We start from the raw sequence: 54,845 nt of genomic DNA on the forward strand, positions 1-54,845 counted from the left end.
GAAGGGTCAAACCGGAAGCAACTGTTTGAGATTGCAGACACCAGCAGATCATCGGTCTCGGCCCTGCCCCAGGGTGCGCCGCAGGAACGGAGGGTTTCGGCCCAAAGGGAATGCAGCACACCGCAAGCAGGATCGGATGCCGGCGCGAGCGCCGGTGACAGAACGCGGGCTTTAGGGCACGCGGAAAGACATCGGGCGCCAAGCGCTTTTGAAACGGACGCGCCTTCGGGTGCGAAAGAGACGAAAGACCACGCGCTGGTGAGAGTGGGGTCGGCAGCAATGCCGGCCCCATTTGCTTTGCGCCCCTGTGCACACCATCCAACGCTCTTCTGTAACGCTTCGTGCCGCCTGCGCCGCCCAGCAATTGCGCTGGGATCGAAGCCTAGCATATAGGAGCCGGATGGGAGTGGATAAGACGAACCTGCATGTGCCCGGCTTCGGAGCGCGGCCTTTGCATTCGCGTGCGGCGCTCGCCGTGCTGGCCCTTACCTCTGCCATGGTCTGCGCGCCTCTGACAGCCGCCGCAGCCGATGATCCGCAGCCGCCCGCCGAGCGATCAACCGCGCTGGCCGAGCTAGCCCAGAGCGAGGCACTTCCTCTATTTGACGAATTCGAACCGTTCAACGGCCCCCGCCCCGACCTGCGCGTTCCCGCGACCGCTGTTGATCTGTCCGTCTTCGTCCCGCCGGTTGAGGATCCCATCATCCGCACCCTCGGCACGGGCGTCGCGTCCTATTACGGCCGCCGGTTTCATGGCCGCCGCACCGCCAATGGAGAGCGGTTCAACATGAACGCCATGACCGCCGCTCACAAGACGCTGCCGTTCGGCACCAAGGTCCGCGTCACCAACCCCCGCAATGGCCGCACCGTCACCGTGCGTATCAACGATCGCGGCCCCTTCACCCGCGGGCGTGAGATCGACCTGTCCCGCGCCGCGGCCAAGCAGATCGGCCTGATCGCCAGCGGCCACGCCCGGGTTGAGCTCGACATCGTCAACTGAGCTGAGATCCTCAGCACGCGCCTCCCACCACCTCGCCTCCCCTGCCTCGAACGCGGCGAGCTGCGCGGCCTCCAGCGCGTCCGCCTCCTCCACTCCCGCCGCTGCCTGACCCGCAGTGGGCACGCCATCGGGCCGCGCGGCCTCCATCGCATCCAGCCTGGTGTCGAGCGAGGTCGGCGCATCATCCGGCGCGCGCTCATCCCCATCCGCGTCCCCATCCTCTGGCCCCTCGGCAAAGCGAGACATGGACCGGGTGTGACACGGTCCTGAACCCTTTTCTCCGCCCTCTCCATACACCCCCGTCAACGCCCCCAGATCCGCTGGCAGCACTGGCCCCGTCGCCCCGGCATCATCCCCGCCCGCATGCTCAAAAGCCTCCACCACCGCATCGAACGCACCTGCCAGCATCGCGGTGTCGGCGCGGTCCTCCAATCGGTCGAGCCGCGCGAGATGCGCCAGCAGCAACCGGGAATCGAACCGCCGCCGCGTCGCCACGACCTCGCCGTGGTAGAACACCTGCTCTTCGGTTCCGTGCATCGCGCGGGTCGCCAGCGCCTCCTCCGCATGTTCGCGCGCGATGAGCAAGGCTGCATCCCAGCCCCGCGCAAAATCCGCGCAGGCCCGCCGCATCCGGTACACGCACTGATGCGACACGCCCGAGGCCCGCGCCGCGCTGCGCACCTCCCCGCAATCGGCAAGCCGCCGCAGGAACGCCGCCTGCCGCACCCGCGTGAACTGATGCTGAGGCACCCGCGCGGTGTCCGATGGGAGCGCATCGAGCATTGCAGGAAGCGCGGGGATGAAGGGGGAGCTGGTTTCGTAAGACATGGGGGTTGGAGAGTCCTTTGTTTGCGCACCCCATCCAGGGCGCGATTTCCTCGCTCATGCGCCCTTCGGGCGCGTCGCTGCGGGCGGGCGGTCGCCCTTGCGGCGCTGCGCGCCGTTGTTGCTCAAAGCTGTGAGCGTGGGTTTGGGTAAGACTGGCTAGCCTTTGGAGCGCGAGTAGGAAAACTCACCAGTCCTGATAGCTCATGCCCAGATTGCGGGTCGTGCCCGTCACACGCACTTTTAGGTGGGCGCGTTCTGTGCCTGAGGTGTTGCGCAGCAGCGCGCCTTCGCCTTGCCGAAAGTCCTGTTCGAACTTTTCACCCGGCGCGATTGTGGCAAGCAGTGAGGAGGTGCCATCAGCGCGGGCGAACACTTCGACCGTCACGCCGCCTTTGTTCTGACCCTTTACCGTGAAGTCGCCGGGCTGTTTCCCGCCGAGCACGAAGGTTTCGCGCGCGTCGATATAGATGTTGGAATTGATCGCGGCAGCTGCATTGGTCGCGGTGAATACGCCGATTGCGGCGAGGGCAACAACAGCCGCCTGAGCGGACCGAAATTTGAGTAATGCACGCATGTGTTTTCTCCTTCGTATCGATCCCATCGCGGGGAGTTACGTAGGGGAAAGGTGAAGGGATGAGGCGGGGTGTGCTGGTGCGGGTGAGTGCCTCGGAGGTTTGACCAAGGGGTGAGGAGTTTTTTGTTTGGGGTTTTTTGTTGGGCGCCCTCAGGCGCCGGGCGCAGCGCATCCGCGCTGCTTGGCTACGCCGCATAAGCGGCGGCGCGCAGTCGCGCGCTGGCGAGCCTGCGGCTCGCACCATTCCAAGCCATCAGACAGGCACCAAGCATCAGGGCGCGAGGCCGATGGCTTGGAGTGTCTCGGACCCGATAGGGTCCGCAAGGCCGACCGGCCGCCGCGCCTTATGGCGCGTAGCCAAGCGGGCCGGATGGCCCGCGCCCGGCGCCTGAGGGCGCCCAACAAAAACTCCTCTTCACCTCTTGGAAAAACTCAAAAATTCGCGCCCGCAACCAAGCACCAAGCTCACTACCCGCGCCCAAGCACCACACGCTCGTTATGAGCATGGCGAGCAAGCTGCTCGGGCGTGGTCTGCGCAATCCCGCCCTTCCGCGCCTCAATCGCAGGCTGCACAACGCACCGCTCCCAATGCTGGAAGTGAGCACGGCGCGATTCATCGTCGCCGGGGCGGACGGGATAGCGGGAACGCGGAAGGTGTGTGGTCTTGGGCATGATGGCTCCTATTGTGCACGACACTAAGTCCGATACATGCGTTCTGTTGAGTAGGAAAATGGCCGAAGTATGCCCGAAAGCTGAGAGCTATACGAGATTTCTTACCTATTGCCTAAAGCTACACGCTGCACGGGCAAAAGAGAAAAACAAAAGCACTCTCATTTTATAGATAAGCAGGCTTACGCAAAGTATCGCGCAATGAATAAAGTAACGAGATTTCTTGAGCGAATTTGGAATTTCAGGACTGAAAGCCAAACGATTGGCCCGCAGCTAGGTAGGCGAATTACTAGGTTGAAAATAGATCCAAATGCTTCGTCAAAATTCCAAATTGTGGATACGCCCTTGAATTTTCGAGGGCGTGCCTTGTTTGCTAGCAGATAATGAGTGAACAGCGATGGACGCATTACTTTTGAGAGAAACCCGTATGAGCGCGAAGTCGCAGACTCCAAAAACAAACGACGTAAATCATGATACGCCGATCTGCGGTATTGTCATGCCAATTTCCGCTACTTCGAATTACTCAGAAAAACATTGGAAAAGCGTTTTGAAACTCGTTCATCGCTGCATTGAGAACGCTGGATTCAAACCTCAAAATGTGTGGGAGAGTTCAGCAACTGACCGCATATCTGAAAGAATTGTTGGAAACCTTTTCAACCTTCCCATTGCAATAGTCGATATCAGCGATCTAAATCCAAATGTGATGTTCGAGTTGGGTCTAAGATTATCCTCGAAAAAGCCTACAATCGTAATTTGCAATGAGGGCGGAAAAATACCTTTCGACATACGCGACTTCGAGGCCCTATTCTATCCACCGGATTTGAACATTTTAGGGATGGAGGAATTTTTCTCAAAACTAGAAAATAGTATCAAAGACAAATATAGGCTCGCGCTTGAAAACGATTACAATGCGTTTCTTTCTAGTGTGATAGTTGATGTCGCGTCGCCTCAAACACGCGAAGTCGAATTGAACGAGCTTGTTTTATCTCGGCTTGACGACCTTGCTCGTAAAGTCGCTTCAATTGAAACAATTGGTTCTAGAGGCCAACGTAATAGGTTCTGAACCGCCCCGGGATTGTCGGAGGCTCCAACTCTTGAGTAGATGGAGTCCTTATGAGCAAGACAACGAACAAGTTTTCGCCGGAGGTTCGCGCCCGTGCGGTGCGGATGATACTGGATCACGAAGGCGATTATCCGTCCCGCTGGTCGGCGGTGGTGTCGGTTGCCGACAAGATCGGCTGCGCGCCGCAGACGCTTCACGATTGGGTGAAGAAGGCGGAGGTCGACAGCGGTAAGCGCGCTGGCGTGCCAAGCGATACGGCCGACAAGCTGAAGGCGCTGGAACGCGAGGTCCGCGAGTTGCGTCAGGCCAACGAGATTCTTCGCAAGGCATCAGCATATTTTGCGCAGGCGGAGCTCGACCGCCCGTTCAAGCGATGATCGCGTTTATCGATGATAACCGCGAGCTTCATGGGGTCGAGCCGATCTGCAAGGTCTTGCCGATCGCCCCTTCCACTTACCGCAAGCATGTCGCGCAGCAGCGGGATCCATTGCGCCTGTCGGCGCGAGCGAGACGCGACCTGGCACTCAAGCCCGAGATCGCGCGCGTGTTCGCCGAGAACTTCGCTGTTTACGGCGTGCGCAAGGTCTGGCGACAGATGAGGCGTGAAGGGTTCGCCATCGCCCGCTGCACCGTTGAACGGCTGATGCGCGATATGGGTTTGCACGGGGTGATCCGTGGCAAGCCGTTGCGCACCACGATCAGCGATAAAGCTGCGCCCTGTCCGCTGGATCGCGTCAACCGGCAGTTCCATGCCCCGGCGCCCAACAGGCTGTGGGTCTCGGACTTTACCTACGTCTCGACCTGGAGCGGGTTCGTCTACGTCGCATTCGTGATCGACGTCTATGCCCGCTACATCGTGGGCTGGCGCGTCAGCAGGACCGCACATGCCAGCTTTGTGCTCGATGCCCTGGAGCAAGCCTTGCATGATCGGCGGCCAGTTCATCGCGGCGGCCTGGTTCATCACAGCGACCGCGGATCGCAATATGTGTCGATAAAATATACCGAACGCCTCGCAGAAGCCGGCATCGAGCCATCGGTTGGCAGCGTCGGCGACAGCTATGACAATGCTTTGGCGGAAACGATCAATGGCCTTTACAAGGCGGAAGTGATCCACCGCCGCGGACCATGGCGCTCCTTCGAGGCCGTCGAGTTCGCCACACTGGAATGGGTCGATTGGTTCAACCATCGACGTTTGCTGGAGCCAATCGGCAACATCCCGCCCGCCGAAGCCGAACAACAATACTATGCCATGCTGGACGACACCGCCATGGCAGCATAACTTAAACCAAATGGCCTCCGGCAATCCCGGGGCGGTTCATTCCGAAGCCAGCCCTCGGAGCCAGAGTCCTTCAGAATGGGCTACATTAACATTGATGTACCTCCCAATGTGAGTGAAGAAATGTTAACTGCCGTCTCAAATCTCTTTGAGGTCGACGGCTATGAACTGACCAATTCTGGAGAGCACTTCAAAACGTTCCGAATCAGGTTCAGTGACCGCGATCTGGACGAAGCTCGCAACAAAATCTTAGAGGTTGCCCGAAAACACGGCGGTGATGAAGAGATACCGTTTTAGGGCCTTAGTTTGGTTGGCATTGAATTGCGCTAACAAGCACAAATTCATTTTTATAGAGAAAGATTAATGGATCCCATCGTATCTAGCTTTCCCACTGCCTATTTCGGGGCGCACTAGTATGTTTCAAGCCTAGAAAGCTACCGCTTTTATTCAAGCGGATGTGAATAGCTAACTATACCTACGCGGTGGGCTTTCTTCATTCCTAAAAGTCGTTCCGTGTTGAAAGTGTAGCCTTGCAACCCATACCACTTGCTTGACGGGTTGTCTCATTCACCAACAATCATGTTGTAGCAGTCTTCTGACAAATTAAGCCAGATTCTCGCTCCCCTTCCCCAACATCCCCTTCAGATACCCGCCGGTAAAGCTGCGCTCCACCTTCGCCACGGCCTCCGGCGTGCCCTCGGCGACGATCTCGCCGCCGCGCACGCCGCCTTCGGGGCCGAGGTCCACGATCCAGTCGGCGGTTTTGATCACGTCGAGATTGTGCTCGATCACCACCACGGAATTGCCCTGCTCCACCAGCCGGTGCAGCACTTCGAGCAGTTTGCGCACATCTTCAAAATGCAGACCCGTCGTCGGCTCGTCGAGGATATAGAGCGTCTGTCCGGTGGAGCGTTTGGCCAGCTCCTTGGCCAGTTTCACGCGCTGCGCCTCTCCGCCTGATAGCGTGGTGGCCTGCTGGCCGACCTTCACATAGCCCAGCCCCACCTCGTTCAGCATCCGCATCTTGTCGCGGATCGGGGGGACGGCTTTGAAGAAACTCTCCGCATCCTCAATTGTCATGTCGAGCACGTCCGCGATGGAGTGCCCTTTGAACTTCACCTCCAGCGTTTCGCGGTTGTATCGTTTGCCGCCGCATTCCTCGCACGTGACATAGACATCGGGGAGAAAGTGCATCTCGATCTTGATCAGGCCGTCGCCGGTGCATTGTTCGCAGCGCCCGCCTTTCACATTGAAGGAGAAGCGCCCCGGTTTGTACCCGCGCGCCTGGCTTTCGGGGAGGCCGGCGAACCAGTCGCGGATATTGGTGAAGGCGCCGGTGTATGTCGCGGGGTTGCTGCGCGGGGTGCGGCCGATGGGCGACTGGTCGATCTCGATCACCTTGTCGCAATATTCGAGGCCGGTGATCGCATCATGCTTGCCCGCGATAACGCGCGCTCCGTTGAGCACCCGCGCGGCAGAGGCATAGAGCGTGTCGATGGTGAAGGACGATTTGCCCGACCCCGATACGCCGGTGATGCAGGTGAACGTGCCGAGCGGGATGGAGGCGGTCACATCTTTCAGGTTGTTTGCCTTTGCCCCCTTCACCGTCAGCTTGTGCCCGTTGCCCTTGCGCCGTTCCTGCGGGACCGCGATTTCGCGCCGCCCGGTGAGGTAATCGGCGGTGAGGGACTTTTTCGATTTGAGGATCTGTTTGAGCGTGCCCTGCGCCACCACTTCGCCGCCGCGCACACCCGCGCCGGGGCCGAGGTCAACGATGTGGTCCGCCTGACGGATCGCGTCCTCGTCATGCTCGACCACGATCACCGTGTTGCCGAGATCGCGGAGGCGTTTGAGCGTTTCGAGCAGCCGGTCATTGTCGCGCTGGTGCAGGCCGATGCTGGGTTCGTCGAGCACATACAGCACGCCCGACAGCCCGCTGCCGATCTGCGAGGCGAGCCGGATGCGCTGGCTCTCCCCGCCGCTCAATGTGCCCGATGTCCGGTCGAGGTTAAGGTAATCCAGCCCCACATTGTCGAGAAAGCCGAGCCGTTCGTTGATCTCTTTCAGAATAGCCTTGGCGATCTGCGATTGCTGGTCGGTCAGCTTGGCATCGAGCGCGAGGAACCAGTCTTTCGCATCCGACACGCTCATCACCGTCGGCTGGGCGATGTCGGTGCCGGCGACTTTCACCGCGAGCGATTTTTCGTTGAGCCGTTTGCCGCCGCAGGTCTCGCATGGCTGGGCGGTCTGGAACTTTGACAGCTCCTCCTGCATCCAGTTGCTTTCCGTCTGCAACATCCGGCGGTTGAGGTTGCCGATCACACCTTCGAACGGCTTATTTACGGTGTATTGCTTGCGCCCGTCCTTGAACGTCAGCGCAACCGGCATTCCGCCGGTGCCGTGCAAGATGATGAGCTTTTGATCGGGGTCCAGATCCTTCCACGGCGTGGTGATCGTGAAATCATACGCCTTCGCAAGGCTGCTGAGCACCTGCATATAATACGGCGATGGCGGGTTCGATTTCGCCCACGGAGCAATCGCGCCCTGTTTCAGGGTCAGCGCCTCGTTCGGGACAACAAGCTGTTCATCAAACAATTGCTTTTCGCCAATCCCGTCGCAGGTCGGACATGCACCCTGAGGCGAGTTGAAGGAGAACAGGCGCGGTTCGATCTCTTCAATAGTAAATCCGCTAACCGGGCAGGCGAACTTTTCCGAAAAAACGATGCGGTTGGCGGGGATGCCCGCGCCCTTCATCGCGCCGCCGCCTTCTGCTTCTTCTTCGCGCCCGGGCACGACGCCGTCAGCCAAATCCACATAAGCCAAACCGTCAGCCAGTTTCAGCGCCGTTTCGAACGAATCCGCCAGCCGCGTTTCCAGCCCCGATTTCACCGCCAGCCGGTCGACCACAACCTCGATATCGTGTTTAAATTTCTTGTCGATCGAGGGTGCTTCCTCAATCGGATACAGCTCCCCGTCGATCCGCACGCGGGTAAAGCCCGCCTTTTGCCATTCGGCCAGTTCGCGGCGGTATTCACCCTTGCGCCCGCGCACCACGGGCGCGAGCAGGTAGGCGCGCGTGCCCTCTGGCAGTTCCATCACCCGATCGACCATCTGCGAGACAGACTGCGCGGTAATCGGCTTTCCGGTCGTAGGCGAATACGGCACGCCCACCCTCGCCCACAGCAGGCGCATGTAATCGTAAATCTCGGTCACGGTCGCCACGGTCGAACGCGGATTTCGCGAAGTCGTCTTCTGCTCGATGGAGATTGCCGGCGACAGTCCGTCGATGTGCTCGACATCGGGTTTCTGCATCATTTCCAGAAACTGGCGCGCATAGGCCGAAAGGCTTTCGACATAACGCCGCTGCCCCTCTGCATAGATCGTGTCGAAGGCGAGGCTGGACTTGCCCGAGCCCGACAGGCCCGTGACCACGATCAGCGCATCGCGCGGCAGATCGATATCGACGCCTTTGAGATTGTGCTCACGCGCACCGCGGACTGAAATTTTTGTAAGAGACATGCAGCAGGTTTGTTCCGGAAATGTTCGCAGATGTAAAGAGGTGTAGACGGCCGTCGTTGGGATAGCCCCCAGATGGTCGCCCTGCATCGGCTTTACAACGACCGGAAACAGCGTTGGTTTCGAGACAAATTTGGCGGTTAAAGACCCAGCGCCAGTATCTCTGCCCGTTCCTGCGCGATCTTTGCTTCAATCGGATCCAGCACTGCGCGCACTTCGGGCAGCTTGCGCAGGTCATCGTGCAATGCGCTGTCGCCTAATAGACCGATGGAGGTCGCATCGATGTGGCCCATGATCCACGGCCAGTTATAAGCAGGCAATTGCCGGATCAGGGCGATAGCGCGATCATTCTCGCCCTTGGCTGCAGCGACATCAATTTCAAACAGTAACGGCAATATCCATTTGGTCTCCTTTGCCCTCCACAACGCGATTTGCTCTTCAGCGCTAGCAAAGTGGGCTGCGGCCTCACCTTCGCGGCCCGCATTTTGCAATGCGGCTCCTAGGATAGAGGACGCTTGCGGGATCATCATTTCTTTCATGCCGGTCATTTCGGCATATTCCAGAAACTCTGCATGATCGGAAAAGCGCGCATCATACAATTTCAGCAAATCATCTTCGCGCCCCTGACGCAAAAACATTGGGAGCGAATATTGTGCGATGTAGCGGGTCTCCCAAAAGCCGGGCTCGCGTCCATCTGACCGGCCAAAACCTGCCGCATCGAATTCAGCGAGAGATGGCAGGTCGTCGCGCTTCAATCTCAGTGTAAAGGATCTTTCTGGCCCAACTACCGCAAGCAATTTTTCGTCAAATGGTAGCCTCAATATCTTACGCATCATGCGCATCACCACGGCAGAGCCATACCGCCGCTCTGCCGGGGTTTCCGTGGGGGCCGATCTAACGCTCAGTTCGAAAAAGCGGGAGAAATCCCCTTCCAGCCGCGCCAGCCGTCCTTCGGCCAGATACCGCTGTGAAGGCGTCACAGCGGCGGAGAGGATATCCTGTTCAATCTTTCGTGCGGTTTCCAACTGACCGAACTCTGCGGCCGTGTCCGATGCCCGCCAGACGGCGGGCCATAGCGGATCAATCGCCACCATTTGCGTTGCGCTCGCAAGCGGGTCCACATCGAGAAGCATGGATTTCCGTTCTGCTATCGAAAGCCAGAACCACGCTTCGGCATCACCCGGATCAAGCTGCGTCGCTTTGCGCAGCATTTCCAGCCGCTGCTTTGGATCGTTGTCCAGACTGCCCGCAACTTTCAGCGCATCGACCGATTTGGGATCAAGTGTAAGTGCGTATTCCGCCAACCGCTTTGCTTCACCCCAATTGCCGCCTTCAAAGCTGGTGTCGGGATTGGGGTTCAGATAGCGTGCTTTGGCCAGTCCTGCCCAGCCATCGGCGAATGCAGGGCTTTGGGCGGTCACCTGCTCCATGATTTCCACCGCAGCAACGCGCTGTTCTACGCCGCGCCCTTTGATAAGGCCCAGCGCGGTCAGATAGAGCCTGTAACTGCTCGCTGATACCGGTGTTTGGGAAATCCTTTCAGAAGCAGGCCGTCCCAATGCGGTCGCCACCTCGCGCGCTGTGCGCAATGGCAAATACTGCGCCGCATCAGGCGCGCTCAGCAATTGATCTTCCCATGCGACCTGCCCATCGCTCACCCGCACCAATCGCGCACTTAACTCGATATTGTCGGCTTGAGACAAAATCCCGCCCGACCAAATGTAGTCGACATTCAACCGCCGCCCGATTTCGCTTTCTTCCAGCCCTTTTTCGGACAGCAGCACCGCACTTTCACTCGCCGTCACTTCCATAGCGCCCACGCGAGCAAACTGAGAGCGCAGCTCCGCCTCCAGACCTTTGACATAGAGCGGGTCCATGTCATCGGCGTATTCGAGCGGAAGCATGGCAACACGCAACCTTTCGACCGGGCCCTGAGCTGGCTGCTGCGACCACAGTACCGCCGTGATCAAGGCGAGAACTGCGGCCAGTCCAGCGGCGATAAGAAGGAACCGGCGCGATGCGGCAGGCGCTTTGTCAGATGCGTATTTTTGTTGCGGCGTTTTGGAGGCGGCTGCACCGGGGCCAATCGTCGCTTCGCTGATGACGATCCGGTATCCAACCTTCGGCACATTCGCGATCGTGACTGCATCGCCTGCGACCTGTTTAAGGCCGGAACGCAACAAAGAGATAACGCGGTTGATCGATGTATCACCAACAATGCGACCATCCCAGCACCGCTCGATCAGATCATCGCGAGACAGGATCGCCCCAATCGGATGAGCCAGCGCGACGAGGACCTGCATCACCTTGGGCTCAAGCATCATCTCGCTGGATGGGCCGGCAATGCTGCGCAGCGAGGGGCGAACGTTTATCGGGCCAACGGCAAAGTCCCTCTGATGCGCAAGGTGTACGCGCCGCGCGCGCGCGTCCAGCTCATTGGGTTCAGGTTTGAACTGGTCGTTCACTGTTCTGGCCGCCTCCCCGGTAGCTGCATTCGTCCAAATTTGATTCCGGTTAACGCATCCTGATTAACGCATCAAAATGCGTGTCTGTCACCCGCGCAGCTCGAATATAAGCTTTCCATAAGCTCAAAATCACTGAAAACGCGGCGTTTCTGCGCAGCGCCATAATGTTTCGTCCGCCATTCTTCATCTCGTTCAGCAGGCACTTCAGCCCGGCTGGCCCAAACGGGAGAATGACAATGCGTATGACGACCACCATCAAAACCGCCGCTTTTGTCCTTGCAGCAGTCGCACTGCCTATCAGCGCCGCTCAGGCCGATGCACCGCGCACCGCGACCATCAGCTATGACGACCTCAATCTCAGCTCGGCAAAAGGCCAGGCGATTTTCGACCGGCGCATCGAGGCTGCTGTCGAAGCCGTCTGCGGGCGCGTCCAGAACAAGCCTACCTTCGATAGCGCAGTGCGCAAATGTCAGAAGGAAACGAACACGACCGCCGCAGCGTCGCGTGATCTTGCCGTCGCCAATTACAACAAGCGTCGGCTGGCAGGCGGCGACCGCACAATCCGTCTCGTTGCCAAGTAAAAGCGGTCAACATTTCGGGCGAGCTACCGGATGGCTCGCCCATCCTGTGATGCCGGGCTGCTTGTTTCCCCTTGGAGTCCGGCATCTCCCTGTCTGCAGCTCTTAATACGACCATTCGCAGCATCGCTGCGACAAATCGCGCCGTCTTAACCTCCCCGCAGCCGTTTCATGTGCTAGACCGGATGTCGGTGGGAATTCAAAGGGGTCGATTCCATGCCGAATTCATTTTTGAAAATCTCCAACCGTTTTGCTTTTGGCGCATTCGCATGCGTTTCAGCTGGATTGCTTGCACCCGCTGCTCCGGCGGCGGCCAGCTGCAATCCCGACGATTGCGGCAAGGGTTCGCTCTCTGCAGCGGAACTTGCGCGGGACAAGGCGGAGATCAAACGGCTTAACCGCGAACAATTGCGCTATGTCCAGCGGCGCGACGCTGAATATGCCAAAGGCTGGGACGCGACCCGGCGGCATAAATCCGAAATGTCGCAATATGCACGCGAGCAGGCGGACTATGAGCGCCGGATGGCCCAATGGCGCGAAGCGGTGCGCCGCTGCCGTGATGGCGATTATCGTTACTGCGCGCGCTAACCGTCGCAACATCTTCATTGAAAGCGTTGTTTGACCGCTGTGACACGCAGCGGCACCCTGTCCCGTGCCTTTAGCGCGGTGAAGTGTGGACCGATGATCCGGCCCACCCGTTGATTTAATGAACTGATAATCAACCAAATTTTTCCGGCTATGCCGCGCAATCTTCCTAAAGCGCGCTGTTCTGGAATTGAGAAATTAGGCCGGATGCAGGTCGATGGCGGCAACGATGGATTGTCCCAATCAGACGGTTTGCATCCCCAAGGAGCATAACATCCAAGCCGATAACCAACGACCCAAAACACGCAATTCTCAGCCCAAACCCTCATCTGCAGATTTGACCAAAACCGCGCTCGTGCCAGGAGTAAAATCCACGAAGGATAAAGTGCGTGGGCCGGCCAAACTGCGCCGTCGCCGCTTTCTAAGGGAGTTTCGCGAGCGCCGCGCTGAACGCCGTGCGCTGCGCAGGGCCGCCCGGCTTCAGGGCAGATCGGCATCATTAAAAGCCCGCAATGCGCTCTCGCCTGCTCGCAAACGCAAACGCACGGCAATGGCGCTGGGCGTTACCGCCGCCGCACTGTCAGGCACATCGCAGCTCGCGATGAGCGCATCGCCGATTGCCGCACAGTCGCAGTCGCTGGAGGCGGACTATTCCGTTGCGTTTGAACTGGTCGATCCAAGCGAGCGCCGTGACGTAAGTCAGCTCAACGCCAGCAATCAATTGCTCGAGGCGATGATCGAGGAAGAAGGCATCCGTTACGATGTCTACCGCGACGTTGCCGGTTACCCGACCGTCGGTGTGGGGCACTTGCTCCTTCCCGAAGACAATCTGCGATTGGGCGACAGGATCTCGCACGAACGTGCACTCGATTTCCTTGAGAGCGATATCGCAAAGGCCGAAGATATCGTGCGCCGCCTGGTCGGCGACTTGCCGATCAACCAGCACGAATTCGATGCATTGGTCGACCTCGCCTTTAATGTCGGGGAAGGTAGCTTGTCCGAAGGCCAGAGCCCGCGTCTCAACAGCGCAATCGCCGCAGCCGATTATGACAGCATCGCGGACCAGTTAAATTATACGACCGCCGGTAACCGCGTTGCCAGGGGATTAGTTTACCGCAGTGAACGCCGCCAACGCATTTTTACGTCCAGCGATTACAGCGATCCACGCGAAGCTTGATGGAGGCTTACGGGGAAAGACCTATAGGAAATGTGAAGTCCAAAAACTGGCGGATTTCCTTAGTTTCAAAGGCCTCTTGGTAGGGCGCTTCGAAAGCCTTTTGGGTCGCACCAGAGCTAACGAAAAGCTCGGTCAAGAGAATACTGGCGCCGCCTCCTTTAACCGGGAGGCGGCGTTTTGTGTTCTTATTCCGGATTGCCGTCTTGCGGTGTAATTTAGGCGCCCATGGGCCCTGTCACCGGGACCAGCGCACGCTGACCTGCCCTGCCAATCCAGCGCGCCTCCACGTCCCAAACAGCTGCAATCGTCTGCTCAGATAAGGCATCGGCGGGCGCGCCCTCTGCGACCAGCCGTCCATCGTGCAGAACAAGCACGCGGTCTGCATGGTTCATTGCCAAGGCCAGATCGTGCAGGACGATGACCACACCTTGTCCCGCAGGCGCGGACGCGCACGCTTTCAGATGGGCAATCAGGTTCAGCTGATGCGCCAGGTCAAGCGCGGCGAGCGGTTCATCGGCAAGTATCCAGCGCGGCTCCCCTGCAAGCACGCGTGCCAGCAACACCCGCGCTTTCTCGCCGCCGGAAAGCTGGCTGGCGGGCCTGTGACGCAGGGGTTCAAGCGACAATGCCGTGATCGCGGATTCGATCGCTTCGCGTCCCGCATCGCGGTACGGCAACCGGCCAAGCGCCACGACATTCTCCGCCGCGACATCCCACGCAATTTCGGCGCTTTGCGGTAAAAACCCCAGCGCCTTTGCACGGTCTTGCGCAGCAATCGCAGACAGCGTCTGTCCGTCCAGCGCCGCCTCACCTTCGGATGGAGACAGCAATCCAGCCAGCGCCAACAGCAGGCTGGATTTGCCTGCGCCGTTAGGCCCGACAATCGCGGTAATCGTGGCCGGCTGAAGATCGGCGGAAACGCCGTGCAGAACGCGCACACCGCCGCGTTCAAGGCTGAGACTTCGGGCGGATAACGTCACAGCCGCCCCCTGCGCATTCGAAGCAGTAAATAAAGGAAAAACGGAGCGCCGATCAGCGAAAGCGCGATACCCAGCCGCAGCTCCGTTATCAGGGGAAGGATACGAACCGCGCTATCGGCAACCAGCACCAGACACGACCCGGCGAGCGCGCTTGGCACGATCAGGCTTGATGGCAGACGATCTGTCAGCGGGCGCACCAGATGCGGCACAATCAATCCCACAAAACCGATGATCCCGGCGACCGCCACTCCCCCGCCAACCGTCAGCCCGACGCCTGCGACCAGCAGCACGAGCAATCGGCGCGGATCAATGCCCAGTGACTGCGCGGCTTCCTCTCCCAAGGTCAGCGCATCGAGCGATCGCGCAGCAACCAGCAAGACCGCAACACCTGCGGCGATCAGCGGGGCGGCAATCGCAACCTCCCGCCATGACCTGTCGGTGAGCGCACCGTTCAGCCACAGCACGATTTCGCTAAGCGCGAACGGATTGGGGGCGAGCGTTATTGCAAGCGCGGTCAGCGCCCCTGCAAGGCTGGCGATCATCAGGCCCGCCAGCGTGAACAGCGCGATCCCGCCGCCAGCGCCCGACGATGTGCGCCCGGCAATCAGCGCGAGCAGGGCCATGCCCAACCCCGCCCCTGTCAATGCAAGGACCGGCAGGCTCCACGCAGCAAAAGCTGGCGGCAAGGCTGCTGCGATCCAGAAACTGGCCACCGCGCCCAGCGCCGCCATCGGGGCGATGCCGAACAGCCCGGGATCTGCAAGCGGATTGCGCAAATATCCCTGCATCGCCGCGCCAGCAGCGCCCAGCCCGGCCCCGACCGCAATCGCAAGCACCGCGCGCGGCAATCGCAGCTCCATCAGGATAATCGCGGCATTCGGTGTCGCCTGCGGATCAATCCAGACCCTGCCCGCCAGCAGCGAAAGCGGGACCAGTATTACCAGCAAAACTGCAAAGAGGAGTGAAGCCCTGTTCACGGCCCCTCCCCCGAACGCTCGATATCACCGCGAATAGTGTCCAGCCGCTCCTGCAGCGACAGCACCGTGCGGCCTCCGCAATACAGCAGCCGCGTTTCAATGGGTTCGACGCGCGTATCGTCCAGATGCTGTAACAAGGGGTGCTGTTGTCCCGTGCTGGAGCCTGCGACCAGCAACAGTTCGGGCGGCTCTGCAAGCAGGCGTTCCAGCGAGACATGATCTGCCTGCTCCAATCCAAGTGCCTGGGCGTGGCTGACAAGGCCGTTTCGCCGCATCATTTCCCCGACCAGCGTCGCTTCGCCCGGCACGATCTGGCCCGGTTGCCACAGCAGTGCGGTTATCGGCTCGGGTGTCTGCAAAGGGGCGGCGCGCGTGATTTGCAGCGCCAGTTGCCGGGCGGGCTGTGTATTACCGGTGAGTGCACCGATCCGCTCGATCTGCGCAGCGCTTTCCGCCACGCTGGAGGGGCTATCAAATGTCTCGATCCGCAGGCCCAGCCGTTCCAACGCGCCGCGTTTGGCAGCCGGCATGAATGTGGACGCCAGCACGATGTCGGGTGATAGCGACAGCACCTCCTCCGCCGTGCCGCCGGTGAAATCGTAACCGGCTGCAATCTCGCGCGGGATCGAGCTTGAGGAAGGATCGCGGCTGTAATGCGATAGCGCGATTACCTGTTCAGGCTCTGCAATATCGACCAAAAGCGCATCAATACAGGGATTTAGGCTGACGATGCGCGGCTTCTCAGCCGCTATACCGCCGGCACTGTCCGCCGCCCTGCGGTTCTCTTGCGCGCAGCCGCCCAACCCGGCCAGCGCAAGGCAAGCGGCAATCATTCGGGTCGTCCCGGCGGATAAGGCAGACAGTTTCAGCGGCATGACCCCTTGCGACAAGCGATAAGGCCGCACCGGCGCAGGAGCAAGATGCGTTGTCTCAATCGCCAATGATGGCGAGAATTACTGGCCGCCAAATCACCGGGAGAGCCATAATTCGTTCGTTAATCCGCTCTAAACCGTAATATCGAACCAAGCCTTTAACCCTCGATAGCTAAAGGAGAAATCCCGAACACACGCAGCGCCCTGATAGGGCTGCCATCTGGAACTGCCACCTATGTCGATCCGTTTCGCCGCCCCCCGCAAACCCGGCCACTCGCCCGCCTGCTCGCCAGTGGCGCGCGCGATGGCGCGAAAGGCATATGGCGCGGCGGCCAACGACAACGGCAATATCGCCCCTTCTGCGGCGAAAGAGGCGCGGATTTTGCGGGCTGCGCTGCGGCATTTCTCAGAGTACGGAATCGGCGCGGCGCGCGTTGCAAGAGCCAACGCCGAGGAAGCATTTTTTGCAGGCGACCGGCAAGGGTATGACTGGTGGCTTAGCGTTACCCGGGCGCTGGACCGGCGGATGGCTGCGGAGCTGCGGCCTCTCAGCTTTCCTGCAAACGGCAACTCAACTGCCTGACCTTCGGAAAACTGTCCGTAGAAATGGTAAGCAAGGCGTTAACCTCGCCTTGACAGTTCTCCGATATCCCGTCCGGCTATGGTAGCGCCGGGCTTCATAAACAAACTGCGTCCAACACGGGACGGCGAAGCGGTGGCGGACAAACTGTCCGCCCGCGTCCGGCGGGTGCTCGTCAAAACGCTCTACACCCAGCCGATCAGTCTCGCCATCGGCGCGCTCAACGGCAGCATCGCAACTGCGGTGGCGGCCTATCTTTCCGGGATGCCCGAACTCTGGATCGGCAATGTCATACTGACAATCATTGCTTTGGCACGCGTCGCGGCAGCAATCGGATTGTCGCCTGATGACAACAAAACAAGCACGTCCGCGCTCGAGTTGATCTATGAAGTGGGCGCGTTCAGCTATGCACTGGTTATCGGCGCCGTGGCGGCCGTGACCGTGTGGCTTGGCGCGAGTGCCGAAGTGCAAGTGCTGATGATCGCCAACGCTCTTTGTTACGGCGTTGCAGTGGCAGCGCGCAATGCCGGGCGGCCCAGCATCGCCATCGGCCAGCTGACGCTGGTCTGCCTGCCAATCATGATCACATCGCTTGCCATGGGCACGCTGGCGCACCTCACCCTGTTCGCTACTATGCTGCTGCTGGTGCCGGCCATGGCCGCAATCACTCTGAATATCTTCAAGGTGCTGCGCGATTCGATCTCTGCTGCGGAAACGAGCGCGCGGCTGGCCGAAAAAATGAAGCTGCTGGCCCGAACTGACGTGGTCACAGGATTGGCCAACCGCGCTGGCCTGAACCACGCGATTGTCGAAACCATGATGGAGGTGGAGGACGATGAAAAGCTTGCGCTGATCTGGATCGACCTCGACCGGTTCAAGGAAGTGAACGACCTGCTTGGTCACCCCATCGGCGACCGCGTTTTGGGAGAAGTTGCCCGCCGATTGAACGGGGTGTGCCCCGCGGGAAGCACCGTGTCCCGTTTCGGCGGGGATGAGTTTGTTATCTTTGCCCCGATCGAAGACCGCAGGGCCGCAGAATTGCTCGCCAGCGAGATCCATTTCGAAATTATGCGACCTTTCCGCATCGAGGCAGACCGGCTGGAAGTCCGCGCCTCGCTGGGCGTTGCGCTGTTCCCCGAAGACGGCACAGACACAGATTCGCTGATGCAATGCGCCGACCTCGCTTTGTATCACGCTAAGGTTGGGGGCCGTTCGCAGACGCAATTCTTTGATCGTTCAATGACGCGCGACCTCGTTCGGCGGCGGGAGATAGAGAACGAATTGCGCGCCGCGTTACAGCGCGATGAATTGTCCATATTCTTCCAGCCGATTGTCGATCTGGAAAGCGGCCGGATCAGGTCGTTTGAGGCGCTGGTGCGCTGGTTCCACCCGGAAAAGGGTGAACTTGTCCCTGATGAATTCATTCCCGTTGCAGAGGAGACAGGCGTTATCGTCACGCTGGGCAACTGGATCACCGCGCAGGCTGCCCGCGTTGCTTCGACCTGGCCTGACGATGTCACTCTTTCGGTCAACCTGTCGCCGCTGCAAATCCGCGCGCCGGGCGCCGCGCTCGGCATTCGCAACGCATTGCGCGAAGCGGGACTGGACCCGTCGCGGCTGGAACTGGAAGTGACCGAGACGCTGTTTGTCGAGGATAACCACGCCACGGCAAACTTTATTCAGGAGCTTTCGGCGATTGGCGTGAAATTCGCACTCGACGATTTTGGCACGGGCTATTCCTCGCTCGGCTACATCAACAATTTCCCCTTCAACAAGATCAAGGTCGACCGCAGCTTTGTCTCTGGCGCGAATGTCGGGCGCAAAAGCGACGCGATCATCCGCGCCGTTGCCGAAATGGGATCGACGCTGGAAATGGAAATCGTGGCCGAGGGCTTGGAGACAATCGAGCAGGTCCACGCCGTTCGCGAAGCCGGATGTACGCTGGGACAGGGGTTCTATTTCAGCCGCGCCGTGCCCGATTACCTCGCCGCGATGCTGCTGGCGCAGGAACGCAGCGCTGACCGGCGCAAAATGGGCACCTAGCCCTCTTTGATAAGGTCATGCGGTTCGCCCCCCATTGCGCACGGACTGCGCCATTTTTCCGCTCGCTGTAATTGCTGTTGCATACGACGGCGCTATTTTTCCGGCAATCAGCGCTCCTACACACCTTATTGCTACTGCGAACTATACGCAAAGATAGTTGCGATATGCGCTGTTTTGCCGGTTGCAATCGCTGTTTCACCCGCCTACCTCGCCCTTAACGCATCCGCACGCCATCGCCATTTGGGACGAGGCTTACGCGTTCGGATTGAGGCTCTTTTTATCGTCCCATGCTTCCAGGGAAGGATAACTCGGATATGGCCAACGCGGCAGGACGCAAAAAGATCGCTCTTATCGGTTCCGGCATGATCGGCGGCACGCTCGCCCACCTCGCCGCGAAGAAAGAAATGGGCGATATCGTCCTCTTCGACATTGCTGAAGGTATGCCGCAGGGCAAAGCGCTCGATCTGTCGCAGTGCGGCCCGATCGAAGGGTTCGACGCGAAGATCACCGGCTCGAACGATTACGCCGACATTGCCGGTTCCGATGTCATCATCGTCACCGCCGGCGTACCGCGTAAACCCGGCATGAGCCGCGACGATCTGCTCGGCATCAACCTGAAAGTGATGAAAGCGGTCGGCGAAGGGATCAAGAACAACGCGCCTGACGCATTCGTGATCTGCATCACCAACCCGCTCGATGCGATGGTCTGGGCGCTGCGCGAATTTTCCGGCCTTCCCCATAATAAGGTCGTCGGCATGGCCGGTGTGCTGGACTCGGCGCGTTTTGCCACCTTCCTCGCCTGGGAATTTGAGTGCAGCGTCAAGGACGTCAACGCCTTTGTGCTCGGCGGCCATGGCGACACGATGGTCCCGGTCCTCAGCTACTCGACGATCAACGGCATCCCGGTGAAGGACATGGCGAAGATCAAAGGCGTCTCCGAAGACCGCCTCGACGAAATCGTCAAACGCACCCGTGCTGGTGGCGGCGAGATCGTCAAATTGCTGGGCAACGGCTCAGCCTATTACGCCCCCGCAACCAGCGCGATCAGCATGGCCGAGGCGTATCTCGGCGACCAGAAGCGCATCCTGCCCTGCGCCAGCTACGTCGAAGGCAAATACGGCCTCGACGGCATGTATGTCGGCGTCCCCACCGTGCTGGGCGCAGGCGGCACCGAGGATGTGGTTGAGATTGAATTGTCCGATGAAGAGAAGGCAAATCTCAAGGTCAGCACCGACGCGGTCGAGGAACTGCTTGAGGCGTGCAAGGCGCTGGATAGTTCGCTGACGTGAGAGTTCTTGCGGCCATCCTAGCACCGGCGGCGTTGATCGCGGCTTCAGCCGCCAACGCTGCCGAGACTGCCACTGTCGATGATGTCGTCAATTCGGCAGCAATGTGCATGCTCTCGGCGGGAAAGGAGGGCGCAGACAAGTCACGTTTCCAGAACGAGGCGTGGACGCCGACCGAAGACGGTTTTCGTCACGTCTCGGCCCCAATTTCAATCGAGTTTCCATCCGATAAGGACGGGGTAACTCGCATTTGCGTTGTTCGAGCGTCCTTGGCCGACAAGGACGAACAGAAAAAGCTCGCGAAAAAGCTTACTGATACGCTGAGAACCAAACCACTCAAACAATCGGACAGCCAAATCTGGATGGTATCGACGGCGAGCGGCACTCGCGGGGTTCAGTTCTACACCGACAAAACTTCTGACCAACCACAGGTGCGACTTATTGGCGCGGCCTTCTAGGAGCTATTGAATGTCCATCCTCGTAAACAAAGACACCAAGGTCATCACGCAAGGGATGACCGGCAACACCGGCACCTTCCACACCGAGCAGGCGCTCGCCTATGGCACGCAAATGGTCGCGGGCGTCACGCCCGGCAAAGGCGGCACCGACCATATCGGCCTGCCGCAATTCAACACCGTGCGCGAGGCCAAGGAAGCGACCGGCGCGACTGCCACGTGTATCTATGTTCCTCCGCCCTTCGCTGCCGATGCGATCTGCGAGGCGATTGATGCCGAGGTCGAGCTGATCATCGCCATCACTGAAGGCATCCCCGTGCTCGACATGGTGCGTGCCAAGGCTGCTCTCGAAGGGTCCAAATCGCGCCTGATCGGTCCGAACTGCCCCGGCGTCCTGACCCCTGACGAATGCAAGATCGGCATCATGCCCGGCTCCATCTTCAAGAAAGGCAGCGTCGGCGTTGTTTCGCGCTCTGGCACGCTCACATATGAAGCAGTCCACCAGACCACGATGGTTGGCCTGGGCCAGACCACCGCTGTCGGGATTGGCGGCGATCCGGTGAACGGCACCAACTTTATCGACGTGCTGGACCTGTTCCTCGACGATCCTGAAACCAAATCGATGATCATGATCGGCGAAATCGGCGGCAGCGCCGAAGAAGAAGCCGCCGAATTCCTCAAAGCAGAAGCAGCCAAGGGCCGCAGCAAGCCGACCGTCGGTTTCATCGCGGGCCGCACCGCGCCTCCCGGCCGCCGCATGGGCCATGCCGGGGCGATTGTTTCGGGCGGCAAAGGCGGCGCGGACGACAAGATTGCGGCGATGGAAGATGCGGGCATCCGCGTTTCGCCTTCGCCATCAGAGCTTGGCACCACGCTCGACGCGATGCTGAAAGAAATGGCGTAAGGGGCACGCGCCCCGCAACGCACTTCCCTCCCCACGGAGAACCCACATGGGTCAAGAACCGAATACGCTAATCCCGCAAATGTCCGATCAGGAAGGCCCGCAGCCCGGTCCTTCCTGGGGCAACCCGAAATGGCTCGACCAGATCAGCGATGCTGGCGGCGACCTGACGGCGGCGATGGACCCGACGCAAATGCGCGTCGCGGTCGATCAGGCAGCGAAGAAAGCGGGCAAGGCGCTCGACCCGAAAGCGATTGAGGAGGCTGCGGCCAATTCCATCGCGGCGATGACGCTGGTTCGGCTCTACCGTGTGCGCGGTCACATGGCGGCGGATCTCGACCCGCTGGGCCTATCCCAGCAGCGCGCCGAAGTGCCCGAAGATCTCACTCTCGCCTTCCACGGTCTTGCGGGGAAGGAAGATACCGAGGTTTTTGTCGGCAGCGTCCTCGGCCTTGAATGGACCACGGTGCGCGAGCTGCTTGAGCGACTGAAGGCGGTCTACTGCGGCAAAGTCGGCCTGGAATACATGCACATCGCAGACACCGAAGAGCGGCGTTTTCTGCAGGACAAGTTTGAAAGCCCGGGCGAGACGATCCAGTTCACGCCCGAGGGTAAGAAAGCGATCCTCGCAGCGGTTCTGCGCGGCGAGCAATACGAGGAATTTCTCGGCAAGAAATATGTCGGGACCAAACGGTTCGGCCTCGACGGCGGCGAAAGCATGATCCCCGCGCTGGAAGCGGTGATCAAGCACGGCGGCAGCGCGGGCGTGCGCGAGATCATTTATGGCATGGCCCACCGCGGGCGGCTTAATGTTCTCGCGAACGTGATGGCCAAGCCTTACAAGGTGATCTTCCACGAATTTTCCGGCGGGTCGGCCAATCCCGAAGATGTCGGCGGATCAGGTGATGTGAAATATCACCTCGGCACCAGCACAGACCGGTCTTTCGACGATATCGAAGTGCACATGTCGCTCGTCCCCAACCCCTCCCACCTCGAAGCGGTAAACCCGGTTGTGCTCGGCAAGGTCCGCGCGCAGCAGGCGACCCGTGATGACAAGCGGCACGAACAGGTGCTGCCCGTCCTGATCCACGGCGATGCGGCGTTCGCAGGACAGGGAGTGGTGTGGGAAAGCCTGTCGCTGTCCGGCGTCCCCGGTTATGACACGGGCGGCTGCCTCCACTTCATTATCAACAACCAGATCGGGTTCACTACCAGCCCGAATTTCGCGCGGTCCTCGCCCTATCCCAGCGACGTGGCGAAAGGCGTGATGGCGCCGATCCTGCACGTAAACGGCGACGATCCCGAGGCGGTGACGTTCGCGTGCAAGCTCGCGATTGAATACCGCCAGAAATTCGCGCGCGATGTCGTGATCGACATGTGGTGTTATCGCCGTTTCGGCCACAATGAAGGCGACGAGCCGAAATTCACCCAGCCGCTGATGTACGATGTCATTCGCAAACACCCCAAGGTGTCGAACATCTATGCCGAACGCCTGAAAGACGAAGGCGTCATCGACGAAGGGCACCGCGACGAGGTTGCCAGCGAATTTGTCGCCCATCTCGAAGAGGAATTCGAGGCTGCGAAGAGCTATAACCCGAACGAGGCCGACTGGTTCGGCGGACGCTGGGCCGGCCTTAACAAACCAGCCGACCCGGAAACCGCGCGGCGCAATATCGAAACCGCCATCGAACCGAAAATGTTCGACAGCCTGGGCCGCGTGCTCACCGAAGTTCCCGATGATGTGAACATCCACAAGACGCTGGGCCGCGTGCTCAAAGCCAAGGGAGAGATGTTCGCGCAGGGCGAAGGTTTCGACTGGGCCACGGCAGAGGCGCTGGCATTCGGCAGCCTCGTTATGGAGGGCTACAACGTCCGCCTGTCCGGTCAGGATAGCGGGCGCGGCACCTTCTCGCAGCGCCATGCCGTCTGGGTCGATCAGACTACCGAAGACAAATACGTGCCGCTCAACACCTTGCCGCACGGCAAGTTTGAAGTGCACGATTCCACTTTGTCCGAATACGGCGTGCTCGGCTTTGAATACGGCTATGCAATGGCCGACCCCAAGACGCTGACATTGTGGGAAGCGCAATTTGGCGATTTCGCCAATGGCGCGCAGATCATGATTGACCAGTTTATCGCCAGCGGTGAAGCAAAATGGCTGCGCGCGAACGGCCTCGTGATGTTGCTGCCGCATGGATATGAAGGTCAGGGGCCGGAGCATTCCTCAGCCCGCCTCGAACGGTTCCTGCAATTGTGCGCGAACGATAATATCCAGGTCTGCAACATCACCACGCCCGCGAATTACTTCCACGTTCTGCGCCGTCAGATGCTGCGGGCATTCCGCAAGCCGCTGATCATCATGACGCCGAAATCGCTGCTGCGCCATCCGCTGGCCAAGAGCACGCGCGAAGAGTTTCAGGGTGATTTCCAGTTCAAACGGATCAAATCGGACACGCTCGAAATTCCCGACGAGAAGGTAAAGCGTCTTGTCCTGTGTTCGGGCAAGGTCGCCTATGACCTGATCGAACGCCGCGATGCCGAGGAAATCGATGATATCTCCATCGTGCGGATTGAGCAGCTTTACCCCTTCCCCGGCGAACCGCTGACGAAACGGATCGAGCGGATGAAAAACCTCGAAGAGATCGTCTGGTGTCAGGAGGAACCGCAGAACAATGGTGCGTGGTTCTTCGTCGACCGCCTGATCGAACTTTCCGCGCGCGATGCAGGGTTCGACGGAATGCGCCCGATGTATGTGGGCCGCGAAGTGGCGGCTTCGCCAGCAACAGGCCTCGCAAAACGGCACAAGGCGCAGCAGGATGGGCTGGTTTCCGTCGCGCTGGACCTCGCCAACACTGGCAAGACCAAAGACCACACTCCAAAGCGGCGCGGCGGCGCTGCGAAAGCATTTTCCTGAGGACTGTTTCCTCGAAAAGGATCGAAGATAATGGCTACTGAAATCACTGTCCCGGCGCTTGGCGAATCGGTTACCGAAGGCTCCATCGGCGAATGGCTGAAACAGCCGGGCGACGCTGTCGCTGCGGACGAACCCATTGCCAGCCTTGAAACCGATAAGGTCGCGGTCGATGTGCCCTCGCCTGTCGCTGGCGTCATGTCCGAACACCGCGCCGAGGTTGGCGATACGGTCGAAGTGGGCGCGGTCATCGCTGTCATCGAAGAAGGCGCAACCGCTGCCGCGTCAGGCGAAGAGGCGGGACGCAAGGAACAGCAGGCCGAAGAGGGCGAGGATAAGCGCGAGGCCGCTGACAAGGATCTCGCCGCTGCCGCTCAAACACTGTCGCCTGCCGTGCGCCGCGCGGTGCTGGAACACGGCGTCGATCCATCCACCATCAAAGGCACCGGCAAAGATGGCCGTCTGACCAAAGAAGACGTGCTGGCCGCTGCCAAGAACAAGGGCGATCCCGCGCCCGCTCCGTCCCCCTCCCCCGCGCCTGCGCCCGCCGCTGCCGCCCCCGCACAGGGTGAGCGCGGCGAGGAACGCGTCAAGATGACGCGGATGCGCCAGACGATCGCGAAACGGTTGAAAGGCGCGCAGGAGGACGCTGCGCTGCTCACCACGTTCAACGATGTCGACATGAGCGCCGTTATGGAAGCCCGCGGCAAGTACAAGGACATGTTTGCCAAGAAACACGACATCCGCCTTGGCTTCATGGGTTTCTTTGCCAAGGCAGCCTGCCTCGCGCTGAAAGACGTGCCGAGCGTCAACGCCTATATCGAAGGCGATGAGATCGTCTATCACGACTATGTCGATATTTCGGTCGCGGTATCTGCCCCAAACGGTCTGGTTGTCCCGGTAATCCGCGATGCCGATAAGAAAGGCTTTGCGCAGATCGAGAAAGACATTGCCGATTTTGGTGCGCGCGCCAAGGAAGGTACGCTGACCATGGCCGACATGACCGGCGGCACCTTCACCATTTCAAACGGCGGCGTGTTCGGATCGCTGATGAGCACACCGATCATCAACCCGCCGCAGAGCGCCGTTCTGGGCCTCCACCGGATCGAAGACCGTCCGGTCGCGGTCAATGGCGAAGTCGTGATCCGTCCGATGATGTATATCGCGCTGTCATACGACCACCGCCTGATCGACGGACGCGAGGCGGTGACCGCGCTCAAGATCATCAAGGAAGCAATCGAAGATCCAACCCGAATGCTGATTGATCTGTAAGCCGCGGTTTATCTATTGATTCAATGATTTCCGATCCCACTTCGAAAGGGATCATGGAGCTACAAAATGGCTGAATACGACTACGATGTCCTTGTTATCGGTGCCGGTCCCGGCGGCTATGTCGCGGCGATCCGCGCGGCGCAGTTGGGGCTGAAGACCGCGTGCGCAGAAGGGCGTGAAACGCTGGGCGGGACATGCCTCAACGTTGGCTGCATCCCGTCAAAGGCGATGCTGCACGCCTCCGAATATTTCGACGCGGCGGCGAACGGCACGATGGCCAAGATGGGCATCGACGTGACGCCGAAACTCAACCTCGATGCCATGCACTCCCAGCGCCTGGACGCGGTGAAAAGCCTGACCGGCGGGATCGAGTTCCTGTTCAAGAAGAACAAGGTGGACTGGAAAAAGGGCTACGCGACTTTCAAGGACGCGCACACGGTCGAAATCGGCGGCGAAACCGTCACCGCGAAAGACATCGTGATTGCCACCGGCTCATCGGTCACCCCGCTTCCCGGCGTAGAGGTCGACAATGACAAAGGCATCATCGTCGATTCCACCGGCGCACTGGAACTGGCCAAGGTCCCGGAAAAGATGGTCGTGATCGGCGGCGGTGTAATCGGACTGGAGCTTGGCTCGGTATGGCGCCGTCTTGGCGCGGACGTGACCTGCATCGAATATCTCGACGAAATTCTGCCCGGCCTCGACGGGGACGTGCGCAAGGAATCGCGCAAGATCTTCAAGAAGCAGGGCATCGAATTCAAACTGTCGACCAAGGTTACCGGCGTTACGGTCAAGGGCAAGAAAGCCGTCCTTACCATGGAGCCAGCCGCTGGCGGCGATGAAGAGACGATGGAAGTCGACTGCGTGCTCGTGTCCATCGGGCGCAAGCCGAACACCGACGGCCTTGGCCTCGATGCGATAGGATTGGAAACCAACCAGCGCGGCCAGATCGAAATCGAACACGACTTTTCCACCAAGGTGGACGGCGTCTGGGCCGTCGGCGACTGCGTGCCCGGACTGATGCTGGCGCACAAGGCTGAGGACGAAGGCATCGCCGTGGCAGAAAACATCGCGGGCGAAACCGGCATTGTGAACCACGATGTGATCCCGAATGTCGTCTATACGTTGCCTGAGATTGCAGGCGTGGGCCTCACAACCGAACAGGCAATCGAGAAGGCAGGCGGCGACAAGAAGGCCGTGAATGTCAGCAAATTCCCGATGATGGCAAACAGCCGCGCAAAGACCAATCATGAACCCGATGGGTTTGTGAAGGTTATTGCGGATGCAGAGACCGACCGCGTTCTGGGCGTCTGGGCAATCGCCAGCGTCGCCGGAACGATGATCGCCGAAGCCGGCATCGCGATGGAATTCGGCGCAACGTCCGAGGACATCGCCTACACCTGTCACGCCCACCCGACCCATGCCGAGGCCATGAAGGAAGCGGCCATGGGCGTGCGCGGAAAGCCCATTCACATCTGATTACCGGGTCCTTCGACCGTCAATTGATTGAGCGCCCCCTGTGCCGTAAGCTGCGTCGCAGGGGGCGTTTTCATGCGGTTTAGGCACTTATTGTTGGCCGAAATGGGCAGGATGCGAATGCGCGCCTGCGCCATATATGCAGCCCTCCTACTGCCGCTCACCCTAAGCGGATGCTCTCTGTTTGAGCAAAAGGTCGAACCCCCTCCCCGCGCGCAAGAACCGATTGCGATACCCGATGGCCAATCGACTTTCGCCGCCAATGTAGAAATTCCGCTCAGCGATCTGCGCCGCGCGCTTGAAAGGGAAACGCCCCGGCGTCTGTGGTCGATCAATCGGCCCGGTGCCGAATGCGTCCCGCCGCAGCGCACCGAAGTCATCGGCATCGCGATCAAATCGCCGACCATCCGCTGCGACCTGAAAGGCCGGGTTACACGCGGCGCGATGTCACTATCGGGCAGCGGACAAGACCTTATAGTCACCATGCCCATTCAGGCAGAGATCACCGCGGAAGAGATCGCAGGCATCATCGAAAGCAAAACTGCGACAGCCCGCGCCACCGTTACAGCGCGCCTTCGCCCGGCGATCCAGCCGGATTGGGCCGTTACGGGGCGCGTCAGAATCACTTACAACTGGGACCAGCCACCGTCGGTCACGCTTTTGGGACAAAGGATCGAATTTGCCCAGCAGGCAGACGAGCGGCTCGGCAAGGTTGTACGCACGTTGGAGCGGACGCTGGAGCGTGAAATTGCGAAGCTTGATCCGAAACGCGCTATTCAGCCCGTGTGGCAGCAGGGATTTACGACCCTCTCGCTCAACCGGGAGAACCCTCCGGTCTGGCTTCAGCTGACACCAAATAAAATCGGCTATGACGGGCATACAGTGTCGCGCAGCTCGCTGTCGTTGAAAGTAAGGCTGGCTGCCCGGACGAAGGTGTTTGTCGGCGATAAACCGCCTTCGCCTTCGCCAGTCCCGCTGCCCGATATCGACACAAGCGCGTTTGGCCAGCCGCGCGTCTCGCTTACCGTGCCGGTCATCGCGCAATATTCGCAGCTTGAACCGGTGCTGGAAAAAGCATTGCGAAAACGCGCCGCCCGCCCTTTTCCCGTGCCCGAAATCGGTGACTGGATGGTCGAATTGAAATCGGTGGAAGCCTATGGGACCGAAGGAAACAGGGTCGCGGTCGGAGTTACATTCGAAGCGTGGCCGCCCGATGACCGCGATAATGCGGCAACGGGCACCGTCTGGCTGACTGCACGGCCCCACAATACGAAAGGGTCACGCGTCGTTGAATTCATGGAGCCGGAATATCAGGCTGAAACAAGTCGCTTCACCACAAATGTATTGCTGGAAATCGCAAAGACGCAGGATTTCTCCGACGTCATCGAAGATGCGCTTACGCAAAATTTCGAAAGCGATTATCGCGCCCTGTTGGAAAAAATCGATGCGGAGCTTGCCGATCTCCGGCTCGGCGATTTTGCGGTGGAAGCGAAACTTGGCGAAGTGAACACTGGCACGCTCACCGCCTATGGCGAAGGGCTGTTGCTTCCGGTATCGGCGACGGGGGACGCGCAGATTCGCTATGCCCCGCGCTAGGGCGCCGGGCCTGTGCATCGGAGGAAATTCAACTTGGCATACCCGCAACTGACCGACAAACCCGGCGCGCTGGAAACAGCCGCTGCGATCCGCGCAGGACGGTTAAGCCCGCATGAGGCCGTCGATGCGGCGATCGTCCGTATCAGCAAACTGGATGCCGAGATCAACGCGCTGGCCGTTCCCGATTTCGATCGGGCTTATGAAACAGCACGCGAAATGGAGCGGCATGCGCCCGGCCCCGACCAGCCGCTTTACGGTGTGCCCATGACGGTCAAGGAAAGCTTTGACGTCGAAGGGCTGCAATCATGCTGGGGCCATGAACGCCTGACGGATTACATCGCGCCGCGCGATGCGGAGCTTGTCAGCCGCCTGAAATCGGCAGGCGCGATTATTATCGGCAAGACGAATGTGCCGGTGGATCTGCAAGACTGGCAAAGCTTCAACCCTGTCTATGGCCGAACCACCAATCCGCACAATGCGGACCGTTCACCGGGCGGGTCATCCGGCGGCGGCGCAGCAGCTGTCGCCAGCGGCATGGTGCCGTGCGAATTTGGCACGGACATTGGCGGATCAGTCCGGGTGCCGGCGCATTTCTCCGGCATTTGGGGGCATAAAACCACGTGGGGGCTGGTGAGCAAGCGCGGGCACGATCACCCGCAAATGGCACGGCGCGAAGGATTTGTCGCCGCCCATGACGGCGTGCTTTCCATCGCCGGACCAATGGCGCGCAATGCTGCCGATCTGGCGTTGCTGACGCAGATCGGCGCAATGGTGCCGCTGCGCCGGACCGAAAAACGGCTGCGCGATTGCCGTATACTTGCCGTAATGGAATTTCCCGGCAGCCCCATAGATGCCAGCGTCGCAGAGCCGACCGAGGCTGCGATTGCACGGCTCGAAAGTGGGGGCGTGACGATCGAACGCACGAGCGATCCGCTCCCCGACCTAGCCCGGCAGCACAGCGATTACCTGCGCATGATGAACATTGCCATGGCGCGGGGTGCGCCTGCTCGCGATGGCAAACGTGCGTCAGCTACCGACTGGTTCGACTTGCTGGATGCACAGGCCGCCAGTGAATTCGCGTGGGCCAAATTGTTTGAGCGTTACGATTTTGTCATCGCTCCGCCCGCGCCGGTGCTGGCGATCCCGCATCTCGACAAGTCGGTGTTTCGCGGCACGGTGCGCGTCAATGGCGAGGATATGCGCGCAGGATCGGCCCTGACGTGGGCGGGCCTCGCGACCTTCCCCAACCTGCCCTCAACCGTATTGCCCATCGGACAAGGCACGTATGAAGGCGCGGTTCTGCCATGCGGGATGCAGGTCATCGGTCCGCGCTGGAGCGATCTGGATTGCATCGCGGCCGCCGAAACCATGGCCACCATCCTCCACAGCTAACGAAGGCGTCCGTTCAATGATGCGCAAACTCGCCAAATGGCATATCTGGCTGGGCTGGCTGGTCGGTGTGCCCATCGTCATGTGGACCGCCACCGGCCTGTTCATGGTCGCCAAGCCGATAGATGAGGTGCGCGGCAATCATTTGCGGGTGGAGCAGGAGCCTGATCCGCTAGTAATCGAAGGCAGCAATCTCGCGACCGAGGAAATGCAGATCGCCGAGATGCGCGCGGTCATGCAGGATGGGCGTGCGGTCGCTATCCTCACCGGGATGGACGGCAGCACAAACCGCGTCGATATCGCAACGGGTGGCCGTATCGACCCATTGACCGCCGAAGACGCGCGCGAATTGGCTGCGGCTCGGATTGTCGGCGGCCAGGACGTTCGCTCCGTCACCTTTTTCGAAGCCGATGACGTGCCTTTTGACTTCCGCCGCCCCATGCCGGTCTGGCAGGTCGCACTGGAGGACGGCGCACATATCTATGTCGGGCGCGACACCGGAGAGATTGAGGCAGTGCGCACGAGCTGGTGGCGCTGGTTTGATCTTATGTGGGGGCTGCATATCATGGACCTTTCCGACCGGGAGGACACGAGCCACCCGATACTCATCCTGTTTGCCGCGCTAGCCCTGATCGGATCCCTGTTCGGATCAATCCTGATGTTTCGCCGGCGCAGGGCAAGGCCGCGGGCAGCGTCATGAACGAAGCCGTCCTTACCCCAATCCTCGACATCCTCGATGTAATTGGCATCGCGATTTTCGCGCTTTCAGGCGCTGTTATCGCCGCAAAAGAGCGTCAGACATTTGTGACGATGGCGTTCTTTGCGCTCGTCACGGGTGTCGGCGGAGGGACCGTGCGCGATCTTTTGATCGATGCGCCGGTGTTCTGGATCACCGATCACTGGGTGGCAGCCGTATGTCTTTCCACTGCGCTGATCGCGTGGTTTACGCCCGTGCGCATCTGGCAGGGAAAGCTGTTCGATTTTGCAGATGGAGCGGGCCTCGCCGCTTATGCTGTGCTGGGCGCGGCAAAGGCGCTGGCTTACGGAATTCCGCCGGTGCCAGCGATATTGATGGGGATCATCACCGGCTGCGTTGGCGGGATTATCCGCGATGTGGTTGCAGGCCGGCCCTCAATCATCATGCAGCCGGAACTGTATGTGACCGCAGCCGCGCTCAGTTCATCGCTGACGGTTGGCGGAATGGTTGCGGTCAACCTTATCCCCGCTCTGGATGGCATTGCCACAGGCTGGGTTTGGGGAGCGGCGTTTCTGGCCGGCCTAGCGCTGCGCGGTGCAGCTATTCAATGGCAGTTGAGCCTGCCGAGCTACGCCAGAGCGGATCTAGACGGGCCAGATTTGAACGAGGCGGGGGACGACGCATCATCGCCCCCTCCCCCGGTCAATCACGGCAGTTAGCCGCCGATTTCCGCGTCCGTTTCCTCATCGAAGCTTTCGCCCGGCAGCGGTCCGCCGGGATAGGCAGGCTGCGGCCCATCGGATGCGGTCGCAACCGTCTCTGGCGCGGTATATGAAACGTCTGCTTGCGCCTGACGCGCCTGGGCGTAACGCGCATCGCTCCACTGAATGTCGTCGCCGCGTGCGCGCACAGTGTCGCCCGGCTGATAGGATGATCCGCGGAAGCTGCCATAATCAATGTCGGCAATCCGGCCATCATTATCGATCTGGCAGGTAAAACCGCTGCCGTTGAACAGCGCGCCGGTAACGCGCCAGCCCTGTGCGGTGCGGTCCACCCCGTCGACTGTATCAACGCGAACATCGCGCTCGATCTCACGGACACACTGGTCAACGGCATTGTCGAGGCCGGAGCCTGCGGTGCTGCGGCGATCGGTGTTCCGGTCACGGCGGTCGTAATCGCGATCATAATTGCGGTCGCGCTCTACGATGACGACATCGCGGTCGCGGCGATTCTTGTTCGCTGCGCTGGCCACGGCAGCGATCCCGCCAAGGATCAGCACGCCTGCCAGAACATCGCCCGTGCGAACCCCGCGATGGCGGCGCCAACCGCCTCTTCGCCAGCCACGGCGGCCCCAGCGGCCCCACTCGGCTGTCGCCAGCTCGCCATCATAGGCACTATGGCCGAAATCGGTGAAAATTGAGCTGCCCAGCGGCTGCGCGACCGGCAGGTCAGCGGCGGCGGCGGGTGTGGCGGTCATGGAAATGGCTGCGACGAAGCCCGTCATCGCGCCGATACGGCTCTTGGAAAGCATGGATGCTCCCTCCTGTTTAGCAAAGCGAGCGCCCACCAACCGCCCTGTGATGGAACGCGCATAAGCGGCCCAGGCTTACCGTCGCCTGAACCGCTTGATTGCACAAGATGGGAACGGTGCGACCGTGTGGCCGCCCCGTCAGAGATACAGTAGGGATCAACGCAGGCCCCGGATGTTCTTGAAATCGACCTGCGGACGCCCGCGGCCATCAAGATAGCAGGTGAACCGGCCCCGGTCGTAATTGCGGGCATTGTATCCGCGCGCGCCCTGAACTTCGATCCGGCCCTTTACGCGGAACCCGTGGCGGGTCCGGTCAACATCGCGGATCTCGGTCACGTCGGCATAGCGAAAACCTCCGAAACGGCGCGCCTGGTTCTCGGCTGCGCGAACACAGCGCTCTACGGCGTTACGGCCATTGTCGAAGCCGCGATTGTAGCGGACGCGGCTTTTGTAGCGGCTATCATCGTAACCATTGCGATAGCGGCGATCGGCATAGCGATCCTTGTCATTGTCGAACGCGCCAGCAAGTGCCGCGATACCGCCGATGATGACAGCGCCGGCAATCACATCACCTGCATCGATACCGCGATCACGGCGATCATCGGCCATTGCAGGGGAAGAAGTCGCCAGGGCCATCGCGCCAGCCGCGACAGTCCCGAGCGTGCCTTTGGCGAGGGTCTTTTTCAGATTCGTCATTGGGTCTTATCCTCGGGTTGGCCGGGGCGGTCCTGCGCCGGCTACAAACCCCTTATGGACGATTCGCCCTGCCTCGAGCCTGAAGAGCTCTTGCAGCGAATGTTCAGGTAAAGCCACTTTATTATGAACAACTGTAACATGGGGTCGCAGATCGTAAATTCCAGTCCCGCGCCGTGGTCTCGGTATCGCCGCGCCCCTGACCAAAGCAAAAAGGGCCAGCGGATCGCTCCGCCAGCCCTTTGCTGATTGGTTGAAGAGATCCTTACGCTTCTGCGTATTCTTGTTCTTCGTTCATGACCGGTCCGCTGTCCTGACCTTTGGCTTCTTCGTCGCGCTCGACGAATTCGATGATGGCCATCTGTGCGGAATCGCTGCCACGATAGCCAGCTTTAGTGATGCGGGTGTAGCCGCCATCACGGTCGCTGTAACGCTCGGCCAGTACGTCGAACAGCTTCTTAAGCTGGGTTTCGTCGAGCAGGCGCGCCTGAGCAAGGCGGCGGTTCGAAAGACCGCCGCGCTTTGCCAGCGTGACCAGCTTTTCGACATATGGACGCAGTTCCTTCGCCTTGGGAAGCGTGGTGTGGATCTGCTCGTGCTTGATGAGAGCGGCAGCCATGTTGCGAAACAGGGCCTTACGGTGGCCCGATTTACGCGACAGCTTACGCTGTGAAATTCCGTGACGCATTGTATTTCCTTCGTTTGTAAGGGGCCCGTATCAGGTAGCCCGGTACTGGCGACGGTTTCTGGAGATCCCAGTGGCCCGCCGCCTTGGCCAAATCAGTCTTTCACCAGTTCGATCGATTTTATGTCGATCCATCTGATAAATGTAATGCCGCCATCGCCTTGGAAGTAGGCAATACCGAGCTCATCGGCTGCAACGATCTTGACCGGTCGGCCATACTCGTCATCGCGAAATCGAAGTAACGCGCTAACTTGGCCCTCCCCGATCTCCTGCCTCAGAAGCCTTAGCACGAATTGTTACCCAAGCAGCTCTTGTTCGAGCTTCTTGGCCATTTCTTCGATGTTCTCTGGCGGCCAGCCCGGAATGTCCATGCCGAGGCGCAGACCCATGCTGGAGAGCACTTCCTTGATCTCGTTGAGCGACTTGCGGCCGAAGTTCGGCGTACGCAGCATCTCGGCTTCGGTCTTCTGGACCAGATCGCCGATATAAATGATGTTGTCGTTCTTGAGGCAGTTTGCCGAACGCACCGAAAGCTCCAGTTCGTCGACCTTCTTGAGAAGGTAACGGTTGAGCTGGTTGGCGTCGTCTTCCTGCGGTGTCGCTGCCTGACCGATCATGGCCGACTGCGGCTGCGGGATGCCGTCTTCGAAGTGGACGAACAGCGTCAGCTGATCCTGTAGGATACGCGCAGCATAGGCCACGGCGTCTTCAGGAGTGACAGTGCCATCGGTTTCGACGGTCAGCGAAAGCTTGTCGTAGTCCAGTTCCTGGCCCACACGCGCATTCTCGACCTTGTAGCTCACCTGGCGGACAGGCGAATACAGGCTGTCGACCGGGATCAGACCAATTGGCGCATCGGCCGGACGATTGTTGACCGCCGGCGAATAGCCTTTGCCGATGTCGGCAGTCAGTTCCATGTTCAGCGTCGCGCCTTCATCGAGGTGACACAGGACGAGGTCCTTGTTCATCACTTCGATGTCGCCGGAAACGGCAATGTCGCCAGCCTTGACGGTGGCAGGCCCGGTCACGGAAAGCTGAAGGCGCTTTGGCCCCTCACCTTCCATCTTGAGCGCGATCTGCTTCACGTTCAGGACCATGTCGGTCACGTCTTCGCGCACACCGGCGAGCGAAGAGAATTCATGGAGCACGTTCTCGATCTTGATCGAAGTGATCGCAGCACCCTGAAGCGAGCTGAGAAGCACGCGGCGCAGGGCATTGCCGAGCGTCAGGCCAAAGCCACGCTCAAGCGGTTCGGCCACGAAAGTCGCCTTGCGCGCTTTGTCACCGTTATCCTTGATATCGAGGGTGTTGGGTTTCTTGAGTTCCTGCCAGTTCTTCGTATTGACGGACATGGATTTCCCCTAATTCGCTTTGCAGCGGGTTTGAAATGTGTGCGGACCGGAGCGCCGTTTAAAGCGCGTCCGGTCCATACAGGTCTCGGCAACCAGAACAGCTGCCGGAAAGCTTTGGATCAGACGCCTATGGATTAGACCCTGCGCCGCTTCGATGGACGGACCCCGTTGTGCGGGATCGGCGTCACATCGCGAATCGACGTGATGTTGAAGCCTACAGCGGCGAGACCGCGCAGCGCGCTCTCACGGCCCGAACCCGGACCTTTCACTTCGACTTCGAGAGTGCGAACACCGTGTTCGGCGGCCTTCTTACCGGCATCGTCGGCAGCAACCTGCGCTGCATACGGTGTCGATTTACGGCTGCCCTTGAACCCCATGCTACCGGCGCTGGACCAGCTGATCGCATTGCCCTGTGCATCGGTGATGGTGATCATGGTGTTGTTGAAGCTGGCGTTGATGTGCGCAACGCCGCTCGTGATGTTTTTCCTGTCGCGGCGTCTTACTTTACCGCCCGGTTCGCGTGCCATTTCTCGTATTCCTTATTGAATGCGGGTGAAGGGAAAAGCGTTAGGTCGAAACCTTCAGCTTACTTCTTCTTCCCGGCGATCGGCTTGGCCTTGCCCTTGCGGGTGCGGGCGTTGGTGTGCGTGCGCTGTCCGCGAACGGGCAGGCCGTTACGGTGACGCAGGCCGCGATACGTGCGAAGGTCCATCAAACGTTTGATGTTCATTGCGGTGCTACGGCGAAGATCGCCCTCGACCGAATAATCTTCATCGATGGTTTCACGGACACGCAGGACTTCCTCATCAGTCAGGTCCTGCACACGTGCGGAATGATCAATGCCAAGCTTGTCAACAATACGAACGGCCGTGGTGCGGCCAATTCCGTGAATATAGGTAAGCGCGATAATAACACGCTTATTTGTGGGGATGTTTACCCCGGCAATACGAGCCACTTAATTCTCCATGCTCCACAGAGGTTTGCGACACGGCGTGCCGCTGCCTCCATCTCAACGCTCAAACACCTGCACGCCGCCGCCCCAACCTGCTGATATCAGGTACGAAAACCTGAAATAGCAAAAGTCCGGATGGCATGCGCTGAATGGCGTTGCCTGCCGGACGTGATTCGCCGGGTACAATTTTGGCGTGTCGAATGAAGGGCGCGCTTAGGGTGATTCTGCAAGACAGTCAACCACTCGCACGCGCATAATCAACCAAGGACCGATATGGTCCCGGCAAATTCGTTTACAAGCCACTCAATATCGGGTGTCTGCGCGCGCGTCAAAACCGGAACTGTGTATAGCCAAACTGCTGGCCTGCCCCCATCAATCTTCGTCGCTGAGATCGCCGAAAGCATCATCGACGCTTGGTGCCGGGGGTGTATCCTCCCCCGCATCGTCGTTTTCTGCGGCCTCTTCGGTATCTTCCGCCGGTTCTTCGTCAGGTTCGCTCTCTGCCTCACCGTCCGCGTCGCTCGGCTCGTCAATCCGTCCAAGCATGTCGGCGAGCCCATTCAGCTGCTCCGTCATGACACCGTCGACCGCTTTGGAAATCACCGGCACATCGTAACGCATCTTGCCGCCGACATTGTATTCCCAAACGATCCGCGTGCCTTCATCGACGGCGCTGATCGCAATCGTAAGGATGCCGCTCACAGGCTCGCTCTGCAGCGGACCAAGCGCACCTGTCATCCGCAGTGCCGATTCAGGATAGGCCTGAATGACGCGCATATGCTCAACGCTGCCTTCGAGTGTAAATTGCTCACCATCGTCGGTTTCAGGGATGCGTTCGCAAAAGCATCCTCCCGCCTGCGGCGTGAGGGTGAGATTGGCGGCATCGCCTGACCAGGTGTGCGACCCGTTCCACCAATCGGAGGGTGAGATTAGCGCCAACCACACCTGTTTCGGAGTGGCCGATACCGTCGCCTCATCACGGGTGACAAAGCCGGCATCGCCCTGCTCGGTCACCTCAGCCGACACCGGTGAAGCCGCCGCAGAGATGGCGCAGGCAAAAGCAATGATGGAATGACGCATAACCCGATCTCCTTTGGGAGGCGGGGTCTAAGCGATTGGCGCTCCGAGCGAAAGCCGATTTACGAAAGGATGCCGTCGATTGCTGCCGCGACGTCTTCAATCCCGGCCATGCCATCAACGCGGGTTACGATGCTGCGCGCTTCATAGCCGGGCAGAATCGGCGCGGTCTTGGCACGATATTCCTGCATGCGCGTGCGCACGGTTTCCTCGTTATCGTCGGGCCTGCGCTTGAACTCGGTTGATCCGCAGCTGTCGCACACGCCCTCTTTCGCCGGTGGATTGGCTGTGTCGTGATAAAGCGCGCCGCATTTGGCACACGAGAAACGGCCGGTGATCCGTTCGACCAGGGCGTCTTCATTCACTTCCAGCTCAATCACATGGTCGAGCGTGCGGCCATGCTTGGCGAGGATCGCGTCGAGATCGACTGCCTGGGCCTCTGTTCGTGGATACCCATCAAAAATCGCACCTGTGCCTGCGTCCATTGCCGCGAGGTTCGCGTCGATCAACTCAGACACGATTTCATCCGAGACAAGTTCTCCGCGATCCATGACCGCTTTTGCTTTCACGCCGACAGGCGTTTCTGCTTTCACGGCTGCACGAAGCATATCGCCAGTGGATAGCTGCAACATGCCGTGCCGTTCGACCAGGCCTGCGCTTTGCGTACCCTTGCCCGCCCCGGGAGGGCCAAGAAGAATGATGTTCACCGACGAACCCCTATTTTGGCGCAGGCTCTCCCCTGCGCGTTCATACAGTCTGCCCCGTTCATGCGTTATCGCATGCGGCCTTTCAACTTAGCCTTCTTGATGAGATCGCCATACTGGTGCGCCAACAGGTGCGACTGGATCTGGCTTAGCGTGTCGACCGTCACGTTAACGACGATCAGCAGGCTGGTCCCGCCGAGAAACAGCGGAATGCCGGTTTGTGCGATCATGTATTCCGGGATGACACAGACAAGCGTGAGGTAGATCGCGCCGACGACCGTGATCCGGGTCAGGACATATTCGAGATAGTCAGCAGTACGCTTGCCCGGACGGATACCTGGGATGAACCCGCCGCCTTTTTTCAGGTCGTCCGCACGCTCTTCAGGATTGAAGACAACCGCCGTGTAGAAGAACGTGAAAAAGATAATTCCGAGGCCATACAGCGTCATGTAGATCGGCTGCCCATGCGCCAGATACTGGTTCAGCGTCACGATCACACCGCCGAAAGTGCTGTCCGTATCGACTGAGTTACCGGCGAACTGTGAAATAGTTAGCGGCAGCAACAGCAGCGAGCTGGCAAAGATCGGCGGAATAACGCCGGCAGTGTTAAGCTTGAGCGGAAGGTAGGAATTGTCCTGCTGCATCATGCCATTTTGCGTCGCGCGCTTCGGATACTTCACCAGCAAACGACGCTGCGCCCGCTCGACATAAGAGATCAGCAGGATCAGCACGACCACCATGATGATGAACCCGATGATGATCGCAGGGCTGATCGATCCGGTGCGGCCGCCCTCAAACAGGTTCGCCGCAAAGGTTGGGAACTGCGCAACAATACCGGCCATGATGATCAGCGAAACGCCGTTGCCGATCCCGCGCGAGGTGATCTGCTCGCCCAGCCACAGCAGGAACATCGTTCCGCCGATGAGGCTGATCACTGCGCCGATGCGGAACATGTATCCCGGCTCGACCACAGCAGCGATGCCTTCCTGCCCGGCAAAACTTTCAAGTCCGACTGCTAGAAAATAACCCTGAATCGCGCACAGGAAAACCGTGCCATACCGGGTATACTGGTTCAGCTTTTGCCGGCCCGTCGCACCCTCTTTCTTGAGCGCGGCGAGCGTCGGGTGCAGTGCCGAGGCCATCTGCACGACAATCGACGCCGTAATATAGGGCATGACGCCAAGCGCGATGAGGCTCATCCGCTCAAGGCTGCCGCCAGAGAACATGTTGAACATGTCCAGCACTCCGCCCCGGCCCAGATCGGCCAAGTCTTGCAGCGCCGATGGGTTTACACCCGGCAGCGGCACATAGCTCAGGAAACGGAAAACGATTAGCGCACCGATGGTGAACCAGATGCGCTGGCGCAACTCTGTCGCTTTGGCAAAATTGCCAAGGTTCATGTTGCTCGCGATGTTATCGGCGCGTGATGCCATTGTATTTGATCAATCCTGGTCTTGCACCGGCCCGTCCCGGCTCAGAACGGATAAATAGGGAGCGGGAGGCCCGTTGTCGAACCCCCCGCCCTCGCTTTTGTCGTATTATTTCTTGCCAGCAGCCTTGGCTTCCTTGGCCTCGGCCTTCGCAGCCTTGACTTCAAGGTTGGTCGGAGCGGTCACCTCGACGCTGCCTCCAGCCTTCTCGACGGCTGCAACTGCACCCTTGGTCGCGCCGGTTACGACGAATTTGACCTTGGCTTTGATTTCGCCCTTGCCGAGCAGACGGACACCGTCCTTGCCGCCGCGAACCAGACCGGATGCGCGCAGAGCATCTTCAGTGATGTCTTTCTTGCCGTCGATCTTTTTATCATCAATCCATTTCTGGACCATACCGATGTTCACTTCGGCATAATCCTTGCCGAACGGGTTGTTGAAGCCGCGCTTTGGCAGGCGCATGTGAAGCGGCATCTGGCCGCCTTCAAAGCCCTTGATCGCTACGCCGGAACGGCTCTTCTGGCCCTTCTGACCACGACCCGAGGTCTTGCCTTTGCCCGAGCCGATACCACGGCCCACGCGCATGCGACCTTTACGGGCGCCTTCATTGTCACGGATGTCATTGAGTTTCATGTTGCACTCGCTTTCGCTTTTGTTCGCGCTGATAGGAAAGAAACCCCGCACTGGGCGGGGCTTCCAAATTTTTCTAGTCGACCACTTCGACAAGATGCGGGATCTTTGCGATCGCGCCGCGAACCTCAGGGGTATCCTGACGCTCCACAACCTTGTGCATCTTGTTCAGCCCAAGACCGATCAGGATCTTGCGCTGGCTTTCTGGACGACGGATCGGCGAACCGATCTGTTTGATCTTCACTGTTTTCTTGGCAGCCATTGATCTTACTCCGCGATTGCTGCGGCGTCGGCTTCTGCCTCGGCCTTGTCAGCGCCGCCGCGACCCAGAAGGTCAGCGACTTTCTTACCACGGCGCTGGGCAACCGACTTTGGTGAAGTCTGGTTGACGAGCGCGTCGAAAGTGGCGCGGATCATGTTGTACGGGTTGGACGAACCGACCGACTTGGTCACAACGTCGGCAACGCCGAGGCTTTCGAAAACGGCACGCATCGGACCACCGGCAATGATGCCGGTACCCGGAGGCGCTGTACGAACGGTCACTTTGCCGGCACCGAAACGACCATTTGCGTCGTGGTGCAGCGTGCGGCCTTCTTTCAGCGCAACGCGGATCATCTTCTTGCGAGCCGCAGCTGTTGCCTTGGTAATCGCCTCGGGAACTTCGCGGGCCTTACCCTTGCCAAAGCCGACACGGCCCTGGCCATCGCCAACAACGACGAGCGCAGCAAAGCCAAAACGCTTACCACCCTTCACCGTCTTGGAGACGCGGTTGATGTGAACGAGCTTTTCGATGATGCCATCATCTTCTTCCTCGCGGCGGCCACGGCCACCATCACGTCCGCCGCGCCCGCGGCCTCGGCCACCGCCGCCGCGATTGTCGTTGCCACCGCGACCGCGTCCGCCCCGGCCTTGGTGCCTGGGCTCTTCAGCCGGTGCAGCAGCAGGTGCAGTTGTCGGTTGAGCGGTAGGCTCAGCAGCAGTCGACTGGTTGTCGGCAGCTTCGGAAGGCGTTTCGGTGATCGCTTCCACAGCAGGCGCTGCTTCTTCGGTCTTCGCTTCTTCAGCGGGTGCTTCAGTTTTCTTGTCGTCAGCCATCATCAGAACTCCAGCCCGCCTTCACGAGCGGCATCGGCCAGCGCCTTAACGCGGCCATGAAACAGGAACCCGCCGCGATCAAACACAACGGTTGTCACGCCGGCCTTCTTCGCAGCATCCGCGATATCCTTGCCCACCTTGGAGGCGGCATTGATATTCGCACCCGACGCTTTCGCGCCAAGGGTTGATGCGGCGGCCACAGTGCGGCCTTCGGCATCGTTGATGATCTGCGCATAGATGTGGCGGCCAGTGCGGTGCACGGACAGACGCGGCTTGTCACCCGAGCGCGCACGCAAAGCGGTGCGGACGCGGCGGCGGCGACGTTCAAAGAGAGAGAGCTTTGCCATCTTACTTCTTCTTCCCTTCCTTGCGGAAGACATACTCGCCGCGATACTTGATACCCTTGCCCTTGTAAGGCTCGGGCTTGCGCCAACGACGGATCTCGGCGGCAAACTGGCCTACGGCCTGCTTGTCAGTGCCGGAGATTTCGACTGTGGTCTGATCGGGCGTTTTGACTTCGATACCTTCAGGCACCTCGAGATCGACATCGTGGCTGAAACCCAGCTCCAGCTTCAGGGTCTTGCCCTGCGCCTTTGCACGGTAACCAACACCGGAAATTTCCAGCGTCTTGGAAAAGCCATCGGTGACACCTTCGACCAGGTTTGAAACCAGCGTGCGCTGCATGCCCCAGAAGGACCGCGCCTGCTTGCTATCATTGGCCGGGTTGACCTGAATCTCGTCGCCCTCGATTTTATAATCGATAAGATCGGAAAGACCCATGGTCAGGGTGCCTTTCGGCCCCTTCACACTAAGCGTGCCGTTGTCGATATTGGCCGTAACCCCATTGGGGATCGCGACCGCTTTTTTACCAATGCGGCTCATCAGAAGACCTCCGCAAGCACTTCGCCGCCGACATTGCCTTCACGCGCTTCGTTGTCCGAAAGCACGCCGCGAGGGGTCGAGACGATGGTGATGCCAAGGCCGTTGCGAACGATCGGAAGTTCTTTCGAACCCGAATAGACGCGGCGGCCCGGCTTGGAGATGCGGCTAACATGCTTGATCGCAGGTTCGCCTTCGAAATATTTCAGTTCGATCCGCAGCGCAGGGTGCTTGCCGGTTTCGTCTTCGCTGTAGCCACGGATGTAGCCTTCGCGCGTCAGAACTTCGAGCACGTTTGCACGCAGTTTGGAAGCTGGCGAAAGGACGGAATCCTTCTTAGCCTGCTGTCCGTTGCGGATACGGGTGAGCATGTCACCCAGTGGATCGGTCATAGCCATTCGTCAGATCCTCACCAGCTCGACTTTGTCAGGCCTGGGATCAGACCTTTATTGCCGAGGTTACGAAGTTCGATACGGTTGATACCGAACTTGCGGTAATAGCCGCGCGGGCGGCCGGTGGTGGCGCAGCGATTGCGCACTCGGGTAGGGTTCGCATTACGCGGTATCTCAGCCATCTTGAGGCGCGCGATCAAACGCTCGCTCTCATCAAGGCTTTCGTCATTCGCGATTGCCTTAAGCTTTTCGTATTTCGCTGCGTACTGCTTGACGAGCTTCTTGCGACGCTCGTTTTTGTTAACGGAACTCAGTTTCGCCATTGGACTTAAGCTCTCTTGCTTGTCGTTTGTACCGGGAAACGGCTCACGCCGCTTCCTTCTGTTCACTGTTGGCATCGCCCTGGAAGGGGAAGCCGAAGAGACGGAGCAATTCGCGCGCCTCTTCATCGGTGTTCGCCGTGGTGGTCACAATAATGTCCATGCCGCGAACTTTTTCGATCTTGTCGTAGCTGATCTCGGGGAACACGATCTGTTCCTTGAGACCCATTGCATAATTGCCGCGACCATCGAACGACTTGGGGTTCAGACCCCTGAAGTCACGGATGCGAGGCATTGCAATAGTCACGAGCCGGTCGACAAATTCGTACATGCGCTCACGGCGCAGGGTAACCTTGCAACCGATCGGCATGCCTTCGCGCAGCTTAAACTGTGCGATCGACTTTTTCGCCTTGGTGATAACCGGCTTCTGACCAGCGATCAGAGCCATTTCCTCGGCTGCGATCTGGACCTTCTTCTTGTCCTGGCTCGCTTCGCCCACACCCATGTTGAGCGTGATCTTTTCGAGACGCGGAACTTCGAGACGGTTCTTGTAGCCGAACTTCTCGGTCATCGCTTTGACGATTTTCTCGTCATACTGCGACTTCATGCGCGGAGTGTAATCAACCATCGATAGTCTCCCCACTCTTGACTGCAACGCGCACCTTCTTGCCATCCTTCTCTTCGAAACGGACGCGGGTGGGCGAGCCATCTTTTGGGTCGGCAACAGCCACCTTCGAGATGTTCATAGGTGCCGGGAACCGGTCGATCCCGCCCTGCGGGTTCTGCTGGCTCGGCTTACGGTGACGTGCGACGACGTTGATGCCTTCGACTACGATCTTGCCGTCTTTCGGCATGACCTGTTGGACAGTGCCGGTGCGGCCCTTATCCTTGCCCGAAAGCACGACGACGTTGTCGCCCTTCTTGATCTTTGCAGCACCCATTTTAGAGCACCTCCGGCGCGAGCGAGATGATCTTCATGAAACCGCGGCCGCGCAGTTCGCGCACGACCGGGCCAAAGATACGCGTGCCAATTGGCTCTTCGCTCTTGTTCACGAGGACCGCTGCGTTGCTGTCAAAGCGGATCACGCTGCCATCGGGACGACGAACGTCCTTCTTGGTGCGAACGATCACGGCGCGGTGTACGTCGCCTTTTTTGACCTTTGCGCGCGGTTGGGCTTCCTTGACGGAAACCACGATCACGTCGCCAACGGAGGCAAACCGGCGCTTAGACCCGCCCAGCACTTTAATGCACTGGACGCGCTTTGCGCCGCTGTTGTCCGCGACGTCGAGATTGGATTGCATCTGGATCATTGATCCGTTCCTTCTCTTGGCTTTCCGGGACTTGCTGCTGGCCTAAGGCAAACAGCCCGCCCGGGAGTTCCTACGTCAATTAGTTACCGGCTGCCTCGACATCGAGATCAGCTTCGATTGCTTGTGTACCGCCCGATACAACCCGGTCTTTTACAGCCCAGGTCTTGGTCTTGGAGATCGGTTTGGTCTCTTCGATCCGGACGATGTCGCCAATGGTGTATTCATTGGCTTCGTCGTGCGCGTGATACTTCTTCGAACGGCGAATGATTTTCCCGTAAAGCGGGTGCTTCACCTTGCGTTCGACCAGCACGGTCACGGTCTTATCGGTTTTGTCGGAGGTGACAGTCCCGACGAGGATACGTTTCGGCATTGTCTACTCCTTACGCCTTTTCAGCGGCCGCTTTCGCGGCGCGCTCGTTTTGCAGCGTTTTGATCTGCGCGATGTTGCGGCGCACTTCGCGGATACGCGAAGGCTTTTCCAACTGGTTCGTCGCAGACTGGAAGCGCAGGTTGTACTGCTCGCGCTTAAGCTCGGTCAGCTCGTTGGTGAGCTGATCGTCGGTCTTCGTGCGAAGATCTTCGATATCGGCCATCATTCGCCTCCCAGGTGGCTGGTGTCACCCAGGCGGGCAACAACTTTGGTCTTAATCGGAAGCTTCATCGCAGCGCGCTCGAAAGCGGCAGCAGCGATTGGACCCGACACACCGTCGAGTTCAAACAGAATGCGGCCTGGCTTCACGCGGGCAGCCCAGTATTCAACCGAGCCTTTACCCTTACCCTGACGAACTTCAGCTGGCTTCTTCGAAACCGGCACGTCCGGGAATACGCGGATCCAGAGACGACCCTGACGCTTCATGTGACGCGTGATCGCGCGGCGAGCCGCTTCGATCTGGCGTGCGGTGATCCGCTCAGGTTCAAGAGCTTTCAGACCATAGGAGCCAAAGTTCAGCGTGGTGCCGCCCTTTGCTTCGCCTTTGATCCGGCCCTTGAAGGCCTTGCGGTACTTTGTTTTCTTCGGTTGCAGCATGGCTTTTTCCTAATCCTGCAATCAGCGAGCCGGACGAACGCCGGAGGTCTGCGATTCCATCATCAGACGATCCTGTGCGGTCGGATCATGAGCGAGGATCTCGCCCTTGAAGACCCATACTTTGATCCCGATGATGCCATACGCAGTCAACGCTTCGGTTTCGGCATAATCAATATTGGCGCGCAGTGTGTGAAGCGGCACGCGGCCCTCACGATACTGCTCGACACGGGCGATTTCGGCGCCGCCAAGACGGCCACCGCATACAATCTTGATGCCTTCTGCACCAAGACGCATGGCCGACTGCATGGCGCGCTTCATTGCGCGGCGGAAAGCCACGCGGCGAACCAGCTGGTCAGCGATACCCTGAGCGACAAGCTTCGCGTCGATTTCCGGCTTGCGGATTTCGACGATGTTCAGCTTGACTTCGCTGTCGGTCATCGTCGCAAGCTTCTGGCGCAGCTTTTCAATGTCTGCACCCTTCTTGCCGATGATGACGCCGGGGCGAGCCGCATAGATCGAGATGCGGCAAAGTTTTGCCGGACGCTCAATCACAACCTTAGAGATCGCTGCCTGTGTCAGGTTCTCGACGATGTACTTGCGGATCTTGATGTCTTCGCTGAGCAGCGAGGCATAGTTACGCCCTTCGGCGTACCAGCGGCTGTCCCAGGTACGGTTGATCTGCAGGCGCAGACCGATCGGATTGCTCTTCTGGCCCATCTTACGCCTCTTCCTCTTCCTGCTCGCGAACCACGATGCGCAGCTTGCTGAACGGCTTCAGGATACGGGTCGACTTACCACGGCCACGTGTGTGAAACCGCTTCATGGTAATCGCCTTACCGACCGAAGCCTCGGCAACGACCAGTGCGTCGACGTCGAGATCATGGTTGTTTTCCGCGTTGGCGATCGCCGATGCGAGAACCTTGCTCGCATCTCTGGCCATAGCCTTCTTGGAAAAGGAGAGGATGTTCAGAGCCTCTTCCGCTTTCTTGCCGCGAATAAGCTGGGCAACGAGGTTGAGCTTTTGTGCCGACCCGCGAATTTGCGTGCCAACAGCCAGCGCCTCATTGTCCGCTACGCGGCGTGGTGATTTTGCCTTGCTCATTAGCGCTTGCCCTTCTTGTCGGCAGCGTGACCGGGGAACGTGCGCGTAGGCGCGAATTCACCGAGCTTGTGACCGACCATTTCTTCCGAAACAGAGACGGGGATGAATTTGTGTCCGTTATAAACGTTGAAGGTCAGCCCAACGAACTGCGGCAGGATAGTAGAGCGGCGCGACCAGGTCTTGATCGGTTTGCTGTTACTGGCTTCCTGTGCGTCCTCTGCCTTTTTAAGCAGGCTGAGTTCGACAAACGGACCTTTCCATACGGAACGTGCCATGTCGGTTACCTCTTCTTCTTCGCGTGACGCGAACGGATAATCATCTTGTCCGTCTGCTTGTTCTTACGAGTGCGGGCACCCTTGGTAGGCTTGCCCCACGGGGTAACCGGATGACGGCCACCTGATGTACGGCCTTCACCACCACCATGCGGGTGATCGACCGGGTTCTTTGCAACACCGCGTGTGAGAGGGCGGCGGCCCTTCCAACGGGTGCGACCGGCCTTGCCGAAATTCTGGTTCTGGTTGTCGGGGTTCGAAACCGCGCCAACGCTGCCCATGCAATCGGCACGAAGGTAACGCTGCTCGCCCGAATTCAGACGAACGATTACCATACCGCGGTCACGGCCGACGAGCTGGACATAGGTGCCTGCGCTGCGAGCGATCTGACCGCCCTTGCCCGGCTTCATCTCCACGTTGTGACAAATGGTCCCGACCGGCATCTGGCCAAGAAGCATGGCATTGCCCGGCTTCGTATCGACCTTTTCACCGGCCACAACACTGTCACCAACAGCGAGACGCTGCGGGCAGAGGATGTAGGCCAATTCACCGTCTTCGTACTTCAGAAGCGCGATGAAAGCGGTACGGTTCGGGTCATACTCGATCCGCTCGACGGTTGCAGGAACATCCCACTTCCGACGTTTGAAGTCGATGAAGCGGTACTTCTGCTTGTGACCGCCGGCGATGCCACGCGAGGTGACATGACCTTTGTTGTTCCGGCCACCGGTTTTGCGCTTGCCCTCTGTGAGCGACTTGACCGGACCACCTTTATGGAGACCGGATTTGTCGACCAGGATGAGACCGCGGCGCGCGGGGCTCGTTGGTTTATAGTTCTTGAGTGCCATGTTCCGCCTCAGATACCGCTGGTGATGTCGATCATTTCGCCTTCGGCGAGTTTCACGACAGCCTTTTTAAAGTCCGAACGCTTGTACGGCTTACCGCGCCAGCGCTTCGTCTTGCCCTTGGTGAGAATGGTGTTCACCGAAACGACCTTCTTTTCGTAGATCGCTTCAACCGCTTCTTTGATCTGCGGCTTGGTCGCATCATTCGCCACCTTGAAAACCACCGCATTATTCTCGGAAGCGATAGTCGACTTCTCGGTAATGTGCGGAGCCAAAATCACGTCGTAGTGACGCGCATCGATGTCTTGCTTTTTAGCCATTGAAGCGCGCCTCCAGCTTTTCGACCGCGTCCTTGGTCAGGACCAGCGTATCGTGATTGAGAATGTCGTAGACGTTGGCACCTGCTGCCGGGAGCACGTTCACGCCCGGAAGGTTGCCCGCAGCCTTCTTGAAACCGTCGTCAACGCTTTCGCCGTCGATCACCAGAACCTTGCCGGCAAAACCGTGCTTGGCGAGGTGGCCTTTGAGCGTTTGCGTCTTCGCTTCTTTCAAGGTCAGGCTGTCGAGAACAACGATGCCCTCTTTTGCCTTGCTCGAAAGCGCCATTTTCAGGCCGAGAGCACGGATCTTCTTGTTCAGCGACTGCTCGAAGTCACGCTTGCGCGCGCCGTGAGCTTTACCACCACCGATAAAGATCGGAGCGCCGCGATCGCCGTGACGAGCGCCGCCCGAACCCTTTTGCGGGCCGTGCTTCTTGCCGGTACGAGCAACATCGCTGCGCTCGCGGGTTGGACGTGCAGTCGCCCGGCGGTTTTCAAGCTGCCAGGTTACAACCCGGTGCAGGATGTCAGCGCGCGGCTCTACGCCGAACACAGCATCGTTAAGCTCGATGTCGCCCGACGCCTTGCCGTCGATTTTCTGGACCTTCACCTTCATGGATCAGCCCTCCCCATTTTCATTAGAGGTGGTTTCCTCGGCTGCAGGCGCTTCCGCTGCGGGAGCTTCTGCCTCGGCCTGAGGGGCGGCGGTGTCGATGATTGCTGCCGGAAACGGCAGATCGTCGGCTGCGGAAATTTTCACAGCGTCGCGGACCATCAGCCAGCCATTCTTCGAACCAGGGACCGAACCCTTCACGAAGATAAGACCGCGGTCTGCATCGGTACGCACCACTTCGAGGTTCTGCTGGGTACGCTGGCGATCACCCATGTGACCGGCCATCTTCTTACCCTTGAACACGCGGCCCGGATCCTGACGGTTACCCGTCGAACCGTGCGAACGGTGAGAGATCGAAACACCGTGCGTTGCACGAAGACCACCAAAACCCCAACGCTTCATGGCGCCGGCAAAGCCTTTACCCTGCGTGTGGCCGGTGATGTCGACCTTTTGGCCGGCAACGAAGTGGTCTGCGCTGATCAGCGCACCAACAGGCGGAAGCCCTTCTTCGTTTTCGACACGGAATTCGGCAACGCGCTTTTTCAAGCCTACGTCAGCCTTCGCGAAATGTTCGCGCTGTGGCTTTGCCACGTTTTTCTGTTTTGCTTCGCCAGCACCAAGCTGAACGGCAAAGTAGCCATCCTGCTCTGCGGTGCGGTGGGAAACGACCTGGCAATCTTCCAGGGCGAGCACGGTTACGGGCACGTGCCGTCCGTCCTCTTGGAAGAGGCGGGTCATCCCTACCTTTTTCGCGATCACGCCAGTGCGCATCGTCTTCACTCCTACACAGAGGCACAAAGGGACCATCCCCAAGTGCTTGCCAGCCCAAATTGTGATGCTTCGCCCCGTCCGGGCTGAGTGCCGCCCTGCACCGTTTGTGCAGCTTGGCTAGACGGGGGACGCAGCCCGGTTAAAACCGGCGGTATCCCAATGTCTTGCCGATACACCCTCATCGTGAGGGAAGATCAGCGGGGCCGTTGGAGCCCCAAAATCTCTGGCCGGTTTAAGGTCCATCCAGAAGGACCGATCGGATCACAGCTTACGCGAGCTTGATCTCGACGTTGACGCCAGCAGCCAGATCGAGCTTCATCAGCGCATCGACGGTCTGGGCGTTGGGCTGCACGATGTCGAGCAACCGCTTGTAAGTGCGTACCTCGAACTGCTCGCGCGACTTTTTGTCGATGTGCGGGCCGCGGTTCACGGTGAACTTTTCGATACGCGTCGGCATGGGAATGGGGCCACGAATAAGAGCACCCGTACGACGTGCTGTGTCTGCAATCTCGCCAGTTGCCTGGTCGAGAACGCGGTGGTCGAACGCCTTAAGGCGAATACGGATATTCTGTGCTTCCATTACCTATACCGATGCGAAAGAGCCAAGGAACGCCCCCAACCGAAGAAGGGGCCCGCTCCCAAAAATAAAAGGCCCGCCCTGTTTACCCGGTTACCCGGAACGGGAGGCCCCATGAATTTCGTTGCAACTGAGACGAATCTCGGTTGGCTTGAGCGCGCCTATACGTAAGCAGCGGGATTCTGGCAACCCCGAAAGCCACGAAATCTGCGCACTATGCGTGAGCTGCCCTGCCCGTCTTCGGAAAAACACAGCTTACATAAATTGGGGGCCGGCTCCCTTGTGAGAACCGGCCCCCTAATTTGCATGCCCCCAAAGGGAGCAACCAACTTACTTGGTGATCGTTGCGACCACGCCCGAACCAACGGTACGGCCGCCTTCGCGGATAGCGAAACGCAGACCCTCGTCCATGGCGATCGGTGCGATCAGCTTGACGTTGATGGTCACGTTGTCGCCCGGCATCACCATTTCGGTGCCTTCGGGAAGGATCACTTCGCCGGTCACGTCAGTCGTACGGAAGTAGAACTGAGGACGGTAGTTGGCGAAGAATGGCGTGTGACGGCCGCCCTCGTCCTTGGACAGGACGTAGACTTCTGCGCTGAACTCGGTGTGCGGGTTAACCGAACCGGGCTTCGCGAGGACCTGGCCACGTTCGACATCTTCACGGCCAACGCCGCGGATCAGGGCACCGATGTTGTCACCAGCTTCGCCGCGATCAAGCAGCTTACGGAACATTTCAACGCCGGTAACGGTCGTCTTGGTGGTGTCCTTGATACCCACGATTTCGCATTCGTCGCCAACGTTCACGACGCCGGTCTCGACACGGCCGGTAACAACCGTACCGCGGCCCGAGATCGAGAACACGTCTTCGATCGGCATCAGGAAGTCCTTGTCGACCGGACGATCCGGCTGCGGGATGTGCTCATCAACAGCCTTCATCAGTTCAATGATGGAGTTCTTGCCGATTTCGTCATCGCGACCTTCGAGAGCGGCCAGAGCCGAACCCTTTACGATGGCGATGTTGTCGCCATCAAAGTCGTACGAGCTGAGCAGTTCACGAACTTCGAGTTCAACGAGTTCGAGGATTTCCTCGTCATCGACCTGATCGACCTTGTTCATGTAAACGACAAGAGCCGGAACACCGACCTGACGGGCAAGCAGGATGTGCTCGCGGGTCTGCGGCATGGGGCCGTCAGCAGCGTTCACAACCAGGATAGCGCCGTCCATCTGCGCAGCACCGGTGATCATGTTCTTAACATAGTCGGCGTGGCCCGGGCAGTCGACGTGTGCGTAGTGACGTGCTTCGGTTTCGTATTCGACGTGTGCGGTCGAAATGGTGATCCCGCGCTCACGCTCCTCTGGAGCCTTGTCGATGTTTGCGAAATCAACAGCTGCACCGCCGTAAACTTCGGCCATGACCTTTGTGATCGCTGCAGTCAGCGTGGTCTTGCCATGGTCAACGTGACCGATGGTGCCGATGTTGCAGTGCGGCTTGTTCCGCTCAAATTTTTCCTTCGCCATTTTTCAAATAACCTCGTTTTGAATTGAATATTTCTGCGGGAGAAAGGCGGCGCCCGCTGAATAAGGCGCCGCCCCTAAACTGACTTGCCTGCTTAGGCAAGCTTCTCCTTAACCTCGAGAGCAACACTCGCAGGCACTTCATCGTAGTGCGAGAACTGCATGGAGTATTGTGCACGGCCCTGACTGAACGAGCGGAGCTCATTCACGTAACCAAACATGTTTGCGAGCGGAACCATTGCTTCAACAGCTTGGGCGTTGCCTCGGCTGTCCGTACCCTGAATCTGACCGCGGCGGCTGTTGAGATCGCCGATAACGTCGCCCAGATAATCTTCCGGGGTTACCACTTCAACCTTCATAACAGGCTCAAGCAGCTTGATACCGCCGCGCTCGGCCGCTTCGCGCATCGCACCTTTACCACAGATTTCGAACGCCACTGTCGACGAATCGACATCGTGGAATGCACCGTCTGTCAGGTGGATGGTGAAATCGATGATCGGGAAGCCGATGAGATAGCCACTTTCGGCTTGCTCACGGATGCCCTTTTCAAGCGATGGGATATATTCCTTGGGAATATTACCGCCCTTGATGCTGTCTTCGAAGACAATACCCTGGCCGCGCTCACCCGGAGTAAACGTCGCTTTGGCGCGGGCAAACTGGCCCGTACCACCCGACTGTTTCTTGTGGGTGTAATCAACCGCGATTTCACGGCCGAGCGATTCGCGGTAAGCCACCTGCGGCGCACCAACATTCGCTTCAACCTTGAACTCACGTTTCATCCGGTCGACCAGAATGTCGAGGTGAAGTTCGCCCATGCCTTTAATGATCGTCTGACCGCTTTCGTGGTCAGTTGTCACGCGGAAGCTCGGATCTTCGGCTGCAAGACGATTGAGCGCAACGCCCATCTTTTCCTGGTCAGCTTTAGTCTTCGGCTCAACCGAAAGCTCGATCACGGGATCCGGGAATTCCATCCGTTCAAGAACGATCGGATTGGCTGGATCACAAAGCGTATCACCGGTGGTGGTCGCCTTCATGCCTGCCAATGCAACAATATCGCCGGCCCATGCTTCTTCGATGTCCTTACGATCATTCGAGTGCATTTCGAGGATACGGCCGATCTTTTCCTTCTTGCCCTTTACCGAGTTGAGCACAGTGCCCTTGGTAAGGTGGCCGGAATAGACACGTGTAAAGGTGAGCGAGCCGACGAACGGATCGTTCATGACTTTAAACGCAAGCGCCGCAAATGGCACATCATCGGATGATGCGCGCGAATCTTCCTCGTCGGAATCTGGCAGAACGCCTTTAATCGCCTCCACGTCGAGCGGGCTCGGCATGTAATCGACAACCGCGTCGAGCAAAGGCTGAACGCCCTTGTTTTTAAATGCGGAGCCGCACAGCACGGGAACGAAGCTCTGGTTGAGCGTACCCTTGCGGATCAAGCCTTTCAACGTGACAGTGTCTGGCTCGTTACCTTCAAGGTATGCCTCCATCACATCGTCATCCTGCTCAACGGCAAGTTCGATGAGCTTTTCACGATACTCGGCCGCTTCGTCGACCATGTCGGCAGGGATATCGCCGTAGACGTACTCGGCGCCCAGATCTTCATTCTTCCAGCTGATCGAACGCTGATTGACCAAGTCAACAAGACCCGACAGGCTGCCCTCAATGCCGATTGGCAAATACAGGACGGCAGGTGTCGCGCCGAGACGCTCGATGATCGAGTTCACACAGTACTTGAAGTCTGCGCCGGTACGATCGAGCTTGTTGATGAAGCACATCCTTGGGACTTTGTACTTATCAGCCTGGCGCCAAACGGTTTCGGACTGAGGCTCGACCCCGGCCACACCGTCGAAACAGGCAACCGCGCCATCAAGTACGCGCAGCGAACGCTCGACTTCGATCGTGAAGTCAACGTGGCCCGGCGTATCGATGATGTTGATGCGGTGCTCCGGTGTCTGGCGAAGCGCTTTTGGATCGCCCTTTGGATCCATTGTCGGATCTTCGGGGTTCCAGAAACACGTCGTCGCAGCGGACGTGATCGTGATGCCGCGCTCCTGCTCCTGCTCCATCCAGTCCATCGTCGCAGCGCCATCATGCACTTCGCCGATCTTGTAGGATTTACCGGTGTAGTAGAGGATACGTTCGGTAGTTGTGGTCTTCCCGGCATCGATGTGAGCCATGATGCCGATGTTGCGATAACGCTCCAGCGGATACTCGCGGGCCATATTCGTTTCCTTAACGTCTGAAGGGGACCGCCCTTAGCGGTTCGGCCCCCATATAGGGACGATTGTGACGGCAGGAAGACGCATCCCCCATGCCGTCCACAATTCTTACCAGCGGTAGTGAGAGAACGCGCGGTTCGCATCCGCCATGCGGTGCGTGTCTTCGCGTTTCTTCACAGCGTTGCCGCGATTGTTGGCCGCATCCATCAGCTCACCCGAAAGGCGCGCCGACATGGTGGTTTCAGGGCGACCGCGAGCGGCACCGATCAACCAGCGGATGGCAAGAGCCTGGGCACGCTCTGGGCGAACCTCGACCGGCACCTGGTACGTTGCACCGCCAACCCGGCGGCTGCGCACTTCGACCTGCGGGGCAACATTGCTCAGCGCGTCATGGAACAGCTGGACCGGATCGGCTTTCGCCTTTGTCTCGACCGTTTCAAGAGCGGTGTACACGATGCCTTCTGCAACGGCTTTCTTACCGTCGAGCATCAGGTTGTTCATGAACTTCGAAAGTACCTGATCACCAAACTTGGGATCGGGAAGGATAACCCGCTTTTCGGGCCTACGACGACGTGACATAATTCTTAACTCCTTCGGAGGCGGTGTGCGCATCCGCGCCCACCTTGCTGCTCCGGCCCGCTCCCCCACCCGGCCACCCAAATTCTACCTTCGCAGGGGTAGCCGGGTGGGGGAACGGTCCAGATCAGCGCCTAAACCTTACTTCGGACGCTTGGCGCCGTACTTCGAGCGGGACTGCTTGCGGTCCTTGACACCCTGCGTATCGAGCACGCCGCGAAGGACGTGGTAACGAACACCGGGAAGATCGCGAACACGGCCGCCGCGGATGAGCACAACGGAGTGCTCCTGCAGGTTGTGGCCTTCGCCCGGGATGTAGGAGATAACTTCGCGGCTGTTCGTCAGGCGCACCTTGGCAACCTTACGCAGCGCGGAGTTCGGCTTTTTAGGCGTCGTGGTATAGACGCGGGTGCAAACGCCGCGTTTCTGCGGGTTCGCTTCCATAGCAGGGACCTTGGACTTGGCCTTCTGCGGAGTGCGGCCCTTGCGGACCAGCTGGTTGATCGTCGGCATATGAGTCTTTCTCTTCACCGTTGTTATCGACCCTTCCGGGCGGGAATTCGGAGAAGGCCAGAGGCCAAACCGGTTCCCACTTTCCCTGAAGGGATCGAAATGAAGGTGACAACTGAGGGCTGATGTGTGTGAAACGAAGCTTGGAAAAACCGCCCTCGCCTGCCCCGCATAAATGCAGAGGCGCGTAAGGCCGCCTGACCAAGCTGAAACGCTCCACCCATATCGGCCCTTCGGCCACCGGGTTACTTTGACGGATGCCCCACTAAGCGTTCCCC

62 protein-coding genes and 1 other annotated feature (1 of these 63 running past the window's edge) are annotated in these 54,845 nt (G+C 59.2%); of the genes, 19 read left to right on the forward strand and 43 right to left on the reverse strand.

Going from position 1 to position 54,845, the window contains the following annotated elements:
* Positions 1-389: the start of a hypothetical protein gene (locus ACGHU1_RS12045; RefSeq protein ID WP_390587238.1), read on the reverse strand. The gene continues 541 nt to the left of window position 1, outside the view; 389 of the gene's 930 nt are visible here — the first part of the coding sequence; the start codon lies at positions 387-389; its stop codon lies beyond the left edge, outside the window.
* 107 nt (positions 390-496) lie between these two features.
* Here ACGHU1_RS12045 and ACGHU1_RS12050 point away from each other — a divergent pair, with 107 nt between their 5' ends.
* A complete protein-coding gene (locus ACGHU1_RS12050) occupies positions 497-1,000 on the forward strand; it encodes a septal ring lytic transglycosylase RlpA family protein (protein WP_390587403.1) in 504 nt (167 codons plus the stop codon).
* Between the two features lie 1,012 nt (positions 1,001-2,012).
* Here the strand turns inward: ACGHU1_RS12050 and ACGHU1_RS12055 are convergent.
* A complete protein-coding gene (locus tag ACGHU1_RS12055; RefSeq protein WP_390587240.1) occupies positions 2,013-2,402 on the reverse strand; it encodes a hypothetical protein in 390 nt (129 codons plus the stop codon).
* 468 nt (positions 2,403-2,870) lie between these two features.
* Positions 2,871-3,074: a hypothetical protein gene (locus tag ACGHU1_RS12060; protein ID WP_390587241.1), complete on the reverse strand. Its 204-nt coding sequence runs from the start codon at positions 3,072-3,074 to the stop codon at positions 2,871-2,873.
* A 424-nt stretch (positions 3,075-3,498) separates the two neighbouring features.
* On the opposite strand from ACGHU1_RS12060, the gene ACGHU1_RS12065 reads away from it, so the two are divergent.
* From ACGHU1_RS12065 to ACGHU1_RS12075, 3 genes are all read left to right on the forward strand, one after another.
* Complete coding sequence (locus ACGHU1_RS12065) at positions 3,499-4,134, forward strand: hypothetical protein (protein WP_390587243.1); 636 nt, start codon at positions 3,499-3,501, stop codon at positions 4,132-4,134.
* 50 nt (positions 4,135-4,184) lie between these two features.
* Positions 4,185-5,413 (forward strand): IS3 family transposase gene (locus tag ACGHU1_RS12070; protein WP_390587245.1). Its coding sequence is split into 2 segments (ribosomal slippage): positions 4,185-4,473 and positions 4,473-5,413, totalling 1,230 coding nucleotides; the frame shifts between segments, so codons are not numbered across the junction.
* Positions 4,466-4,582 (forward strand) — a sequence feature (AL1L pseudoknot). Its footprint overlaps the gene before it by 117 nt.
* A 75-nt stretch (positions 5,414-5,488) precedes the next feature.
* Positions 5,489-5,707 carry a hypothetical protein gene (locus ACGHU1_RS12075; RefSeq protein WP_390587247.1) on the forward strand — a complete coding sequence of 73 codons (219 nt, stop codon included), beginning with the start codon at positions 5,489-5,491 and terminating at the stop codon, positions 5,705-5,707.
* 306 nt (positions 5,708-6,013) lie between these two features.
* Here the strand turns inward: ACGHU1_RS12075 and uvrA are convergent, their stop codons facing one another.
* Positions 6,014-8,929, reverse strand: coding sequence for an excinuclease ABC subunit UvrA (gene uvrA / locus ACGHU1_RS12080; RefSeq protein WP_390587249.1), 2,916 nt, complete (start codon positions 8,927-8,929; stop codon positions 6,014-6,016).
* Positions 8,930-9,066: 137 nt separating this feature from the next.
* Positions 9,067-11,391 (reverse strand): winged helix-turn-helix domain-containing protein, encoded by a 2,325-nt coding sequence (locus ACGHU1_RS12085; protein ID WP_390587250.1) that lies wholly within the window; start codon positions 11,389-11,391, stop codon positions 9,067-9,069.
* A 236-nt stretch (positions 11,392-11,627) separates the two neighbouring features.
* Between ACGHU1_RS12085 and ACGHU1_RS12090 the strand changes: the two genes are divergently transcribed.
* From ACGHU1_RS12090 to ACGHU1_RS12100, 3 genes are all read left to right on the forward strand, one after another.
* The gene (locus ACGHU1_RS12090) at positions 11,628-11,972 is read left to right on the forward strand and encodes a UrcA family protein (RefSeq protein WP_390587251.1); all 345 of its coding nucleotides are present in this window, start codon (positions 11,628-11,630) and stop codon (positions 11,970-11,972) included.
* A 213-nt stretch (positions 11,973-12,185) separates the two neighbouring features.
* A complete protein-coding gene (locus tag ACGHU1_RS12095; RefSeq protein WP_390587252.1) occupies positions 12,186-12,557 on the forward strand; it encodes a hypothetical protein in 372 nt (123 codons plus the stop codon).
* 382 nt (positions 12,558-12,939) lie between these two features.
* Positions 12,940-13,731 carry a lysozyme gene (locus ACGHU1_RS12100; RefSeq protein WP_390587254.1) on the forward strand — a complete coding sequence of 264 codons (792 nt, stop codon included), beginning with the start codon at positions 12,940-12,942 and terminating at the stop codon, positions 13,729-13,731.
* Positions 13,732-13,946: 215 nt separating this feature from the next.
* On the opposite strand, the gene ACGHU1_RS12105 is transcribed toward ACGHU1_RS12100, so the two are convergent.
* The 3 genes from ACGHU1_RS12105 to ACGHU1_RS12115 are packed head-to-tail and all read right to left on the reverse strand — an operon-like array spanning position 13,947 to position 16,563.
* Entirely contained in the window at positions 13,947-14,711 is a 765-nt protein-coding gene (locus tag ACGHU1_RS12105; RefSeq protein ID WP_390587255.1) for an ABC transporter ATP-binding protein, read from the reverse strand.
* Positions 14,708-15,688 (reverse strand): FecCD family ABC transporter permease, encoded by a 981-nt coding sequence (locus ACGHU1_RS12110; RefSeq protein WP_390587257.1) that lies wholly within the window; start codon positions 15,686-15,688, stop codon positions 14,708-14,710. The genes ACGHU1_RS12105 and ACGHU1_RS12110 overlap by 4 nt, the downstream gene beginning before the upstream one ends.
* Entirely contained in the window at positions 15,685-16,563 is an 879-nt protein-coding gene (locus tag ACGHU1_RS12115; RefSeq protein WP_390587259.1) for an ABC transporter substrate-binding protein, read from the reverse strand. The genes ACGHU1_RS12110 and ACGHU1_RS12115 overlap by 4 nt, the downstream gene beginning before the upstream one ends.
* 232 nt (positions 16,564-16,795) lie before the next feature.
* Here ACGHU1_RS12115 and ACGHU1_RS12120 point away from each other — a divergent pair, with 232 nt between their 5' ends.
* From ACGHU1_RS12120 to ACGHU1_RS12175, 12 genes are all read left to right on the forward strand, one after another.
* Positions 16,796-17,143, forward strand: a complete 348-nt coding sequence (locus ACGHU1_RS12120) for a hypothetical protein (protein ID WP_390587260.1) — start codon at positions 16,796-16,798, stop codon at positions 17,141-17,143.
* 132 nt (positions 17,144-17,275) lie between these two features.
* Positions 17,276-19,183: a putative bifunctional diguanylate cyclase/phosphodiesterase gene (locus ACGHU1_RS12125; protein WP_390587261.1), complete on the forward strand. Its 1,908-nt coding sequence runs from the start codon at positions 17,276-17,278 to the stop codon at positions 19,181-19,183.
* Positions 19,184-19,497: 314 nt separating this feature from the next.
* Positions 19,498-20,472, forward strand: coding sequence for a malate dehydrogenase (mdh, locus tag ACGHU1_RS12130; protein ID WP_390587262.1), 975 nt, complete (start codon positions 19,498-19,500; stop codon positions 20,470-20,472).
* Positions 20,469-20,927: a hypothetical protein gene (locus tag ACGHU1_RS12135; protein WP_390587263.1), complete on the forward strand. Its 459-nt coding sequence runs from the start codon at positions 20,469-20,471 to the stop codon at positions 20,925-20,927. Before mdh ends, ACGHU1_RS12135 begins: the two co-directional genes overlap by 4 nt.
* Positions 20,928-20,937: 10 nt before the next feature.
* Positions 20,938-21,828, forward strand: coding sequence for a succinate--CoA ligase subunit alpha (gene sucD, locus ACGHU1_RS12140; protein WP_390587265.1), 891 nt, complete (start codon positions 20,938-20,940; stop codon positions 21,826-21,828).
* Between the two features lie 46 nt (positions 21,829-21,874).
* A complete protein-coding gene (locus ACGHU1_RS12145) occupies positions 21,875-24,739 on the forward strand; it encodes a 2-oxoglutarate dehydrogenase E1 component (protein WP_390587267.1) in 2,865 nt (954 codons plus the stop codon).
* A gap of 30 nt (positions 24,740-24,769) precedes the next feature.
* Entirely contained in the window at positions 24,770-26,008 is a 1,239-nt protein-coding gene (gene odhB, locus ACGHU1_RS12150; protein WP_390587269.1) for a 2-oxoglutarate dehydrogenase complex dihydrolipoyllysine-residue succinyltransferase, read from the forward strand.
* Between the two features lie 66 nt (positions 26,009-26,074).
* On the forward strand, positions 26,075-27,487 hold the full coding sequence (gene lpdA, locus ACGHU1_RS12155; protein ID WP_390587270.1) for a dihydrolipoyl dehydrogenase: 1,413 nt from the start codon (positions 26,075-26,077) through the stop codon (positions 27,485-27,487).
* 72 nt (positions 27,488-27,559) lie between these two features.
* The gene (locus ACGHU1_RS12160; protein WP_390587272.1) at positions 27,560-29,080 is read left to right on the forward strand and encodes a DUF4403 family protein; all 1,521 of its coding nucleotides are present in this window, start codon (positions 27,560-27,562) and stop codon (positions 29,078-29,080) included.
* A 33-nt stretch (positions 29,081-29,113) separates the two neighbouring features.
* The gene (locus tag ACGHU1_RS12165) at positions 29,114-30,472 is read left to right on the forward strand and encodes an amidase family protein (RefSeq protein WP_390587273.1); all 1,359 of its coding nucleotides are present in this window, start codon (positions 29,114-29,116) and stop codon (positions 30,470-30,472) included.
* 16 nt (positions 30,473-30,488) lie between these two features.
* The gene (locus ACGHU1_RS12170) at positions 30,489-31,169 is read left to right on the forward strand and encodes a PepSY domain-containing protein (RefSeq protein WP_390587275.1); all 681 of its coding nucleotides are present in this window, start codon (positions 30,489-30,491) and stop codon (positions 31,167-31,169) included.
* The gene (locus tag ACGHU1_RS12175) at positions 31,166-31,885 is read left to right on the forward strand and encodes a trimeric intracellular cation channel family protein (protein ID WP_390587276.1); all 720 of its coding nucleotides are present in this window, start codon (positions 31,166-31,168) and stop codon (positions 31,883-31,885) included. Before ACGHU1_RS12170 ends, ACGHU1_RS12175 begins: the two co-directional genes overlap by 4 nt.
* Here the strand turns inward: ACGHU1_RS12175 and ACGHU1_RS12180 are convergent.
* From ACGHU1_RS12180 to rpsL, 35 genes are all read right to left on the reverse strand, one after another.
* Positions 31,882-32,697 (reverse strand): hypothetical protein, encoded by an 816-nt coding sequence (locus tag ACGHU1_RS12180; protein ID WP_390587278.1) that lies wholly within the window; start codon positions 32,695-32,697, stop codon positions 31,882-31,884. The genes ACGHU1_RS12175 and ACGHU1_RS12180 overlap by 4 nt on opposite strands.
* Before the next feature lie 156 nt (positions 32,698-32,853).
* On the reverse strand, positions 32,854-33,393 hold the full coding sequence (locus tag ACGHU1_RS12185) for a hypothetical protein (protein ID WP_390587280.1): 540 nt from the start codon (positions 33,391-33,393) through the stop codon (positions 32,854-32,856).
* 262 nt (positions 33,394-33,655) lie between these two features.
* Positions 33,656-34,078 carry a 50S ribosomal protein L17 gene (rplQ, locus tag ACGHU1_RS12190; RefSeq protein ID WP_390587282.1) on the reverse strand — a complete coding sequence of 141 codons (423 nt, stop codon included), beginning with the start codon at positions 34,076-34,078 and terminating at the stop codon, positions 33,656-33,658.
* 92 nt (positions 34,079-34,170) lie between these two features.
* The gene (locus ACGHU1_RS12195; RefSeq protein ID WP_390587283.1) at positions 34,171-34,365 is read right to left on the reverse strand and encodes a hypothetical protein; all 195 of its coding nucleotides are present in this window, start codon (positions 34,363-34,365) and stop codon (positions 34,171-34,173) included.
* A gap of 6 nt (positions 34,366-34,371) precedes the next feature.
* Positions 34,372-35,427, reverse strand: a complete 1,056-nt coding sequence (locus ACGHU1_RS12200; RefSeq protein WP_390587285.1) for a DNA-directed RNA polymerase subunit alpha — start codon at positions 35,425-35,427, stop codon at positions 34,372-34,374.
* A 134-nt stretch (positions 35,428-35,561) separates the two neighbouring features.
* The gene (gene rpsK, locus ACGHU1_RS12205; RefSeq protein WP_218317287.1) at positions 35,562-35,954 is read right to left on the reverse strand and encodes a 30S ribosomal protein S11; all 393 of its coding nucleotides are present in this window, start codon (positions 35,952-35,954) and stop codon (positions 35,562-35,564) included.
* Between the two features lie 59 nt (positions 35,955-36,013).
* On the reverse strand, positions 36,014-36,382 hold the full coding sequence (rpsM, locus tag ACGHU1_RS12210) for a 30S ribosomal protein S13 (protein ID WP_390587287.1): 369 nt from the start codon (positions 36,380-36,382) through the stop codon (positions 36,014-36,016).
* 369 nt (positions 36,383-36,751) lie between these two features.
* Positions 36,752-37,459: an SRPBCC family protein gene (locus tag ACGHU1_RS12215; protein ID WP_390587288.1), complete on the reverse strand. Its 708-nt coding sequence runs from the start codon at positions 37,457-37,459 to the stop codon at positions 36,752-36,754.
* A gap of 59 nt (positions 37,460-37,518) precedes the next feature.
* Positions 37,519-38,163 (reverse strand): adenylate kinase, encoded by a 645-nt coding sequence (locus ACGHU1_RS12220; protein WP_390587289.1) that lies wholly within the window; start codon positions 38,161-38,163, stop codon positions 37,519-37,521.
* Between the two features lie 65 nt (positions 38,164-38,228).
* On the reverse strand, positions 38,229-39,593 hold the full coding sequence (gene secY, locus ACGHU1_RS12225; protein WP_390587291.1) for a preprotein translocase subunit SecY: 1,365 nt from the start codon (positions 39,591-39,593) through the stop codon (positions 38,229-38,231).
* 105 nt (positions 39,594-39,698) lie between these two features.
* Positions 39,699-40,223, reverse strand: a complete 525-nt coding sequence (gene rplO / locus ACGHU1_RS12230; RefSeq protein ID WP_390587293.1) for a 50S ribosomal protein L15 — start codon at positions 40,221-40,223, stop codon at positions 39,699-39,701.
* Positions 40,224-40,296: 73 nt separating this feature from the next.
* Positions 40,297-40,482, reverse strand: coding sequence for a 50S ribosomal protein L30 (rpmD, locus tag ACGHU1_RS12235; RefSeq protein ID WP_152434960.1), 186 nt, complete (start codon positions 40,480-40,482; stop codon positions 40,297-40,299).
* Positions 40,483-40,487: 5 nt separating this feature from the next.
* Entirely contained in the window at positions 40,488-41,318 is an 831-nt protein-coding gene (gene rpsE / locus ACGHU1_RS12240; RefSeq protein ID WP_390587294.1) for a 30S ribosomal protein S5, read from the reverse strand.
* Complete coding sequence (gene rplR / locus ACGHU1_RS12245) at positions 41,318-41,662, reverse strand: 50S ribosomal protein L18 (protein ID WP_390587296.1); 345 nt, start codon at positions 41,660-41,662, stop codon at positions 41,318-41,320. Before rplR ends, rpsE begins: the two co-directional genes overlap by 1 nt.
* 1 nt (position 41,663) lies before the next feature.
* Positions 41,664-42,197: a 50S ribosomal protein L6 gene (gene rplF / locus ACGHU1_RS12250; RefSeq protein WP_390587297.1), complete on the reverse strand. Its 534-nt coding sequence runs from the start codon at positions 42,195-42,197 to the stop codon at positions 41,664-41,666.
* Positions 42,197-42,592, reverse strand: a complete 396-nt coding sequence (rpsH, locus tag ACGHU1_RS12255; RefSeq protein ID WP_390587298.1) for a 30S ribosomal protein S8 — start codon at positions 42,590-42,592, stop codon at positions 42,197-42,199. The genes rplF and rpsH overlap by 1 nt, the downstream gene beginning before the upstream one ends.
* A gap of 11 nt (positions 42,593-42,603) precedes the next feature.
* Complete coding sequence (rpsN, locus tag ACGHU1_RS12260; protein ID WP_390587406.1) at positions 42,604-42,909, reverse strand: 30S ribosomal protein S14; 306 nt, start codon at positions 42,907-42,909, stop codon at positions 42,604-42,606.
* A gap of 43 nt (positions 42,910-42,952) precedes the next feature.
* On the reverse strand, positions 42,953-43,534 hold the full coding sequence (gene rplE / locus ACGHU1_RS12265; RefSeq protein ID WP_390587300.1) for a 50S ribosomal protein L5: 582 nt from the start codon (positions 43,532-43,534) through the stop codon (positions 42,953-42,955).
* Entirely contained in the window at positions 43,527-43,847 is a 321-nt protein-coding gene (gene rplX, locus ACGHU1_RS12270; RefSeq protein WP_390587302.1) for a 50S ribosomal protein L24, read from the reverse strand. Before rplX ends, rplE begins: the two co-directional genes overlap by 8 nt.
* Position 43,848: 1 nt before the next feature.
* A complete protein-coding gene (gene rplN / locus ACGHU1_RS12275; protein ID WP_010411138.1) occupies positions 43,849-44,217 on the reverse strand; it encodes a 50S ribosomal protein L14 in 369 nt (122 codons plus the stop codon).
* 79 nt (positions 44,218-44,296) lie between these two features.
* The gene (gene rpsQ / locus ACGHU1_RS12280; protein ID WP_390587303.1) at positions 44,297-44,587 is read right to left on the reverse strand and encodes a 30S ribosomal protein S17; all 291 of its coding nucleotides are present in this window, start codon (positions 44,585-44,587) and stop codon (positions 44,297-44,299) included.
* Positions 44,588-44,597: 10 nt separating this feature from the next.
* Positions 44,598-44,810 (reverse strand): 50S ribosomal protein L29, encoded by a 213-nt coding sequence (gene rpmC, locus ACGHU1_RS12285; RefSeq protein ID WP_390587409.1) that lies wholly within the window; start codon positions 44,808-44,810, stop codon positions 44,598-44,600.
* A complete protein-coding gene (gene rplP / locus ACGHU1_RS12290; RefSeq protein WP_390587304.1) occupies positions 44,810-45,244 on the reverse strand; it encodes a 50S ribosomal protein L16 in 435 nt (144 codons plus the stop codon). The genes rpmC and rplP overlap by 1 nt, the downstream gene beginning before the upstream one ends.
* 21 nt (positions 45,245-45,265) lie before the next feature.
* Positions 45,266-45,961: a 30S ribosomal protein S3 gene (gene rpsC / locus ACGHU1_RS12295; protein ID WP_390587305.1), complete on the reverse strand. Its 696-nt coding sequence runs from the start codon at positions 45,959-45,961 to the stop codon at positions 45,266-45,268.
* Between the two features lies 1 nt (position 45,962).
* Positions 45,963-46,346 carry a 50S ribosomal protein L22 gene (gene rplV, locus ACGHU1_RS12300; protein ID WP_390587306.1) on the reverse strand — a complete coding sequence of 128 codons (384 nt, stop codon included), beginning with the start codon at positions 46,344-46,346 and terminating at the stop codon, positions 45,963-45,965.
* A complete protein-coding gene (gene rpsS, locus ACGHU1_RS12305) occupies positions 46,346-46,621 on the reverse strand; it encodes a 30S ribosomal protein S19 (RefSeq protein WP_285976867.1) in 276 nt (91 codons plus the stop codon). Before rpsS ends, rplV begins: the two co-directional genes overlap by 1 nt.
* 5 nt (positions 46,622-46,626) lie before the next feature.
* On the reverse strand, positions 46,627-47,463 hold the full coding sequence (gene rplB / locus ACGHU1_RS12310) for a 50S ribosomal protein L2 (protein ID WP_390587307.1): 837 nt from the start codon (positions 47,461-47,463) through the stop codon (positions 46,627-46,629).
* A gap of 8 nt (positions 47,464-47,471) precedes the next feature.
* Positions 47,472-47,780, reverse strand: coding sequence for a 50S ribosomal protein L23 (locus ACGHU1_RS12315; RefSeq protein WP_390587308.1), 309 nt, complete (start codon positions 47,778-47,780; stop codon positions 47,472-47,474).
* The gene (gene rplD / locus ACGHU1_RS12320; protein WP_390587309.1) at positions 47,773-48,396 is read right to left on the reverse strand and encodes a 50S ribosomal protein L4; all 624 of its coding nucleotides are present in this window, start codon (positions 48,394-48,396) and stop codon (positions 47,773-47,775) included. The genes ACGHU1_RS12315 and rplD overlap by 8 nt, the downstream gene beginning before the upstream one ends.
* Positions 48,397-48,399: 3 nt before the next feature.
* Complete coding sequence (gene rplC, locus ACGHU1_RS12325; protein WP_390587310.1) at positions 48,400-49,164, reverse strand: 50S ribosomal protein L3; 765 nt, start codon at positions 49,162-49,164, stop codon at positions 48,400-48,402.
* Positions 49,165-49,432: 268 nt separating this feature from the next.
* On the reverse strand, positions 49,433-49,744 hold the full coding sequence (gene rpsJ / locus ACGHU1_RS12330; RefSeq protein ID WP_006831877.1) for a 30S ribosomal protein S10: 312 nt from the start codon (positions 49,742-49,744) through the stop codon (positions 49,433-49,435).
* A gap of 327 nt (positions 49,745-50,071) precedes the next feature.
* On the reverse strand, positions 50,072-51,262 hold the full coding sequence (gene tuf / locus ACGHU1_RS12335) for an elongation factor Tu (protein ID WP_390587311.1): 1,191 nt from the start codon (positions 51,260-51,262) through the stop codon (positions 50,072-50,074).
* A gap of 92 nt (positions 51,263-51,354) precedes the next feature.
* Positions 51,355-53,484 (reverse strand): elongation factor G, encoded by a 2,130-nt coding sequence (gene fusA / locus ACGHU1_RS12340; protein WP_390587313.1) that lies wholly within the window; start codon positions 53,482-53,484, stop codon positions 51,355-51,357.
* A gap of 105 nt (positions 53,485-53,589) precedes the next feature.
* A complete protein-coding gene (rpsG, locus tag ACGHU1_RS12345) occupies positions 53,590-54,060 on the reverse strand; it encodes a 30S ribosomal protein S7 (RefSeq protein ID WP_390587314.1) in 471 nt (156 codons plus the stop codon).
* 138 nt (positions 54,061-54,198) lie between these two features.
* Entirely contained in the window at positions 54,199-54,570 is a 372-nt protein-coding gene (gene rpsL, locus ACGHU1_RS12350) for a 30S ribosomal protein S12 (protein ID WP_374523900.1), read from the reverse strand.
* Positions 54,571-54,845 lie beyond the last annotated feature (275 nt).

It is taken from the genome of Erythrobacter sp. MTPC3 (assembly GCF_042854385.1).
Taxonomy (GTDB): domain Bacteria; phylum Pseudomonadota; class Alphaproteobacteria; order Sphingomonadales; family Sphingomonadaceae; genus Erythrobacter.

Excerpts from the sequence above, each read along its gene's own strand:
- ACGHU1_RS12050 (WP_390587403.1), top strand. The coding sequence starts at position 497 with ATGGTCTGCGCGCCTCTGACAGCCGCCGCAGCCGATGATCCGCAGCCG.
- ACGHU1_RS12055 (WP_390587240.1), bottom strand. The coding sequence starts at position 2,402 with ATGCGTGCATTACTCAAATTTCGGTCCGCTCAGGCGGCTGTTGTTGCC.
- ACGHU1_RS12060 (WP_390587241.1), bottom strand. The coding sequence starts at position 3,074 with ATGCCCAAGACCACACACCTTCCGCGTTCCCGCTATCCCGTCCGCCCC.
- ACGHU1_RS12065 (WP_390587243.1), top strand. The coding sequence starts at position 3,499 with ATGAGCGCGAAGTCGCAGACTCCAAAAACAAACGACGTAAATCATGAT.
- ACGHU1_RS12075 (WP_390587247.1), top strand. The coding sequence starts at position 5,489 with ATGGGCTACATTAACATTGATGTACCTCCCAATGTGAGTGAAGAAATG.
- uvrA (WP_390587249.1), bottom strand. The coding sequence starts at position 8,929 with ATGTCTCTTACAAAAATTTCAGTCCGCGGTGCGCGTGAGCACAATCTC.
- ACGHU1_RS12090 (WP_390587251.1), top strand. The coding sequence starts at position 11,628 with ATGCGTATGACGACCACCATCAAAACCGCCGCTTTTGTCCTTGCAGCA.
- ACGHU1_RS12095 (WP_390587252.1), top strand. The coding sequence starts at position 12,186 with ATGCCGAATTCATTTTTGAAAATCTCCAACCGTTTTGCTTTTGGCGCA.
- ACGHU1_RS12115 (WP_390587259.1), bottom strand. The coding sequence starts at position 16,563 with ATGCCGCTGAAACTGTCTGCCTTATCCGCCGGGACGACCCGAATGATT.
- ACGHU1_RS12120 (WP_390587260.1), top strand. The coding sequence starts at position 16,796 with ATGTCGATCCGTTTCGCCGCCCCCCGCAAACCCGGCCACTCGCCCGCC.
- mdh (WP_390587262.1), top strand. The coding sequence starts at position 19,498 with ATGGCCAACGCGGCAGGACGCAAAAAGATCGCTCTTATCGGTTCCGGC.
- sucD (WP_390587265.1), top strand. The coding sequence starts at position 20,938 with ATGTCCATCCTCGTAAACAAAGACACCAAGGTCATCACGCAAGGGATG.
- ACGHU1_RS12145 (WP_390587267.1), top strand. The coding sequence starts at position 21,875 with ATGGGTCAAGAACCGAATACGCTAATCCCGCAAATGTCCGATCAGGAA.
- odhB (WP_390587269.1), top strand. The coding sequence starts at position 24,770 with ATGGCTACTGAAATCACTGTCCCGGCGCTTGGCGAATCGGTTACCGAA.
- lpdA (WP_390587270.1), top strand. The coding sequence starts at position 26,075 with ATGGCTGAATACGACTACGATGTCCTTGTTATCGGTGCCGGTCCCGGC.
- ACGHU1_RS12160 (WP_390587272.1), top strand. The coding sequence starts at position 27,560 with ATGCGGTTTAGGCACTTATTGTTGGCCGAAATGGGCAGGATGCGAATG.
- ACGHU1_RS12170 (WP_390587275.1), top strand. The coding sequence starts at position 30,489 with ATGATGCGCAAACTCGCCAAATGGCATATCTGGCTGGGCTGGCTGGTC.
- ACGHU1_RS12175 (WP_390587276.1), top strand. The coding sequence starts at position 31,166 with ATGAACGAAGCCGTCCTTACCCCAATCCTCGACATCCTCGATGTAATT.
- ACGHU1_RS12180 (WP_390587278.1), bottom strand. The coding sequence starts at position 32,697 with ATGCTTTCCAAGAGCCGTATCGGCGCGATGACGGGCTTCGTCGCAGCC.
- ACGHU1_RS12185 (WP_390587280.1), bottom strand. The coding sequence starts at position 33,393 with ATGACGAATCTGAAAAAGACCCTCGCCAAAGGCACGCTCGGGACTGTC.
- rplQ (WP_390587282.1), bottom strand. The coding sequence starts at position 34,078 with ATGCGTCACGGAATTTCACAGCGTAAGCTGTCGCGTAAATCGGGCCAC.
- ACGHU1_RS12200 (WP_390587285.1), bottom strand. The coding sequence starts at position 35,427 with ATGTCCGTCAATACGAAGAACTGGCAGGAACTCAAGAAACCCAACACC.
- rpsK (WP_218317287.1), bottom strand. The coding sequence starts at position 35,954 with ATGGCACGCGAACCGGGCGGTAAAGTAAGACGCCGCGACAGGAAAAAC.
- ACGHU1_RS12215 (WP_390587288.1), bottom strand. The coding sequence starts at position 37,459 with ATGCGTCATTCCATCATTGCTTTTGCCTGCGCCATCTCTGCGGCGGCT.
- secY (WP_390587291.1), bottom strand. The coding sequence starts at position 39,593 with ATGGCATCACGCGCCGATAACATCGCGAGCAACATGAACCTTGGCAAT.
- rplO (WP_390587293.1), bottom strand. The coding sequence starts at position 40,223 with ATGAAACTCAATGACATCCGTGACAATGAAGGCGCCCGTAAAGGTCGC.
- rpmD (WP_152434960.1), bottom strand. The coding sequence starts at position 40,482 with ATGGCTGCCAAGAAAACAGTGAAGATCAAACAGATCGGTTCGCCGATC.
- rpsE (WP_390587294.1), bottom strand. The coding sequence starts at position 41,318 with ATGATGGCTGACGACAAGAAAACTGAAGCACCCGCTGAAGAAGCGAAG.
- rplR (WP_390587296.1), bottom strand. The coding sequence starts at position 41,662 with ATGGCAAAGCTCTCTCTCTTTGAACGTCGCCGCCGCCGCGTCCGCACC.
- rplF (WP_390587297.1), bottom strand. The coding sequence starts at position 42,197 with ATGAGCCGCATTGGTAAAAAAGCGGTCGCGATCCCCAATGGGGTTACG.
- rpsH (WP_390587298.1), bottom strand. The coding sequence starts at position 42,592 with ATGGCTATGACCGATCCACTGGGTGACATGCTCACCCGTATCCGCAAC.
- rpsN (WP_390587406.1), bottom strand. The coding sequence starts at position 42,909 with ATGGCGAAACTGAGTTCCGTTAACAAAAACGAGCGTCGCAAGAAGCTC.
- rplE (WP_390587300.1), bottom strand. The coding sequence starts at position 43,534 with ATGGTTGATTACACTCCGCGCATGAAGTCGCAGTATGACGAGAAAATC.
- rplX (WP_390587302.1), bottom strand. The coding sequence starts at position 43,847 with ATGGGTGCTGCAAAGATCAAGAAGGGCGACAACGTCGTCGTGCTTTCG.
- rplN (WP_010411138.1), bottom strand. The coding sequence starts at position 44,217 with ATGATCCAGATGCAATCCAATCTCGACGTCGCGGACAACAGCGGCGCA.
- rpsQ (WP_390587303.1), bottom strand. The coding sequence starts at position 44,587 with ATGCCGAAACGTATCCTCGTCGGGACTGTCACCTCCGACAAAACCGAT.
- rpmC (WP_390587409.1), bottom strand. The coding sequence starts at position 44,810 with ATGGCCGATATCGAAGATCTTCGCACGAAGACCGACGATCAGCTCACC.
- rplP (WP_390587304.1), bottom strand. The coding sequence starts at position 45,244 with ATGCTGCAACCGAAGAAAACAAAGTACCGCAAGGCCTTCAAGGGCCGG.
- rpsC (WP_390587305.1), bottom strand. The coding sequence starts at position 45,961 with ATGGGCCAGAAGAGCAATCCGATCGGTCTGCGCCTGCAGATCAACCGT.
- rplV (WP_390587306.1), bottom strand. The coding sequence starts at position 46,346 with ATGAGCAAGGCAAAATCACCACGCCGCGTAGCGGACAATGAGGCGCTG.
- rpsS (WP_285976867.1), bottom strand. The coding sequence starts at position 46,621 with ATGGCACGTTCCGTATGGAAAGGTCCGTTTGTCGAACTCAGCCTGCTT.
- rplB (WP_390587307.1), bottom strand. The coding sequence starts at position 47,463 with ATGGCACTCAAGAACTATAAACCAACGAGCCCCGCGCGCCGCGGTCTC.
- ACGHU1_RS12315 (WP_390587308.1), bottom strand. The coding sequence starts at position 47,780 with ATGGCTAAAAAGCAAGACATCGATGCGCGTCACTACGACGTGATTTTG.
- rplD (WP_390587309.1), bottom strand. The coding sequence starts at position 48,396 with ATGAAGGTGAAGGTCCAGAAAATCGACGGCAAGGCGTCGGGCGACATC.
- rplC (WP_390587310.1), bottom strand. The coding sequence starts at position 49,164 with ATGCGCACTGGCGTGATCGCGAAAAAGGTAGGGATGACCCGCCTCTTC.
- rpsJ (WP_006831877.1), bottom strand. The coding sequence starts at position 49,744 with ATGGAAGCACAGAATATCCGTATTCGCCTTAAGGCGTTCGACCACCGC.
- tuf (WP_390587311.1), bottom strand. The coding sequence starts at position 51,262 with ATGGCGAAGGAAAAATTTGAGCGGAACAAGCCGCACTGCAACATCGGC.
- fusA (WP_390587313.1), bottom strand. The coding sequence starts at position 53,484 with ATGGCCCGCGAGTATCCGCTGGAGCGTTATCGCAACATCGGCATCATG.
- rpsG (WP_390587314.1), bottom strand. The coding sequence starts at position 54,060 with ATGTCACGTCGTCGTAGGCCCGAAAAGCGGGTTATCCTTCCCGATCCC.
- rpsL (WP_374523900.1), bottom strand. The coding sequence starts at position 54,570 with ATGCCGACGATCAACCAGCTGGTCCGCAAGGGCCGCACTCCGCAGAAG.